The 57,280-nt window shown below is 72.4% G+C and carries 53 protein-coding genes and 2 pseudogenes (1 of these 55 cut by a window edge); 17 read left to right on the plus strand and 38 right to left on the minus strand.

The features are described 5' to 3' along the window. On the plus strand, window positions 1-1,091 hold a 1,091-nt coding region (gene mycP / locus H1A17_RS12580), incomplete at its 5' end, for a type VII secretion-associated serine protease mycosin (RefSeq protein ID WP_194821933.1). A 131-nt stretch (window positions 1,092-1,222) separates the two neighbouring features. Here mycP and H1A17_RS12585 read toward each other — a convergent pair. Next, complete coding sequence (locus tag H1A17_RS12585; protein ID WP_088646135.1) at window positions 1,223-1,516, minus strand: WXG100 family type VII secretion target; 294 nt, start codon at window positions 1,514-1,516, stop codon at window positions 1,223-1,225. A gap of 25 nt (window positions 1,517-1,541) precedes the next feature. Beyond that, on the minus strand, window positions 1,542-1,859 hold the full coding sequence (locus tag H1A17_RS12590) for a WXG100 family type VII secretion target (protein ID WP_145917482.1): 318 nt from the start codon (window positions 1,857-1,859) through the stop codon (window positions 1,542-1,544). 258 nt (window positions 1,860-2,117) lie between these two features. On the opposite strand from H1A17_RS12590, the gene eccE reads away from it, so the two are divergent. From eccE to rarD, 4 genes are all read left to right on the plus strand, one after another. Beyond that, on the plus strand, window positions 2,118-3,950 hold the full coding sequence (eccE, locus tag H1A17_RS12595; RefSeq protein ID WP_194821934.1) for a type VII secretion protein EccE: 1,833 nt from the start codon (window positions 2,118-2,120) through the stop codon (window positions 3,948-3,950). 54 nt (window positions 3,951-4,004) lie between these two features. Continuing rightward, window positions 4,005-4,391 carry a phage holin family protein gene (locus tag H1A17_RS12600; protein WP_145917480.1) on the plus strand — a complete coding sequence of 129 codons (387 nt, stop codon included), beginning with the start codon at window positions 4,005-4,007 and terminating at the stop codon, window positions 4,389-4,391. A 105-nt stretch (window positions 4,392-4,496) separates the two neighbouring features. Further along, window positions 4,497-4,931 (plus strand): GNAT family N-acetyltransferase, encoded by a 435-nt coding sequence (locus H1A17_RS12605; RefSeq protein ID WP_145917479.1) that lies wholly within the window; start codon window positions 4,497-4,499, stop codon window positions 4,929-4,931. 52 nt (window positions 4,932-4,983) lie between these two features. After that, entirely contained in the window at window positions 4,984-5,907 is a 924-nt protein-coding gene (gene rarD, locus H1A17_RS12610) for an EamA family transporter RarD (RefSeq protein WP_145917478.1), read from the plus strand. Between the two features lie 30 nt (window positions 5,908-5,937). On the opposite strand, the gene H1A17_RS12615 is transcribed toward rarD, so the two are convergent. Further along, the gene (locus H1A17_RS12615) at window positions 5,938-6,639 is read right to left on the minus strand and encodes a zf-HC2 domain-containing protein (protein WP_194821935.1); all 702 of its coding nucleotides are present in this window, start codon (window positions 6,637-6,639) and stop codon (window positions 5,938-5,940) included. Next, the gene (locus H1A17_RS12620) at window positions 6,636-7,130 is read right to left on the minus strand and encodes a sigma-70 family RNA polymerase sigma factor (RefSeq protein WP_228543438.1); all 495 of its coding nucleotides are present in this window, start codon (window positions 7,128-7,130) and stop codon (window positions 6,636-6,638) included. The genes H1A17_RS12615 and H1A17_RS12620 overlap by 4 nt, the downstream gene beginning before the upstream one ends. A 237-nt stretch (window positions 7,131-7,367) precedes the next feature. Between H1A17_RS12620 and H1A17_RS12625 the strand changes: the two genes are divergently transcribed. Beyond that, on the plus strand, window positions 7,368-9,494 hold the full coding sequence (locus H1A17_RS12625) for a PhoX family phosphatase (protein ID WP_194821936.1): 2,127 nt from the start codon (window positions 7,368-7,370) through the stop codon (window positions 9,492-9,494). A 95-nt stretch (window positions 9,495-9,589) separates the two neighbouring features. On the opposite strand, the gene H1A17_RS12630 is transcribed toward H1A17_RS12625, so the two are convergent. Continuing rightward, on the minus strand, window positions 9,590-10,372 hold the full coding sequence (locus tag H1A17_RS12630; RefSeq protein WP_088646144.1) for an IclR family transcriptional regulator: 783 nt from the start codon (window positions 10,370-10,372) through the stop codon (window positions 9,590-9,592). A 158-nt stretch (window positions 10,373-10,530) separates the two neighbouring features. Between H1A17_RS12630 and H1A17_RS12635 the strand changes: the two are divergent. After that, a pseudogene (locus H1A17_RS12635) lies at window positions 10,531-11,698 on the plus strand (MFS transporter). A gap of 28 nt (window positions 11,699-11,726) precedes the next feature. Here the strand turns inward: H1A17_RS12635 and H1A17_RS12640 are convergent. The 25 genes from H1A17_RS12640 to paaA all read right to left on the minus strand — a co-directional run bounded on the left by H1A17_RS12640 (window position 11,727) and on the right by paaA (window position 39,165). Further along, a complete protein-coding gene (locus tag H1A17_RS12640; RefSeq protein WP_145917474.1) occupies window positions 11,727-12,809 on the minus strand; it encodes a polyprenyl synthetase family protein in 1,083 nt (360 codons plus the stop codon). A 90-nt stretch (window positions 12,810-12,899) separates the two neighbouring features. Next, complete coding sequence (nuoN, locus tag H1A17_RS12645) at window positions 12,900-14,453, minus strand: NADH-quinone oxidoreductase subunit NuoN (RefSeq protein WP_145917473.1); 1,554 nt, start codon at window positions 14,451-14,453, stop codon at window positions 12,900-12,902. Window positions 14,454-14,517: 64 nt separating this feature from the next. Continuing rightward, window positions 14,518-16,050, minus strand: coding sequence for an NADH-quinone oxidoreductase subunit M (locus H1A17_RS12650; protein ID WP_145917472.1), 1,533 nt, complete (start codon window positions 16,048-16,050; stop codon window positions 14,518-14,520). 64 nt (window positions 16,051-16,114) lie between these two features. Further along, window positions 16,115-18,073 (minus strand): NADH-quinone oxidoreductase subunit L, encoded by a 1,959-nt coding sequence (nuoL, locus tag H1A17_RS12655; protein WP_145917471.1) that lies wholly within the window; start codon window positions 18,071-18,073, stop codon window positions 16,115-16,117. A 12-nt stretch (window positions 18,074-18,085) separates the two neighbouring features. Beyond that, window positions 18,086-18,385, minus strand: coding sequence for an NADH-quinone oxidoreductase subunit NuoK (gene nuoK, locus H1A17_RS12660; protein WP_067300503.1), 300 nt, complete (start codon window positions 18,383-18,385; stop codon window positions 18,086-18,088). Between the two features lie 115 nt (window positions 18,386-18,500). Further along, window positions 18,501-19,271: an NADH-quinone oxidoreductase subunit J gene (locus tag H1A17_RS12665; protein ID WP_145917470.1), complete on the minus strand. Its 771-nt coding sequence runs from the start codon at window positions 19,269-19,271 to the stop codon at window positions 18,501-18,503. Next, on the minus strand, window positions 19,268-19,906 hold the full coding sequence (gene nuoI / locus H1A17_RS12670; protein WP_067300509.1) for an NADH-quinone oxidoreductase subunit NuoI: 639 nt from the start codon (window positions 19,904-19,906) through the stop codon (window positions 19,268-19,270). Before nuoI ends, H1A17_RS12665 begins: the two co-directional genes overlap by 4 nt. A 1-nt stretch (window position 19,907) precedes the next feature. Next, entirely contained in the window at window positions 19,908-21,257 is a 1,350-nt protein-coding gene (gene nuoH / locus H1A17_RS12675; RefSeq protein ID WP_145917469.1) for an NADH-quinone oxidoreductase subunit NuoH, read from the minus strand. Next, window positions 21,254-23,680: an NADH-quinone oxidoreductase subunit G gene (locus H1A17_RS12680; protein WP_145917468.1), complete on the minus strand. Its 2,427-nt coding sequence runs from the start codon at window positions 23,678-23,680 to the stop codon at window positions 21,254-21,256. Before H1A17_RS12680 ends, nuoH begins: the two co-directional genes overlap by 4 nt. Further along, complete coding sequence (gene nuoF, locus H1A17_RS12685) at window positions 23,680-24,996, minus strand: NADH-quinone oxidoreductase subunit NuoF (protein WP_145917467.1); 1,317 nt, start codon at window positions 24,994-24,996, stop codon at window positions 23,680-23,682. Before nuoF ends, H1A17_RS12680 begins: the two co-directional genes overlap by 1 nt. Further along, window positions 24,993-26,087 carry an NADH-quinone oxidoreductase subunit NuoE gene (gene nuoE / locus H1A17_RS12690; RefSeq protein ID WP_194821937.1) on the minus strand — a complete coding sequence of 365 codons (1,095 nt, stop codon included), beginning with the start codon at window positions 26,085-26,087 and terminating at the stop codon, window positions 24,993-24,995. The genes nuoF and nuoE overlap by 4 nt, the downstream gene beginning before the upstream one ends. A gap of 52 nt (window positions 26,088-26,139) precedes the next feature. After that, window positions 26,140-27,465, minus strand: coding sequence for an NADH-quinone oxidoreductase subunit D (locus H1A17_RS12695; protein WP_145917465.1), 1,326 nt, complete (start codon window positions 27,463-27,465; stop codon window positions 26,140-26,142). Window positions 27,466-27,520: 55 nt separating this feature from the next. Further along, on the minus strand, window positions 27,521-28,252 hold the full coding sequence (locus tag H1A17_RS12700; RefSeq protein WP_088646157.1) for an NADH-quinone oxidoreductase subunit C: 732 nt from the start codon (window positions 28,250-28,252) through the stop codon (window positions 27,521-27,523). Continuing rightward, window positions 28,249-28,926 (minus strand): NADH-quinone oxidoreductase subunit B family protein, encoded by a 678-nt coding sequence (locus tag H1A17_RS12705; protein WP_145917464.1) that lies wholly within the window; start codon window positions 28,924-28,926, stop codon window positions 28,249-28,251. Before H1A17_RS12705 ends, H1A17_RS12700 begins: the two co-directional genes overlap by 4 nt. 14 nt (window positions 28,927-28,940) lie before the next feature. Further along, on the minus strand, window positions 28,941-29,306 hold the full coding sequence (locus tag H1A17_RS12710; RefSeq protein ID WP_067300536.1) for an NADH-quinone oxidoreductase subunit A: 366 nt from the start codon (window positions 29,304-29,306) through the stop codon (window positions 28,941-28,943). A gap of 136 nt (window positions 29,307-29,442) precedes the next feature. Further along, window positions 29,443-30,717: a geranylgeranyl reductase family protein gene (locus tag H1A17_RS12715; protein WP_145917463.1), complete on the minus strand. Its 1,275-nt coding sequence runs from the start codon at window positions 30,715-30,717 to the stop codon at window positions 29,443-29,445. Between the two features lie 134 nt (window positions 30,718-30,851). Next, window positions 30,852-31,073, minus strand: coding sequence for a hypothetical protein (locus H1A17_RS12720; protein ID WP_145917462.1), 222 nt, complete (start codon window positions 31,071-31,073; stop codon window positions 30,852-30,854). Window positions 31,074-31,140: 67 nt separating this feature from the next. Beyond that, window positions 31,141-31,851, minus strand: a complete 711-nt coding sequence (locus H1A17_RS12725) for a demethylmenaquinone methyltransferase (RefSeq protein ID WP_145917461.1) — start codon at window positions 31,849-31,851, stop codon at window positions 31,141-31,143. 125 nt (window positions 31,852-31,976) lie between these two features. Beyond that, entirely contained in the window at window positions 31,977-33,242 is a 1,266-nt protein-coding gene (locus H1A17_RS12730) for an LPXTG cell wall anchor domain-containing protein (RefSeq protein ID WP_194821938.1), read from the minus strand. Between the two features lie 490 nt (window positions 33,243-33,732). Continuing rightward, the gene (gene mqnC / locus H1A17_RS12735; RefSeq protein ID WP_194821939.1) at window positions 33,733-34,923 is read right to left on the minus strand and encodes a cyclic dehypoxanthinyl futalosine synthase; all 1,191 of its coding nucleotides are present in this window, start codon (window positions 34,921-34,923) and stop codon (window positions 33,733-33,735) included. A 515-nt stretch (window positions 34,924-35,438) separates the two neighbouring features. Beyond that, the gene (paaE, locus tag H1A17_RS12740) at window positions 35,439-36,551 is read right to left on the minus strand and encodes a 1,2-phenylacetyl-CoA epoxidase subunit PaaE (protein ID WP_145917458.1); all 1,113 of its coding nucleotides are present in this window, start codon (window positions 36,549-36,551) and stop codon (window positions 35,439-35,441) included. Then, on the minus strand, window positions 36,548-37,024 hold the full coding sequence (gene paaD / locus H1A17_RS12745; protein WP_194821940.1) for a 1,2-phenylacetyl-CoA epoxidase subunit PaaD: 477 nt from the start codon (window positions 37,022-37,024) through the stop codon (window positions 36,548-36,550). The genes paaE and paaD overlap by 4 nt, the downstream gene beginning before the upstream one ends. A 25-nt stretch (window positions 37,025-37,049) precedes the next feature. Next, on the minus strand, window positions 37,050-37,775 hold the full coding sequence (paaC, locus tag H1A17_RS12750; RefSeq protein WP_145917456.1) for a 1,2-phenylacetyl-CoA epoxidase subunit PaaC: 726 nt from the start codon (window positions 37,773-37,775) through the stop codon (window positions 37,050-37,052). After that, a complete protein-coding gene (paaB, locus tag H1A17_RS12755) occupies window positions 37,772-38,083 on the minus strand; it encodes a 1,2-phenylacetyl-CoA epoxidase subunit PaaB (RefSeq protein ID WP_145917455.1) in 312 nt (103 codons plus the stop codon). Before paaB ends, paaC begins: the two co-directional genes overlap by 4 nt. After that, entirely contained in the window at window positions 38,080-39,165 is a 1,086-nt protein-coding gene (gene paaA / locus H1A17_RS12760; RefSeq protein WP_194821941.1) for a 1,2-phenylacetyl-CoA epoxidase subunit PaaA, read from the minus strand. The genes paaB and paaA overlap by 4 nt, the downstream gene beginning before the upstream one ends. Before the next feature lie 369 nt (window positions 39,166-39,534). Between paaA and H1A17_RS12765 the strand changes: the two genes are divergently transcribed. Both H1A17_RS12765 and H1A17_RS12770 read left to right on the plus strand, forming a co-directional pair. After that, window positions 39,535-40,518: a hypothetical protein gene (locus tag H1A17_RS12765; protein WP_145917453.1), complete on the plus strand. Its 984-nt coding sequence runs from the start codon at window positions 39,535-39,537 to the stop codon at window positions 40,516-40,518. Continuing rightward, complete coding sequence (locus H1A17_RS12770; protein ID WP_145917452.1) at window positions 40,518-41,468, plus strand: serine hydrolase; 951 nt, start codon at window positions 40,518-40,520, stop codon at window positions 41,466-41,468. Before H1A17_RS12765 ends, H1A17_RS12770 begins: the two co-directional genes overlap by 1 nt. A gap of 34 nt (window positions 41,469-41,502) precedes the next feature. Here the strand turns inward: H1A17_RS12770 and H1A17_RS12775 are convergent, their stop codons facing one another. Further along, window positions 41,503-42,354 (minus strand): menaquinone biosynthetic enzyme MqnA/MqnD family protein, encoded by an 852-nt coding sequence (locus H1A17_RS12775; RefSeq protein ID WP_145917451.1) that lies wholly within the window; start codon window positions 42,352-42,354, stop codon window positions 41,503-41,505. Window positions 42,355-42,625: 271 nt separating this feature from the next. Between H1A17_RS12775 and H1A17_RS12780 the strand changes: the two genes are divergently transcribed. The 6 genes from H1A17_RS12780 (at window position 42,626) to H1A17_RS12805 (ending at window position 48,266) form a co-directional block, all read left to right on the plus strand. Next, a complete protein-coding gene (locus H1A17_RS12780) occupies window positions 42,626-44,758 on the plus strand; it encodes an AAA family ATPase (protein ID WP_145917450.1) in 2,133 nt (710 codons plus the stop codon). A 65-nt stretch (window positions 44,759-44,823) separates the two neighbouring features. Further along, entirely contained in the window at window positions 44,824-45,450 is a 627-nt protein-coding gene (locus H1A17_RS12785; RefSeq protein WP_145917449.1) for a transporter, read from the plus strand. Next, complete coding sequence (locus H1A17_RS12790; protein WP_088646174.1) at window positions 45,447-45,758, plus strand: transcriptional regulator; 312 nt, start codon at window positions 45,447-45,449, stop codon at window positions 45,756-45,758. Before H1A17_RS12785 ends, H1A17_RS12790 begins: the two co-directional genes overlap by 4 nt. Continuing rightward, entirely contained in the window at window positions 45,755-46,663 is a 909-nt protein-coding gene (locus H1A17_RS12795) for an ABC transporter ATP-binding protein (protein ID WP_194821942.1), read from the plus strand. Before H1A17_RS12790 ends, H1A17_RS12795 begins: the two co-directional genes overlap by 4 nt. A gap of 12 nt (window positions 46,664-46,675) precedes the next feature. Next, window positions 46,676-47,413: an ABC transporter permease gene (locus tag H1A17_RS12800; RefSeq protein WP_145917447.1), complete on the plus strand. Its 738-nt coding sequence runs from the start codon at window positions 46,676-46,678 to the stop codon at window positions 47,411-47,413. A 91-nt stretch (window positions 47,414-47,504) separates the two neighbouring features. Next, the gene (locus H1A17_RS12805; protein ID WP_168222605.1) at window positions 47,505-48,266 is read left to right on the plus strand and encodes a VOC family protein; all 762 of its coding nucleotides are present in this window, start codon (window positions 47,505-47,507) and stop codon (window positions 48,264-48,266) included. A gap of 18 nt (window positions 48,267-48,284) precedes the next feature. Here the strand turns inward: H1A17_RS12805 and H1A17_RS12810 are convergent, their stop codons facing one another. The 4 genes and pseudogenes from H1A17_RS12810 to H1A17_RS12825 form a co-directional block, all read right to left on the minus strand. Further along, window positions 48,285-49,076, minus strand: a complete 792-nt coding sequence (locus H1A17_RS12810) for an ABC transporter ATP-binding protein (RefSeq protein ID WP_145917445.1) — start codon at window positions 49,074-49,076, stop codon at window positions 48,285-48,287. Then, a complete protein-coding gene (locus H1A17_RS12815) occupies window positions 49,073-50,107 on the minus strand; it encodes an iron ABC transporter permease (protein ID WP_194821944.1) in 1,035 nt (344 codons plus the stop codon). Before H1A17_RS12815 ends, H1A17_RS12810 begins: the two co-directional genes overlap by 4 nt. Before the next feature lie 97 nt (window positions 50,108-50,204). Beyond that, window positions 50,205-51,143 (minus strand): ABC transporter substrate-binding protein, encoded by a 939-nt coding sequence (locus H1A17_RS12820; RefSeq protein WP_194821943.1) that lies wholly within the window; start codon window positions 51,141-51,143, stop codon window positions 50,205-50,207. A 362-nt stretch (window positions 51,144-51,505) separates the two neighbouring features. Next, window positions 51,506-52,813 (minus strand): annotated as a pseudogene (locus H1A17_RS12825) (M14 family metallopeptidase); the annotation flags it as partial. Between the two features lie 204 nt (window positions 52,814-53,017). Here H1A17_RS12825 and H1A17_RS12830 point away from each other — a divergent pair. Continuing rightward, on the plus strand, window positions 53,018-54,448 hold the full coding sequence (locus H1A17_RS12830) for a C39 family peptidase (RefSeq protein WP_228543433.1): 1,431 nt from the start codon (window positions 53,018-53,020) through the stop codon (window positions 54,446-54,448). A gap of 136 nt (window positions 54,449-54,584) precedes the next feature. Here the strand turns inward: H1A17_RS12830 and H1A17_RS12835 are convergent, their stop codons facing one another. The 3 genes from H1A17_RS12835 to mqnE form a co-directional block, all read right to left on the minus strand. After that, on the minus strand, window positions 54,585-54,857 hold the full coding sequence (locus H1A17_RS12835; RefSeq protein ID WP_145917440.1) for a DUF4229 domain-containing protein: 273 nt from the start codon (window positions 54,855-54,857) through the stop codon (window positions 54,585-54,587). 166 nt (window positions 54,858-55,023) lie between these two features. Then, complete coding sequence (locus H1A17_RS12840) at window positions 55,024-55,464, minus strand: hypothetical protein (protein WP_145917439.1); 441 nt, start codon at window positions 55,462-55,464, stop codon at window positions 55,024-55,026. Window positions 55,465-55,487: 23 nt separating this feature from the next. Continuing rightward, window positions 55,488-56,657 (minus strand): aminofutalosine synthase MqnE, encoded by a 1,170-nt coding sequence (mqnE, locus tag H1A17_RS12845; RefSeq protein ID WP_145917438.1) that lies wholly within the window; start codon window positions 56,655-56,657, stop codon window positions 55,488-55,490. 246 nt (window positions 56,658-56,903) lie between these two features. Here mqnE and H1A17_RS12850 point away from each other — a divergent pair, with 246 nt between their 5' ends. Next, window positions 56,904-57,280, plus strand: partial view of a C40 family peptidase gene (locus H1A17_RS12850; RefSeq protein WP_145917437.1) — the 5' end (the start) only. Its footprint extends 1,201 nt past the window's final position; the window shows 377 of its 1,578 coding nt (coding positions 1-377); it begins with the start codon at window positions 56,904-56,906; its stop codon lies beyond the right edge, outside the window.

Below are 57,280 nucleotides of genomic sequence, written 5' to 3' on the forward strand. Positions count from 1 at the left end.
CGGCCCGCCCGGTCGCCGCCGCCCCGTGGCCCCAGCGACGGTACGCCCCGCAGCGGCTCGCCCCGCTGGCCACCGGTGCCGGCGTCACCGTGGCGGTGGTCGACTCGGGCGTCGACCGGCGGCACCCCCAACTCCGGGGGCGGGTGCTCGACGGCGCGGACTTCCTCGACCCGGGCGGCGACGGCACCCGGGACTGCGCCGGTCACGGCACCGGGGTGGCCAGCATCATCGCCGCCGGGGAGGCCGGCGGGGTGGCCTTCCGGGGGCTCGCACCCGACGCCCGCATCCTGCCGGTACGGGTCAGCGAACAGCAGGTCGTCGAGGGGCGGGAGGCGGGGCGTACGGTCAGCGCCGCCGGTTTCGCCCAGGCCGTCCGGTGGGCGGTGGACCACGACGCCGACGTGCTCAACCTCTCCGTCGTCCTGTACGCCGACGACCCGGCCGTACGCGACGCGATCGACTACGCGCTGCGGCGGGACGTGGTCGTGGTGGCCGCCGCCGGCAACCTGCACGACGGCGGGGACCCGCTGCCCTATCCGGCGGCGTACGACGGGGTGCTCGGCGTCGGCGCGGTCACCCCGACCGGCGTGCGCGCCCCGTTCTCCCAGGTCGGCCCGTACGTCGACCTGGTCGCGCCGGGCGGTGACGTGCTGATGGCCGCGCCGGGGCGGGGTCACCAGCGGGCCGAGGGCACCAGCTACGCCGCCCCGTTCGTGGCGGGCACCGCCGCGCTGCTGCGGCAGTACCGGCCGGAACTCGATGCCGCCGGGGTGGCCCGCCGGATCGTCGGCACCACCGATCCGGCGCCGGGTGGCCGGGAGGGCGGTTACGGTGCCGGCGTGCTCAACCCGTACCGGGCGGTGGTGGAGACCGGTGGTGCCCCCCGGCCGGCCACCCGCCCGACGACGGCCCTGCCGGTGCCGCAGGCCGATCCGGCGCTGCTGGCGCAGGGGCACCGGCGGGCGGCGGCCCGGCAGCGGGCGTTGCTGGTCGCCTCGGCCGTCGGCGGGACGGTGCTGGTGGCGGTGCTGCTGGCCGTGGTGCTCCCCCGGGGCGTCCGCCGCCGCTGGCACCCGGCCGGCCCGGCCTGACGGTGACGCCCGACCGTCGACCGGCCGGACGTCACCGCCGCAGCACCGCCGACCGCGTCACCATCGGGGAGCCACTCGGCGAGCCGGGCGGCACGGCGCGGGCCGCCGGGCCCGCCGGGACGCCGCCCGGCTCACTGGAACAGGCCGGTGTTGCGCTTCTCGGTGTCGAGGTAGTCGGCGGCGGAGTCGTCGACGGCGAGTTTGATGTCCCGCAGCATCGCCTGGAGATCCTGCGATGCGGAGCGCCACCGCGCCTGCCGCTGCTCGTACGCCCGGCGGGCCTCGCCGTCCCAGCCGGCGACCAGTGGGGCGGCGTCCCGTTCCAGCTGGCCGAGCTGCGCGTCGAGGGTGTTCAGTGCCTTCTGGATGTCCGCGCCGGCCTGGTGCAGCGCGGCGAAGTTGACGACCAGCACACCGTGGTCCATCGGATCGCTCCTCCCGGAGATGTGGTTAGAGCGGCAGTTGGATGCCGCGACTGGTGCCGGCGACCCGGCCGGCGGCCTCGGTGTCCGAGGCGTCGTACTGGCGGCCGGCGGTGCGCAGGGCCGCCGCGGTCTCCCGCAGGGCCCGTTGCAGCACGGCCTGGTCCCGCCCCCACTGCTGCTTGACCTGCTCGAAGGAGCGCCCACCGGCGCCCCGCCAGGCCTGCTGCAACACCTCCAGCTCGGCCATCAGGCCGGTCAGCATGGCCTGCAACGACTGGTCCACCTGCTCGAACCTGGTGGCGGTGTGGTGCATCACCGCCGCTTCTGCCTGGGTCTGGGACACCCGGACGTCACCTCGTCTCCCCGGTCGGGGCCGACCGCCGGCCGTCCACTGCGGACGGGGCGTCCGTCGGCATGGGACCGGACGGACCTGGTCGGCGAATCAGTCGCTGACGGTAGTCGCACCGTCGCCGTTGTGCTACCCCGTCCCGCTCCCCTGTGGACAACGCGCCCCGACGTCGGACGGCGGGACCCCACCGGGCCGACCGGGCCACTACGATGGGTCACGCTCCCGTCGCATTCCGGTCCCGGCCGGAGGTTGATGGCGGGGCATCCCGACGACCGACCAGGGCGGGCACACGGAGGAGACGTGGTGACGGCGAGCACGACCGACCGCCCGCTGCGGCGGACCGCCGAGGCCCCACCCCGCCCCCGCACCGGCACTGCCGTACACCCCGGTCAGTTCGTCGCCACGCAGGTCGCACTGGCGCTGCCGGTGGCCGCGTACGGCCGCGGGCCGGTGCCGGCGGTGCTCGCCGCGGTCGGTGCGGTGGTCCTGGCCGGTCTCGGCTGGGGGCGCTGGCGCGGGCGGTGGCTGTTCGACTGGTGGGGCACCGCCGCCGGGTTCCTCACCCGCCGGCACGGCCTGCCCGCCGACACCGCCCCGGAAGCCCTGCTGGACCTGCTGCTTCCCGATGCCGCGCTGGCCGGCGTGGAGTTGGCCGACGGGCCGGCGGCGGTGGTCGACGACGCCACCGGGCTGACCGTCCTGCTCGACCTGGGCGACCCGGGCGACCTGCTCGGCGACCGGTCCCACCCGCTGCCGGCGCCCGGCACGCTGCTGCCGCCGGCCGGGCCGGAGCAACCGCCGGTGCGGGTGCAGGTGCTGCTGCACGCCGTACCGGCCCCGGCGGCGGCCGGTGGCGCGGCCGGCACCTCGTACCGGCAGTTGACCGAGGGGCGGCTGCCGGGTCAGGAACGGGCCCTGCTCGCCGTCCGGGTGGTGCGGGCGCCCGGCTGGTCCGACACGGACCTGCGCCGGGCGCTGGCCGGCACGGTGCGGCGGATCGTCCGCCGGGTGGGGCCGCTGCCGGCCCGCCCGCTGGGCCGGCACGCCGCGCTGCGGGTGCTCGCCGAACTCGCCCACCACGACCCCGGCCGGCCGGTGCGCGAGAGCTGGTCGACGCTGTGCGTCGGCGACCAGCACCAGGCCGCCTTCCGGTTGGTCCACTGGCCGGACGCCCGGGTCGACCCGGGTCGCCGGTTGGTGTCCCGGCTGCTGGCCCTGCCGGCGACCGCCACCACCGTCTCACTCGTGGCCGGCCCGCAGGCCGGCGACACCGCACCACCGACGTGCCTGACGGTACGGCTGGCCGCCGCCACGCCGGTCGCGCTGGAGCACGCCGCCGGGGGGTTGTGCCGGCTCGTCGCCGACGCCGGTGGTGAGCTGCGCCGGCTCGACGGCGCGCAGTTGCCCGGCCTGGCCGCCACGTTGCCGTTGGCGGTGCCCGGGGCGGCCACGCCGGGGGTCGAGCCGCCGGAGCTGACCCTGGGCGGGGCGGGGCTGATGGTGGGGGCCAACCGGCACGGCGGTGCGGTGACCGTCCGGCTGTTCCGTGCCGAGGGCACCCGGCTGGTGCTGGTCGGCGGGCTGGCGGCGGCCCAACTGCTGGTGCTGCGGGCATTGGCGCTGGGGGCCGGGGTGCTGGTGCAGACCGGTCGGCCACGCGCCTGGGAGCCGTTCGTACGCGGGGTCGGCGGGCAGCAGGGCGGGGTGGTGGTGGTCCCCACCGGGCGGGCGGTCGGCGTCACCGGTTCCCCGCTGCGTCCGCTGCTGGTGGTGGCCGACGCGGGTACGGCGGCCGGCGAACCGCCACCCGGGGCGGGATGGGTGTCCACCCTGGTGGTCCGGGACGAGTTGACCCCGGCGGACGTGGACACCCTCGGCCGGGCCGACCTGGCGGTGCTGCAACCCCTCGACCCGCCGGAGGCCGCCCTGGCGGGTACCGCGCTGGGGCTGGGGGGTGCGGCGGAGTGGTTGACCCGCATCCGCGACGACATGGTCGCGGTGGTCAACCGGCGGGCGCTGCGCTGGGCGCTGCTCTCGCCCACCCCGATCGAGTCGCAACTGGTCGGTCGGCCCGGCCGGCGCTGACCGCACGGACCCGGTGGTTTCCCTGGCTGGACCGCACGTGGCACGATCCCGGCCATGGATTTTCTGAAGGGCCTTCTGATCCGGCTGGGTTCCACGGTGGTGGCCTTCTGGCTGGCGACGCTGCTCATCCCCGGCATCTCGCTCGACACCGGTTCGGCCGGCGAGGCGATCGTCACCCTGGTGCTGGTCTCGGTGATCTTCGGCGTGGTCAACGCGGTGCTCCAGCCGGTCATCAAGACGGTCGGCTGCGGCTTCTACCTGCTCACCCTCGGGCTGATCGCCCTGGTCGTCAACGGGCTGCTGTTCCTGCTCACCAGCTGGATCGCCGGGCAGGCGGACCTGCCGTTCCACGTGGACGGGTTCTGGCCCGAGGCGGTGCTGGGCGCGCTCCTGGTCGGCATCGTGACCTGGATCCTCGGGGCCGTCCTCGACCGCGACTGACCCGGTTGCCGGCCGCCGCCCCGACCGGGGTGGTGGCCGGCCGGGGCGGCCACCGGACGGGAATTGGCTGGCGGGACGGCCACCGGGTGGGGCTAGCGTGGCGGGGTGTTCTCGTTGACCCATCCCGACGGCTGGCAGCTCGACACCGACCCGGAGCGCATCGACCGGGACCGGGTGCACCACTGGCTCTCCACCGACGCCTACTGGGCGCTCGGGCGCAGCCGGGAGACGACGGAGCGGGCCTTCGCCGGCTCGATCCCGTACGGCGTCTACCGGCCGGAGGACGGCGGGCAGGTCGCGGTGGCCCGGGTGGTCACCGACCGGGCCACCTTCGGCTGGCTCTGCGACCTCTACGTCGCCCCGCAGGCGCGGGGCCGTGGCCTGGGTACCTGGCTGGCCGGCTCGATCCGCGACCACCTTGCCGGGTACGGCGTACGCCGGATCGCGTTGGCGACCGCCGACGCCCACGGCGTGTACGCGAAGCTGGGCTTCACCCCGGCGCCCCCGGCCCGGTGGATGGAGTGGGTGAACGAGCGGTGACCCCGCTCACCGGAAAGGAGCCTGATCCGGCCTTACCCCTTACGGTGGGATCGTGACTCCGCTGCGGCTCGGCTACCTCTACGGCTTTGGTGCGTACCTGATCTGGGGTTTCATCCCGCTCTACCTGAAGTTGCTCCGCCCGGCCGGGCCGATGGAGATCCTCGCCCACCGGATCATCTGGTCGGTGGTGTTCGTCGCGCTGCTGCTCGCCGCCATGCGCAACGTCGGCTTCCTGCGGTCACTGGCCCGCCGCCCCCGGACGCTGGCCGGGATCGTCGTCGCGGCGGCGCTGATCGCCGTGAACTGGGGCACCTACATCTACGGGGTGAACTCCGCCCGGGTGGTGGAGACCGCCCTCGGCTACTTCATCAACCCGCTGGTGTCGGTGCTGCTCGGGGTGCTGGTGCTGCGGGAGCGGCTGCGCCCGGCCCAGTGGGTGGCGCTCGGGGTGGGAGCGGCGGCGGTCGCGGTGCTCACCGTCGACTACGGCCGGCTGCCCTACCTGGCGTTGATCCTGGCGGCCAGCTTCGCCGGCTACGGGTTGGCCAAGAAGCGGCTCGGGCTGCCGGCGGCGGAGGGGCTGTTCGTCGAGTCGGCGGTGCTGGCGCTGCCCGCCCTGGGCTACCTGGGCTGGTTGGCGAGCCGGGGCGGGTCGACGTTCGGCCAGGTCTCGGCCGGGCACACCGCGCTGCTGGTGGCGGCCGGAGCGGTGACGGCCGTCCCGCTGCTGCTGTTCGCGGGCGCGGCCAACCGGCTGCCGCTGACCGCGCTCGGCATGCTCCAGTACGTGGCCCCGGTCCTCCAGCTCGGCTGCGGCGTGCTGATCTTCCACGAGCCGATGCCGCCGGCCCGGCTGGCCGGATTCACCCTGGTCTGGCTGGCCCTGGTGATCTTCAGCCTGGACGCGCTGCGGCACGGCCGCCGCACCCGGGCCGCCGCCCGCGCCGCCGCGCCGCTGCCCGCCGCCGCCCACTGAGCCACCCGACCGTCGCCCGGCCTCCGGGGCTCAGCGGACGTCGTAGCTGAGCACCAGCGTCCCGTCGGCCCGCAGCAGTTCGAGGCGGACCAGTTCGGCGTCGGTGAACCGGGTCGCCCCGCGCAGGTTCACGTCGTCGCCGGGGGCGGCCAGCCAGGAGGCGATCTGTTCCGTCGCGTCGTCCGGGCCCCGGGCCACCAGCCGGAACGTGTACGCCTTGCCGTAGCCCGCCGTCGCGTCGTACCCGCAGTGCATGGTGACCTCGGTACCCCACTTGGTGCCGCTCAGCCCGATCTCGGCGTGCACCGCCGGGGTCTTGGCCGCCACCGGCGCCATCGACACCATCCGTACCGCCTGGGTGGTCGGCGCGGGCGTCGGGGCCGGGCGCAGGGCGGACGCCCCGGCGACGCCCAGCACCAGGGCGAACCCGGCGGCGACGAGGGCGGTCAGCGCGTACCGTCGGCGGTTGCGGGCCCGTTCCCGGCGGCGGCGGTCCCGGGCGGTGGCGATCAGGTCGGGCACCCGGCTGACCTCGGGCGGCGGCGGGAGGAACTCCTCCAGCGTGGTCGGGTCGAGCCGGCCCAGCAGGCCCGGCAGCACGGCGATCTCGGCCACCGCGTCCCGGCACGCCGCGCACCCGGCGAGGTGCCGCTCGTAGGCGGCCCGGTCGGCGGGGGCGAGCGCACCCAGCACGTACGCGCCGTCGTCGTGTGCGAACTCGCAGCGGGTCATCCGGTCACCCCCATCTCGGCCAGGGCCAACCGTAGTGAACGCAGCGCGTAGTGGGTGCGGGACTTGACCGTCCCCGGCGGCACCCCCAGCCGGGCCGCCGCCTCGGCCACCGAACGGCCCTGGTAGAAGCACTCGACCAGCACCTCCCGGTGGGTGGGGCTGAGCCGGTTGAGCGCCTCGGCGATGGTCCAGGCCTCCACCGCGCGCTCCGCTTCGTCCACCGTCTCGGGTGGTTCGGGCAGGTCGTCGGTGAACACCTCGCCGACCCGGGTCGACCGTCGTCGCCAGGCGTCGATCGCCAGGTTCCGGGCGGTCGTGAAGAGCCACGCGCGGACCGAGCCGCGACGCGGGTCCAGCGACTCGGGGTGACGCCAGGCCCGCAGCAGGGTCTCCTGCACCAGGTCCTCGGCCCGGGTGCGGTCCCCGTTGACCAGCCGCAGCGCGTGCGCGTAGAGCGCCTCGGCGTGCTCGTCGTGCAGGGCGCGCAGCAGTTGGGCGTCGTGGTCGCTGATGGTGATCCCCTCGCTTCCCGCCCGACAGGTCCGGCGAACGTGTCCGCCGGTTATTACGCGCCGTGACCCCGATCGGTTCAGCGGTGACTGCTGTTCACATCCGGTTCACACCGCGTCCGGGGGCCGCTCACCCCGTCCTGGCAGCGTCCGCCCGGTACGCACGTCGCGCAGGTGACAACGGCGTGCCACCGACCTGCTTCCAGGAGGCTCCCTTCCATGAGCGACCGTCCCCGGATGCTCCCGCTGCTCGGCACCACCCGGCACGGTAGCCGCGATGCGATGACCTGCCTGTACCGCTGCGGCAACGCCTGCGACCATCCGGTACCCAACACCTCCGACAACACCTACTTCGGCGACCTGGTCGAGGGTGAGGTGACCCGGCGGGGCGTGGTCCGGGCGGGTGCGGTGGGCGCGCTGGTGCTCGGCTTCGGCGGTGCCGCCGCCGGTGCGCTGGCCGGGGCCGCCCCGGCCGGTGCCGCACCGGCCACCCCGGTGGTGCCGGAGGTGGGCGACCCGACCGCGCCGCAGCGCGGCGTCGGCAACGGCGCGTTGACCTTCAAGCCGATCCCGCCGAACCAGCTCGACACCCTGGTCGTCCCCAACGGGTACGACCACCACGTGGTCATCCGTTGGGGCGACCCGGTGCTGCCCGGTGCACCCCGGTTCGACCTGCACGGGCAGACCGCCGCCGCCCAGGCCAAGCAGTTCGGCTACAACAACGACTTCGTCGGGGTGCTGCCGCTGGACCGGCGGGGCAGGCGGGCGCTGCTCGTGGTCAACCACGAGTACACCAACGAGGACCTGATGTTCCCCGGCTTCACCGGCCTGGACAACCTCACCGTCGAGCAGGTGCGCACCGCGATGGCCGCGCACGGCATGTCGGTGGTGGAGCTGGAGCGGGTGGACGGCACCGGGCAGTGGCGGGCGGTGGGCCAGGGCCGGCGGCCGTACAACCGGCGGGTCACCGCGCTGGCCACGAAGTTCGAGCTGACCGGCCCGGCCGCCGGCTCGGCGTGGCTGCGTACCGCCGCCGACCCGAAGGGCCGCACGGTGGTCGGCACCCTGAACAACTGCGCCGGTGGGGTCACCCCGTGGGGGACGGTGCTCTCCGGCGAGGAGAACTTCAACCAGTACTTCGTCGGCGCCGACGCCGCACCCGCCGAGCTGAAGCCGAAGTTCGACAGGTACGGCATCACCACCACCGCCCGCTACCCCAGCGGCAGCCGTAAGTGGGAGCGGGCCGACGAGCGGTTCGACCTGGCGAAGCACCCCAACGAGGCGCACCGGTTCGGGTGGATCGTGGAGATCGACCCGTTCGACCCGGAGAGCCGCCCGCGTAAGCACACCGCGCTGGGCCGGTTCAAGCACGAGGGCGCCAACGTGATCGTGGCCCGCGACAAGCGGGTGGTCGCGTACATGGGTGACGACGAGCGCTTCGACTACCTCTACAAGTTCGTCTCCGACAAGAAGTTCATGCCGGGCGACTCCTGGGTGGCCCGCAAGAACAACCTGACCCTGCTGGAGTCGGGCACCCTCTACGTGGCGCAGTTCGGCCAGACCAGCGCCGCCGAGATCGACGGTTCGGGCAAGCTGCCCGCCGACGGCGCGTTCAACGGCACCGGCCGCTGGATCAGGCTGGTCAGCGGCAACCGCTCGTACGTCGACGGGATGACCGCCGCCGACGTGCTCACCTTCACCCGGCTCGCCGGGGACAAGGTCGGCGCGACCAAGATGGACCGGCCGGAGGACGTCGAGCCGAGCCTGCTCACCGGCAAGGTGTACGTGGCGCTGACCAACAACACCGACCGGGGCAAGGCCGGCAAGCCGGCGGCCGACGAGATCAACCCGCGCAACCTCAACAAGCACGGGCAGATCCTGGAACTGGTCGAGGACCGGGGCGACAACACGGCGGAGTCCTTCACCTGGTCGCTGCCGATCGTCGCCGGTGACCCGGCCGACCCGTCGACCTACTTCGCCGGGTACGACAAGACGAAGGTCTCGCCGATCTCCTGCCCGGACAACGTCGCCTTCGACGCCACCGGCAACCTCTGGATCTCCACCGACGGCAACGCGTTGGGCAGCAACGACGGCCTGTTCGCCACCGCCGTCGAGGGGCCGGAGCGGGGGCACCTGAAGCAGTTCCTGACCGTGCCGCTGGGTGCGGAGACCTGCGGGCCGTTCATCACCGGCGACAACCGGTCGGTGTTCGTGGCCGTGCAGCACCCCGGTGAGATCACCGGCGCGTCGGTGGAGAAGCCGGCGTCGACCTGGCCGGACGGCGACTACGCCAAGCCGGGCGTGGTGGTCACCTGGCGGCTCGACGGCGGCCCGATCGGCAGCTGACGCCCGTCCCGGGTCGGCCCCGCCGGGCCGGCCGCGAAGGCCCTCTCCCGCTTCGGTCCGGGAGGGGGCCTTCCCCGTGCGCCGGGCGGGGATGCTCAGAGGTCGGCGGCGATGCCGTCGGCGACCGCGCGGGCGGCGGTGAGCAGCTTGGCACGTACCACCCGGGCGGAGGTCATCATCTCGCTGGCCGGCAGGGCGCAGGCCAGCACCACCCGCCGTTCCATGTCCTTGTCCGGGGTGACCAGGACGGCGGCGCACGCCACCCCCTGCCGGAACTGCCCCAGCTCCAGCTGCATACCCCGCCGGTCACCGGCGGCCAGGTCCGCCTCGAACGCCTCGGGGCTGGTCAGGGTGGCGGTGGTGAACGGCCGCATGCCGTAGTCGCGCAGGTAGCGCAGGCGCTGCTCGGTGGTGAGGGTGGCCAGCAGCGCCTTGCCCAGGGCGGTGGCGTGCGCGCCCTCGTCGAAGCCGGGGACCATGTCCTCCAGGTACGGCGAGCGGGCCCCCTCGGCGACGGCGGTGACCGCCACCTGGCCGCCGACGAACCGGCCCAGGTAGTGGCTCCACCCGGTGTCGACGGCGGCCCGCCGCAGCGACTCGCCGACCGCGGCCGGGCCCCGGAACGCGGTGACCAGTTCCCGGTAGCGGTCGGCGATCTCCAGGCCGACGATGTAGGTGCCGTCCTCGCGCCGGATCACGTAGCCCTCGTAGGCCAGGGTGCGGACCAGGTGGTACGTGGTGGCGACGGTCAGCTCGCAGCGCCGGGCGATCTGTTTGACGGTCAGGCCCTTCGGAGCACGGCCGACCGACTCAAGCACGCGTAGCGCGCGGGAGACACTTCGGATCAGATCCGAAGGTTCCGCCAGGGGGTCACGCACAACCACCTCCGCAGCCGGGGACTTACACCATATGAAAAACCCGGCCGGGACGGAACGCCCGTTCGGGTGGAGGATGCCAGATCAGGCGGTATACGGCGGGTTCCCGGGCGACACGCCGAGGGTTGTCAGGAACACGACCCGCGTAGGTTGGGCGCACGATGACCGACACCGCCCTCAGCCGTACGCCGGGCCGGCCGACCGTACGCCCCCTGCGGGCCGGCGGCGGGGCGGTCGCCACCACCATCGCCAGCGTCCTGCCGGTCTTCCTGGTCGGCGGGCTCGCCGTACAGATGGGCGACGACCTGGGCTTCTCCCCCGCCGGGCTGGGCCTGGCCGTGTCGGTCTACTTCGGCGTCAGCGCCCTCGCCTCGATGCCGTCGGGCCGGCTGGTGGAGCGGATCGGCCCGGCCGTGGTGGCCCGCGCCGCCATCGGACTCGCCGCCGGCTGCCTGCTCGCCATCGCCGGACTGGCCCGCTCGTACCCGGTGCTGGTCGGCCTGCTCGCGCTCAGCGCCGCCGCCAACGCGCTCGGCCAACTCGCCAGCAACGCCGCGCTGGCCCGGCACGTGCCGGCCCGGCGACAGGGCCTGTCGTTCGGGGTGAAGCAGGCCGCCATCCCCGCCTCCACCCTGCTGGCCCGGCACCGCCGGCTGGCGCTGGGCGTTCGTGGCCGCCGCCGGGGCCGCGCTGGCCGCGCTGCCGGCCGTACCCCCGCAACCTCCCGGACCGGTACGGGAGCGCGCGGCGCAACGCGGCGGCGGGGCCACCACGGCGCTGGTGGTGGTCGGCGTGGCGGCCACCCTCGCGGCGGGGGCCGCCAACGCGCTGGGCACCTTCGTGGTCGACTCGTCGGTGCACCGGGGCCTCGCCCCCGGCCCCGCCGGACTGGTGCTCACCCTTGGCGGCGCGGTCTGCGTGGCGGCCCGGATCGGCGTCGGCTGGCTGGCCGACCGGCGTGCCACCGGTCACGTCGCGCTGATCGCCGCGATGCTGGTGGTCGGAGCCGTCGGGTTGGGGCTGCTGGCGGTGGCCGGGGCGGTGCCGCTGACCGTCGGGGTGGTGCTCGGCTTCGGGCTGGGCTGGGCGTGGCCCGGCCTGATGAACTTCGCGGTGGTCCGGCTGCATCCGCAGGCCCCGGCCGCCGCCACCTCGATCACCCAGACCGGGGTGTACGCCGGCGGCTGCCTCGGCCCGCTCGGTCTCGGTGCGCTCGCCGGAGCCGGCGGCTACCCGGTGATGTGGCTGACCGCCGGGGTCGCCATGCTCCTCGCCGCCGTCCTCATGCTCACCGGCAGCCGGCTGCTGCGCCGCTCCGCCGCGCCCTGAGCGGGCCGGCCCCGGGACGGTACGGGGTTCAGCTGGTGCGGTCGGCGATGTAGTCGCAGAGCGACTCCAGCGCCTGCCGGGCCGGAATCCGCGGCAGCGGCGTCAACTGGGCGCGGGCATCCTCGGCGTAGCTGCGGACGGTCTCCCGGGCCCGCTTGAGCGCCGGGGACTCCCGGAGCAGGCCGAGCGCCTCGGCGTGCAGCGCGTCGTCGACCAGCGGGCCGGTGGCCAGGATCTCCCGCAGCCGCACCGAGGCCGCGTCGGAGTCGTCGCCGGCCAGCGCGTAGAGCACCGGCAGGGTCGGCACCCCCTCCCGCAGGTCGGTGCCGGGTGTCTTGCCCGACTGCACCGACTCGGACGCGATGTCGAGCAGGTCGTCGGAGAGCTGGAAGGCCACCCCGATGGTCTCGCCGTAGCCGGCGAGGGCCTCGGTGTGCTCCTCTGACGCCCCGCCGAACATGCCGCCGAAGCGGGCCGAGGTGGCGATCAACGAGCCCGTCTTGTCGGCGATCACCCGCAGGTAGTGGTCGACCGGGTCCTCCGTACGGGGGCCGACGGTCTCGGCGATCTGCCCGTGCACGAGCCGGGCGAAGGTACGCGCCTGGAGCCGTACCGCCTCCGGACCGAGGTCGGCGGCGATATCGGCGGCCCGCGCGAAGAGGTAGTCGCCGACCAGGATGGCCACCGAGTTGGTCCAGCGGGAGTTCGCGCTGGGCGCGCCCCGCCGCACGGCGGCCTCGTCCATCACGTCGTCGTGGTAGAGGGTGGCGAGGTGGGTGAGTTCCATCACCACGGCCGCCGGCACGACCTGCGGGCCGGCCGGGTCGCCGAACTGCGCGCCCAACGCCACCAGCAACGGCCGGAACCGCTTGCCGCCCGCCTCGACCAGGTGCCGGGCCGCCTCGGTGACGAGCGGGTCGGCGCTGGACACGCTGGCCCGCAGCTCCACCTCGACGTCGTCCAGCAGGCCCAGCACGGACGCCTCGACCCGTGGATCGGCCAGATGCACGCCGAGCGCGCCGACCTGACCCGTGCCCGCCCGACCCCGACGACCACCGGAGCCGACGGCACCTGAACGCTCCCCCGCCGGAATCACCACACCATCAACCATGCCACACCCGTTCGACCTGCTCCGGACGGGGGATACGGCCGTGGGGCCGGCACGCCTGCGCGCACCGGCCCCACGGTCGTACGGAACGGATCACCTGACGAATGCTGCCGCGTCCGTCGCCAGGTCGAGCAGGGGCGCCGGCAGCACGCCGAGGATCAGGGTGGCGGCCACCCCGATCATCAGCGCGGTGGCGGTCAGCCCACCCGGTACCGCGACGGTCGGGGTGGTCTCGCCCGGCTCGGAGAGCCACATCATCACCACGACCCGCAGGTACGGGAAGGCCAGCACCATGCTGGTCAGCACACCGGCCACCACCAGCCAGGCGTGCCCGCTCTCCAGCGCCGGGCCGAAGACCGCGAACTTGCTCATGAAGCCGCTGGTCAACGGGATACCGGCGAAGGCCAGCAGGATGAAGGTGAAGACCCCGGCGTAGAACGGCGAGCGGCGGCCCAGCCCGGCCCAGCGGGACAGGTGGGTGGCCTCCCCGTCGGCGTCCCGGACCAGGGTCACCACGGCGAACGCGGCGAGCACCGAGAAGCCGTACGCGGCCAGGTAGAACATCGTGCCGGAGACGCCCGCGCCGGTCGGGGCGAGCACCCCGACGAGCAGGTACCCGGCGTTGGCGATCGACGAGTACGCCAGCAGCCGCTTGATGTCGGTCTGGGTGACCGCCAGCACCGCGCCGATCAGCATGGTGAGCACCGCCACCACCCCGAGGACCGGGGTGAAGTCCCAGGCGGCCTGGTCGAACGCCACATGGAAGACCCGCAGCAGGGCGCCGAACGCGGCCACCTTCGTGCAGGCCGCCATGAAGCCGGTGACCGGGGTGGGCGCGCCCTGGTAGACGTCCGGGGTCCAGACGTGGAAGGGGGCGGCGGCGGCCTTGAACAGCAGGCCGATGGCGATCAGCGCCATCCCGGCGAACAGCAGCACCTCGCTGGACGGGGACTCGTTCACCGCGGCGTGCACGGTGGCGAAGTCGACGCCTGCCGAGCGGCCCGGGATGCCGGCGGTGAAGCCGTACACCAGGGCCACGCCGAACAGGAAGAACGCCGAGGCGTACGCGCCGAGCAGGAAGTACTTCATCGCCGCCTCCTGGCTCAGCAGCCGCCGGCGACGGGCCAGCGCGCAGAGCAGGTAGAGCGGCAGGGAGAAGACCTCCAGCGCGATGAACATGGTCAGCAGGTCGTTCGCCGCCACGAAGATCAGCATGCCGCCGATCGCGAAGCTGGTCAGCGGGTAGACCTCGGTCGCCCCGTTACGTCCCTCGGCCTGCTGCCGGTCGTCGGCCGACTCGGCGGTCACCGCCGCCTGGGCGACGAACGCGCCGCCGCGCTCCACCGACCGCTCGCCGATCAGCAGCAGCGCCATCGCGGCGAGCACCAGGATGGTGCCCTGGAGGAAGAGGGTGGGGCCGTCCACCGCCAGCGCCCCGCCCGCCGTGACCAGCCGGGCGTCGGCGCTGAGCACCACCATCACCAGCGCGGCGAGCACCGCCAGCAGGGACAGCGAGAGCTGCACCAGGTGCCGGCGGCGGCGCGGTACGAACGCCTCCACCAGGACGCCGAGCAGGGCGACCCCCAGCATGATCAGGATCGGGGAGATCGCCGCGTAGTCGATCGACGGCAACTTGAGTTCGGTCATCGCAGATGCTGCCTTTCGCCCGCGACTGCGGGGCTCACTCGCTGCGCCCGTTCGCTCCTCGCGCTCACTGTGCAGCCTCCTGGACGCTGCCGACCTCGGGGGCGGGATCGGTCTTGCCGACGTCCTGCATGGTCGCCTGGACGGCGGGGTTGATCACATCGGTGACCGGCTTCGGGTAGAAGCCGAGCAGCACGATCAGGGCGATCAGCGGAGCGACCACGACCTTCTCGCGCAGGGTGAGGTCGCGGTGCATCGCCTTGACCTCGGTCAACTCCGGGTTGAGCGTGCCCTGGGTGGTGCGCTGCACCATCCACAGCACGTACGCGGCGGCCAGGATGATGCCCAGCGTGGCGATCACCGCGACCGGCTTGTTCACCGTGAAGGTGCCGATCAGCACCAGGAACTCGGAGACGAACGGCGCGGTGCCGGGCAGCGCCAGCGAGGCCAGACCGGCGAAGAAGAGCACCCCGGCCAGCAGCGGGACCAGCTTGCCCGCCCCGCCGAAGTCGGAGATCAGCGACGATCCCCGGCGGGCGATGAGCATCCCGACGACCAGGAACAGCAGGCCGGTGGCCAGCCCGTGGTTGAGCATGTAGAGCACCGCGCCGGTGCCCGCCTGGGTGGTGAAGGCGAAGATGCCGACCCCGATGAACCCGAAGTGCGCGATCGAGGTGTACGACACCAGCCGCTTCAGGTCGGACTGGCCGACGGCGAGCAACGCGGCGTACAGGATGCCGATCAGCCCCAGCGCCAGCGCCCACGGGGCGAACCACTTCGACGCCTCCGGGAACAGCGGCAGGCAGTACCGCAGGATGCCGAACGTGCCGACCTTGTCCAGCACGCCGACCAGCAGCGCGGCGGCACCCGCCGGGGCGGCCCGACCGGCGTCCGGCAGCCAGGTGTGGAACGGGAAGAACGGTGCCTTGATCGCGAAGGCGAGGAAGAAGCCGAGGAACAGCCAGCGCTCGGTGCCGGTGGAGATGTCCACCTGGGTCAGCGTCTGCCAGTCGAAGGTCTTGCCGCCGACCACCCACAGGCCGATCACGGCGGCCAGCATGAACAGCCCGCCGACCAGCGAGTAGAGGAAGAACTTCACCGCCGCGTACTGCCGCTGGTGGCCGCCGTAGCTGCCGATCAGGAAGTACATCGGCACCAGCATGACCTCGAAGAACACGTAGAACAGGAAGACGTCGGCGGCGGCGAAGACGCCGATCATCGTGGATTCGAGGACGAGCAGCAGGGCGAAGTAGGCCGGCACCGACCGCTTCGACGCGTCGGCGTCGTGCCAGGACGCCAGGATCACCAGCGGCACCAGCACCGCGATCAGCATCAGCATGACCAGCGCGATGCCGTCGACGGCGAAGGTGAAGTTGACGTCCCAGGTGGGGATCCACGGGTACGACTCGCGGAACTGGAGCCGGTCACCGTCGGCCTGGAAGGAAACCCACATCACCACCGACAGCGCCAGCACCAGCAGCGACCAACCGAACGCCACCTGCTTGGCCAGGTCGGGCCGGCGACGCGGCAGGAAGGCCACGACCAGGGCGCCGACCAGCGGTGCCACGGTCAGCACCGAGAGGAACGGGAAGTTGGACATTATGCGGCCTTACCTCCGTCGTGGATGCGGGGCCCGCCGGCGGGGGCGGTCGCATTGAGGTCGATCACGCCAGCCACCCCGCCTGCACCGCCAGGAACGCCGCCACCACGAGCAGCGCGCCGGTCAGGATCGAGGTGGCATACGACCGGACGAAGCCGGTCTGCCACCGCCGGAGCCGACCCGAACCGCCCCCGACCCCGGCGGCCAGGCCGTTGACCAGCCCGTCGACGCCCCGGTTGTCGAGGAAGACCAGCGCCCGGGTGAGGAAGATGCCCGGCTTCTCGAAGACCACCTCGTTGAAGGCGTCCGTGTAGAGGTTGCGCCGGGCGGCGGTGACCAGCACCCCGGCGGGCTGCGGCGCGGTGGCCGTGCCGTTGCGGAACAGCGCCCAGGCCAGCCCGGCGCCGAGCACCGTCACCACCAGCGACAGCGCGGTCAGCAGCCAGTGCGGCAGCACCGCCGCGTGCTCGGCGTGCTCGCCGCCCAGCCCGGCGGTGGCGGTCAGCCAGTCCGGCACGGAGGTGGCGAGCAGGAAACCGGCGCCGACCGAGCCGATCGCCAGCAGGATCAGCGGGATGGTCATCAGCTTCGGCGACTCGTGCGGGTGCTCGATGTCCTCGGTCCACCGCTTCGGGCCGTGGAAGGTCAGCACGAACAACCGGGTCATGTAGAACGCGGTGAGCCCCGCGCCGAGCAGCGCCGCCCCGCCGAACAGCCAGGCCGTCCAGCCCTCCCGCTCGAACGCGGCCACGATGATCGGCTCCTTGGAGAAGAAGCCGGAGAAGGGGAACATGCCGATGATGGCGAGCCAGCCCATCATGAAGGTGATCCAGGTGATCTTCATGTACTTCGACAGCCCGCCGAAGCGGCGGATGTCCACCTGGTCGTTCATGCCGTGCATGACCGAGCCGGCACCGAGGAACATGTTGGCCTTGAAGAAGCCGTGCGCCAGGAGGTGCACGATGGCCAGCGCGTACGCCGCACCGCCGAGGCCGACACCGAGGAACATGTAGCCGATCTGGCTGACCGTCGACCAGGCCAGCACCCGCTTGATGTCGTCCTTGGCCGCGCCGATGACGCAGCCCATCAGCAGGGTCAGCGCGCCGACGCTGACCACCACGAGCTGGAGGGTCTCGTTGGCCGAGAAGATCGGGTTGGACCGGGCGATCAGGTAGACGCCCGCGGTGACCATGGTGGCGGCGTGGATGAGCGCCGACACCGGGGTCGGGCCCTCCATCGCGTCCGGCAGCCACGCCTGGAGCGGGAACTGACCGGACTTGCCGGCCGCGCCGAGCAGCAGCAGCAGGCCCAGCACCAGCACCGTGCCGCTGGCCAACCCGCCGACGGATGAGAAGACCTCGTCGTACTGGGTGGTGCCGAGGGTGGCGAACAGGATGAAGATGCCGATCGCCAGGCCGGCGTCGCCGACCCGGTTCATCAGGAACGCCTTCTTGCCGGCGGTGGCCGCGCTCGGCCGGCCGTACCAGAAGGAGATCAGCAGGTACGACGCCAGACCGACGCCCTCCCAGCCGAAGTAGAGCATCACGTAGTTGTTGCCGAGCACCAGCAGCAGCATCGCGGCGACGAAGAGGTTGAAGTACGCGAAGAACCGTCGCCGGCCCTCGTCGTGCGCCATGTACTCGACCGCGTACAGGTGGATCAGGAAACCCACCCCGGTGATCAGCAGGACGAAGACCGCGGCCAGCGGATCGAAGAGCAGACCGAAGTCCACCCGCAGGTCGCCGACCGTGATGAAGTCCCAGAGGCTCAGCTCGACGGACTTGTTCTCCAGCCCGCGCAGCTGGAAGAACGAGGTGAGCCCCAGCACGAACGCGGCACCGATCGCGGCCACGCCCAGCCAGTGCCCCCAGCGGTCGGCCCGCCGGCCGAGCAGCAGCAGGATCGCCGCGCTGGCCAACGGGATCGCCACCAGCAGCCAGACGCTGCTCAGCAGGCCGTCCGCCGCCGCGTAGGTGACGGCGCCGGCCGGCTCTGCCTGGGCGTACGTCAGAATCTCATCCACCGCAGGGCCCCTTTAGTACTTCAGCAGGTTGGCGTCGTCGACGCTCGCGGAGCGCCGGGTCCGGAAGATCGACATGATGATCGCGAGCCCGACCACGACCTCGGCCGCCGCCACCACCATCACGAAGAACGCCATGATCTGTCCGTTGAGGTCACCGTTGATCCGGCTGAAGGTGACCAGCGTCAGGTTGGCCGCGTTGAGCATCAGCTCGACGCACATGAACAGCACGATCGCGTTACGCCGCACCAGCACGCCGACCGCGCCGACGGTGAACAGCACCGCGGCCAGGATCAGGTAGTAGTCGGGGGTCACCGGACCGACCTTTCGTTCGCGACTGCGGGGCTCCGCTTCGCTGCACTCCTCGCGCTCACCGAGGCCACGCCGCCGTTCGCGACTGCGGGGCTCCGCTTCGCTGCACTCCTCGCGCTCACCGTTCCGTCCCCTTCAGGGTGGTTTCCTCGGCGGTCAGCTCCCGCTGCGGCAGGATCGCCGGGGTGCTGCGGTCGGTCAGCCGGCCGTCGGGCAGCCGGGCCGGGGTGGCCACCGAGGAGGAGGTGGCGAAGACGCCCGGACCGGGCTTCGGGCCCGGGTAGTTGCCGGGGCGGAACCGGGCCTTCATCGTGGCGACCTGGTCCATCTTGTCTTCCTTGCGCCGCTCGATGTGCGCCAGCACCATCGCCCCGATCGCCGCCGTGATCAGCAGCGCGGAGGTCAACTCGAAGGCGAGGACGTACTTGGTGAACAGCAGCCGGGCGATGCCCTGCACGTTGCCCTCCGCGTTGGCCTGGTCCAGGCCGACGGCGGTGACCCCGTTCAGCGCCCGGTACAGGCCGGTGCCGACCAGCCCGGCGAAGCCGAGGCCGAGCACCACCGCGGCGATCCGCTGGCCGCGCAGCGTCTCGATCAGCGAGTCGGAGGCGTCCCGGCCGACCAGCATCAGCACGAACAGGAACAGCATCATGATCGCGCCGGTGTAGACGATGATCTGCACCATGCCGATGAACGGCCCGGCCTGGAGCACGTAGAACACGCCCAGGCAGAGCATGGTGAGCACCAGGAACAGCGCCGAGTGCACGGCGTTGCGCGCCCAGACCATGCCGATCGCGCCGATCAGCGCCAACGGGGCGAGGATCCAGAAGGTGACCTCCTCACCCCCGGACACCTGGCCCGCCGCGGCGAGCACCGTGGACGTGTTCATGCTCCGGCTCCCTTGCCCGCCGCCCGCTGGGCCGCCTGCTCGGCACCCGGGAACGTCACCCCGGGGTGCTCCTCGACCCGGTAGCGGCCGGGCCCCATCGGCGACTGCTCGGCACCGGCCGAGGTGCCCGGGTTGGTCAGCGCGCCGACGTAGTAGTCCTTCTCGCTGTCACCGAGCCGCATCGGGTGCGGCGGCTGCTCCATGCCTTCGAGCAGCGGAGCGAGCAACTGCTCCTTGGTGAAGATCAGGTCCTGCCGGTTGTCCCGGGCCAGCTCGTACTCGTTGCTCATGGTCAGCGAACGGGTCGGGCAGGCCTCGATGCAGAGCCCGCAGAAGATGCACCGGGCGTAGTTGATCTGGTAGACGCTGGCGTACCGCTCACCCGGCGAGAAGCGCTGCTCGTCGGTGTTGTCGCCACCCTCGACGTAGATCGCGTCCGCCGGGCAGGCCCAGGCGCACAGCTCGCAGCCGATGCACTTCTCCAGGCCGTCCGGGTGCCGGTTGAGGATGTGCCGCCCGTGGTAGCGCGGCGCCGAAACCGGCGGCTTGAACGGGTAGTCGGTGGTGACGACCTTCCTGAACATGTGCGAGAAGGTGACCCCGAAGCCCTTGAACGTTCCGGTGATCGCGCCCACGTCACACCTCCCTGGAGTCGGAGCCGGTGGCGATGTTGGCCGGCTCCCGCTCGGCGACCACGCGCTTGGTGCGCGGGCTCGGTGGTACCTGTAGATCCAGCGGGGGCAGCGGGAAGCTGCCGTACGGCCGGTTGTCGGCCTGTTCCTGCGGGGTCGGCTTCGGGGCCGGCTTGCGGCTCGGCCACAGCAGCGTCGCCAGCAGCAGCACGCCCGCGCCGATGGCGGTGGCGAGCAGCCGGTCCCGCGACTGCCAGTCCTCGATGGAGCGCAGCCCGGCCAGGACCAGGATCCAGACCAGGTTGATCGGCAGCAGCACCTTCCAGCCGAAGCGCATGAACTGGTCGTAGCGCAGCCGGGGCAGGGTGCCCCGGAGCCAGACGAAGACGAAGACCAGCATCAGCACCTTGCCGAAGAACCAGAGCATCGGCCACCAGCCGGTGTTGGCGTCGCCCCACAGGGTGATCGGCCAGGGGGCCCGCCAGCCGCCGAGGAACAGCGTCGTGGTCACCGCGGACATGGTCACCATGGCCACGTACTCGGAGAGCATGAACAGCGCGAACTTCAGCGAGCTGTACTCGGTCATGAAGCCGGCGACCAGCTCCGACTCCGCCTCGGGCAGGTCGAACGGCGCCCGGTTGGTCTCACCGACCGTGGCGATGAAGAAGATGATGAAGCTGGGCAGCAGCAGGATCGCGTACCAGCCCGGCGCGGGGATCTCGACGCCGCCGATGGTGAGCCGGGTGGCGTCCCCCTGGGCGGCGACGATCCCGCTGGTGGACATGGTGCCGGCGGTCATGAACACCGCGACGATGCTCAGCCCCATCGCGACCTCGTACGAGATCATCTGGGCGCTGGAGCGCAGGCCGCCGAGCAGCGGGTACGTCGAGCCGGAGGCCCAACCGCCGAGCACGATGCCGTAGACGGCCAGCGACGAGCAGGCCAGCAGCACCAGCACCGCCACCGGCACGTCGGTGACCTGCAACGGCGTCCGGTGGCCGAAGATGCTCACCATCGGGCCGAACGGGATCACCGACAGCGCGGTGACCGCGCAGACCACCGAGATGACCGGCGCGAAGAAGTAGACGACCTTGTCGGCGGCCTTCGGGAGGATGTCCTCCTTGAAGGCCATCTTGAGGCCGTCGGCGAGGGTCTGCAGCAGGCCGAACGGGCCGACCTGGTTGGGGCCGGGCCGGACCTGCATGTAGCCGACGACCCGCCGCTCGAACCAGACGCCGAGCAGGGTGGCGAGCAGACCGAAGACGAAGGCGAAGACGATCTTGATAAGGACCAACCACCACGGGTCCCTGCCGAAGTCCGCCAGTGTCGGGTCCTGCGCCAGGAGGGTGTTCACTGTGCACCTCCGGAGATCCGTACCACCGTGCCGGACGCGACGCCGAGGCTGCGCCGTACGGTCGAACCGGGCGAGTTGGTCGGCAGCCAGACGACGCCGTCGGGCATCTCGGTGATGGCCGCCGGCAGGGTGACCGCACCCCGGTCGGTGCCCACCGTGACCGGGTCACCGTCGGCGACGCCGAGCGTCTCGGCGGTGCCCTTGCCCAGCCGGACCACCGGCGGGCGGGCGGTGCCGGCGAGGTGCTCGTCGCCGTCGGTGAGGCTGCCCAGGTCGATCAGCTGGTGCCAGGTGGCCAGCACCGCCTCGCCCGCACCCGGCTGGGGCACGGTCGCCGGGGCGACCGACGGGCTGACCGGCCGGTCCGCCCGGGTCGGCGGCAGCGCGCCCAACTCCCGGCGGATGCTCGACACGTCAGCGGTGCCGAGCCGGACGTCGAGCTGCGCGGCGATCGCGTCCAGCACCCGGGCGTCGGTCATCGCCGCCGTGTGCAGCACCGCCTCGAAGGTGCGCAGCCGACCCTCCCAGTCCAGGAAGCTGCCGGCCTTCTCGACCACCGGGGCGACCGGCAGCACCACGTCGGCCCGGCGGGCCACCGCCGAGTTGCGCAGCTCCAGGCTGACCAGGAAGGGCACCGCGTCGAGCGCCTGCTCGGCCAGCCTCGGGTCGGCCAGGTCGGCCGGGTCCACGCCGGCCACCACCAGGGCGCCGAGCTGACCGTTCGCGGCGGCGGCCAGGATCTGGTCGGTGTCCCGACCGGCCTGGCTGGGGATCACCCCGGCCGGGATGTCCCACGCCTCGCCCAGTTCGGCGCGGGCCGACGGCTCGGTCACCGGACGCCCACCGGGCAGCAGGTTGGGCAGGCAGCCCGCGTCGACCGCACCCCGGTCACCCGCGCGCCGCGGCACCCAGGCCAGCTTCGCGCCGGTACGCCGGGCGACGTCCGCGGCGGCGGAGAGGCCACCGGGCACACCGGCCAGCCGCTCGCCGACGAACAGGATCGCGCCCTCGGCGCTCAGCGCCTCGGCCACCGTGTCGTGGTCGGCGAGCACGCTCGCCTCCTCGCCCGGCACCACCCGGGCCAGCTTGGCCCCGAGCTTCTCCAGGCCCCGGGTGGCGAACGGGGCGATCGCGTAGACCGTCAGCTTCTTCTTCAGGTACGCCTTGCGCAGCCGCAGGAAGAGGATCGGGCACTCCTCCTCCGGCTCCAGCCCGACCAGCACCACCGTGGACGCCTTCTCCACGTCGGCGTAGGTCACGTCGGTGACCCCGGCGACGGTGCTGGCCAGGAAGTCGGACTCCTCGCGGGAGACCGGCCGGGCCCGGAAGTCGATGTCGTTGGTGTTCAGGGCGACCCGGGCGAACTTCGCGTACGCGTAGGCGTCCTCGACGGTCAGCCGGCCACCGGTCAGCACCGCCGTGCCGCGACCCTCGTCGCGGGCGGCGCGCAGCCCGTCGGCGGCCCGGGTCAGCGCCTCGCTCCAGGACGCCTCCCGCAGCTCGCCGGACTTCTCGTCGCGGACCAGCGGGGTGGTGAGCCGGTCGAAGGCGCGGGTGTACTGGAAGCCCCACCGCCCCTTGTCGCAGTTCCACTCCTCGTTGACCTGCGGGTCGTCCCCGGCGAGGCGGCGCAGCACCTTGCCCCGCCGCCAGTCGGTGCGCTGCGCGCAGCCGGCCGAGCAGTGCTCGCAGACGCTCGGGCTGGACACCAGGTCGAACGGGCGGGCCCGGAACCGGTACTGCGCCCCGGTGAGCGCGCCGACCGGGCAGATCTGGACGGTGTTGCCGGAGAAGTACGAGTTGAACGGGACGTCGCCCTCGTCGCCCTCCGCGCCGTACGCGTCGTCCCGGTAGATGTTGATCTCCTCGGCGGACGACCGGCCCATCAGGTCGATGAACTTGTCGCCGGCGATCTCCTCGGAGAACCGGGTGCAGCGCTGGCAGAGCACGCAGCGCTCCCGGTCGAGCAGCACCTGGGTGCTGATCTCCATCGGCTTCTCGTACTCCCGCTTGTGCTCGTGGAAGCGGGAGTCGGTACGGCCGGTGGACATCGCCTGGTTCTGCAGCGGGCACTCGCCGCCCTTGTCACACATCGGGCAGTCCAGCGGGTGGTTGACCAGCAGCAGCTCCATCACCCCCTCCTGCGCCTTCTTGGCGACCGGGGAGGTGAGCTGGGTGCGGACCACCATGCCCTCGGCGACGGTCTGGGTGCAGGAGGCGACCGGCTTGCGCTGCCCCTCCACCTCGACCAGGCACTGCCGGCAGGCGCCGGCCGGGGCCAGCAGCGGGTGGTCGCAGAACCGGGGGATCTCGGTGCCCAGCTGCTCGGCGACCCGGATCAGCAGCGCCCCCTTGGGGGCGGTGACCTCGACGCCGTCGATGGTGAGCGTTACGGTCTCGGCGGCCTTCGCCACGTCAGTCATCAGTGGGCTCCAACCAGCTGCTTGTCGGAGAGCTTCGGCGCGGTACGCCCCTCGATGTAGTCGAGGTAGTCCTGCTTGAAGTACTGCAACGACGAGGTCACCGAGCTGGTCGCGCCGTCACCCAGACCGCAGAACGAGCGGCCGAGGATGTTGTCGCAGGTGTCGAGCAGGGTGTCCAGGTCCTCGTGGGTGCCCTGGCCGGCGAGGATGCGCCGGTAGACCCGGACCATCCAGTAGTTGCCCTCCCGGCACGGCGTGCACTTGCCGCACGACTCGTGGTGGTAGAACTCCAGCCACCGGTACGTCGCGTAGACCGGGCAGTCCTGGTCGGAGAAGATCTGGGTGGCCGTGGTGCCCAGGATCGAGCCGGCCGCCGCCACCCCCTCGAAGTCCAGCGGCACGTCCAGGTGCTCGGCGGTGAGCAGCGGGGTCGACGACCCACCCGGCGTCCAGAACCGGAGCTGGTGACCGGGCTGCATCCCGCCGGCCAGCTCGATCAGCTCCCGCAGGGTGACGCCCAGGCCGCACTCGAACTGACCCGGGTTGGCGATCCGCCCGGACAGCGAGTAGATCATCGGCCCGGACGACTTCTCGGTGCCCATGGACTTCCACCAGTCCGCACCGCCCAGCACGATGTAGGGCACGCTGGCGATGGTGCCGACGTTGTTGACCACCGTCGGGCTGGCGTACAGGCCGTGGGTGGCCGGGAACGGCGGGCGGAGCCGGGGCTGACCCCGGAACCCCTCCAGCGAGTCCAGCAGCGCCGTCTCCTCGCCGCAGATGTACGCCCCGGCGCCGGAGTGCACCACCAGTTCCAGGTCGAACCCGGTGCCCAGGATGTTGCGTCCGAGGTAGCCCTTGGCCTGCGCCTCGGCCACCGCGTTGCGCAGCCGACGGGCGGCGTGCACCGCCTCGCCCCGGATGTAGATGTAGGCCCGGTTGGCCCGGATCGCGTACGAGGCGATGATGACCCCCTCGACCAGCGAGTGCGGGTCGTGGGTCATCAGCGGCAGGTCCTTGCAGGTGCCCGGCTCGCCCTCGTCGGCGTTGACCACCAGGTAGTGCGGCTTGCCGTCGCCCTGCGGGATGAAGCCCCACTTCAGGCCGGTGGGGAAGCCCGCGCCACCCCGCCCGCGCAGCCCGGAGTCCTTGATCAGCTGGATCAGGTCGTCCGGGTGGGCCTTGAGGGCCTTGCGCAGCGCGGCGTAGCCGTCGAGCTTCTCGTAGGCGCCGATCCGCCAGGCGTCCGGGGAGAGCCAGCGGCGGGTCAGCACCGGGGTCAGCTTGGCCAGGGTCTCCGGCCGGGGAGTGGTCACTTCTTGGCCCCCGTCTCGCTCGCGACGGCGGAGCCCGCGCCGGCAGCGCCCGTTCCCGCCTCGGCTTCCTTGAGGTTGCGCTGCTGCGCGCCGGCATCGTCGCCGGCGGGCTTGCCGTCACCGGCGGGAGCGTTCGCGGCCACCCCGGCCGCCTGCGCCGCCCGGGCGTCGGGGGAGGCCGGCGGCGGACCGTCGGTCGGGACCTTCGTGCCGGGCGCGTCCGGCACGGCGGTCGCCGCGTCGGGCTGCCGGGTCTCGGCGGTACGCACCTGCGGCGACTTGTCGTCCGGTGCCTTGACGTCCGGCGCGGTGCTGCCGGTGACCTGCTCCGGCTTCGCCGCCGGGGCGGCCGGCGCGGCGGCCTTGGTGGCCTCGGCCTTCGCCTCGGCGGCGGCCTTGTCGGCCTCGGCCTTGCTGCGGATCGGGGTCTTCGGGTCGTAACCCGGTGCCGTGATGCCGTGCTGCTCGGCCAGGCGCAGGCCGCGCAGGGTGGCCTCACCCGGCCCGCCGTCGGCGACCGCGCCCTCGCGCTCGTCGGCGAACCCGGCGAGCTGGACGGCCATCTCCTTGAGGGTGCAGAGCCGGGCACCCCGGGTCGGCATCGGCCGGCCCCCGGCGCGCAGCTCGTCCACCACACCGACCGCGCCCTGCGGGTCGACGCCGTCGAAGAAGTCGTAGTTGACGGTCATCACCGGGCCGTAGTCGCACGCCGCGAGGCACTCGGCGTGCTCCAGGGTGATCTTCCCGTCGGCGGTGGTCTCGTCGTGCCCGACGCCCAGGTGCTCGACGAGTGTGTCGTAGACCTCCTGCCCGCCGAGCACGTTGCACATCGTGTTGGTGCAGACGCTGACCAGGTAGTCACCGGTGGGTCGGCGCTTGTACATGGTGTAGAAGGTGGCCACCGCGCCGACCTGGGCCTTGTTCAGCCCCAGCACCTCGGCGCAGAACGCCACCCCGGCCGGGGAGACGTAGCCCTCCTCGGCCTGCACCAGGTGCAGCAGCGGCAGCAGCGCCGAGCGGGACCGGTCGGCCGGGTACCGGGCGATGATCTCCCGTGCCCGGACCCGGGTTTCCTCAGTGAAGACACTCATCGGCGTCGCCTTCCGTTCGCGACTGCGGGGCTCGCAAGCTCACTCCTCGCGCTCACCTGTCACAACCACCCATCACGGGGTCCAGCGAGGCGCCGCCGGCGATCACGTCGGCGATCAGGCCGCCCTCGGCCATCGCCGGAAGGGCCTGGAGGTTGACGAAGCTCGGCTCCCGGTAGTGCACCCGGTACGGCCGGGTGCCACCGTCGGAGACCGCGTGCACGCCCAGCTCGCCCCGGGGCGACTCGATGCCGACGTACACCTGGCCCGGCGGGACCCGGAAGCCCTCGGTGACCAGCTTGAAGTGGTGGATCAGCGACTCCATCGACTGACCCATGATCTTGGCGACGTGCTCCAGCGAGTTGCCCATGCCGTCCACGCCGATGGCGAGCTGCGCCGGCCAGGCGATCTTGCGGTCGGCGACCATCACCGGGCCCGGCTTCAACCGGTCCAACGCCTGCTCGACCAGCTTGAGCGACTCGCGGATCTCGGCGAGCCGGACCAGGTAGCGGCCCCAGACGTCGCCGTCCGGGTGGGTCGGCACGTCGAACTCGTACGTCTCGTAGCCGCAGTACGGCATGGTCTTGCGCAGGTCCCAGGCGAGGCCGGCGGAGCGCAGCACCGGGCCGGTGACGCCGAGCGCGACACAGGCGGTCACGTCGAGCACCGCGACACCCTGGGTGCGCTCGGTCCAGATCGGCTGGCCGGAGAGGAGGTCCTCGTACTCCTTGAGCTTCTTCGGCATCATCTTGAGGAACTCGCGGATCTTGCGGATCGCGTCGTCCGGGACGTCCTGCGCCACCCCGCCCGGTCGGACGTACGCGTGGTTCATCCGCAGGCCGGTGATGGTCTCGAAGATGTCGAGGATGTACTCCCGCTCGCGGAAGCCGTACAGCATGATCGAGATCGCGCCCAGCTCCATGCCGGTGGTGGCCAGCCAGACCAGGTGCGACGAGATCCGGTTCAGCTCCATCATCAGCACGCGGATCGTGTTGGCCCGCTCGGTGATGTCGTCGGTGATGCCGAGCAGCTTCTCCACCGCGAGGCTGTACGCCGTCTCGTTGAAGATCGGGGCGAGGTAGTCCATCCGGGTCACGAAGGTCGAACCCTGCACCCAGTTGCGGTATTCGAGGTTCTTCTCGATGCCGGTGTGCAGGTAGCCGACGACCGAGCGGGCCTCGCGGACCGTCTCGCCCTCCAGCTCCAGGATCAGCCGGAGCACGCCGTGCGTCGACGGGTGCTGCGGACCCATGTTCACGACGATCCGCTCGTCGTTGATCGGGTCGGTGCCGGAGACGACCTGGTCCCAGTCCCCACCGGTGACGGTGAAGACCCGCCCCTCGGTGGTCTCCCGCTCGGTCGCGTAGTTGGACGTGGTCACAGCTCCGGCCCTCCGTTCGCGACTGCGGGGCTCCGCTCCGCTGCACTCCTCGCGCTCACTGGTACGACCTCCGGCGGTCCGGCGGCGGGATCTCCGCGCCCTTGTACTCGACGGGGACGCCGCCGAGCGGGTAGTCCTTGCGCTGCGGGTGGCCCTCCCAGTCGTCCGGCATCAGCACCCGGGTCAGGTTGGGGTGGCCGTCGAAGATGACCCCGAACATGTCGTACGCTTCGCGCTCCTGCCAGTCGGCCGTCGGGTAGACGGCGGTGACGCTGGGCAGGTGCGGGTGCTCGGCGGAGACGGCCGCCTCCAGCCGGACCCGACGCCGGTAGGTCATCGAGGTGAGCTGGTAGACCACGTGCAGCCGGCGCTCGTCGGCACCGAGGTAGTCCACCCCGGACACCGAGGAGCACAGTTCGAAGCGCAGCGCGAGGTCGTCCCGCATCACCTGGCACACCTCGGCGATCCGCTCCGGGCGGACGTGCAGGGTCAGCTCGCCCCGGTCCACGACGACCTTCTCGATCGCGTCGCCGAACTGCGGGTACGCCTCCTCCAGCGCGTCGCGTACCTCGTCGAAGTAGCCCCCGTACGGCCGGGGGGCCTCCTCGATCGGGGTGCGCTGGCGGACCAGGCCGCCGTAGCCGGACACGTCGCCGGTGCCCTGCATGCCGAACATGCCGCGCCCGGCGGGGCTGGACGGCGGCAGCTCGGCGGGGGCGCCGCTCGTCGCACCGGCCGGGGTGACCGGTACCGGCACCCCGCCGTCGTTGGTGCGGTCGTCGGTCACTTGGGGCCCCCCTGCGGCTGGAGGTGGTTCTGGGCGTTCATCCAGTTCTCGATCCGCAACTGCTCCTCGCGCCCCTCGCGGACCGCCTTCGTCCACTCGGCACGGCGGGCCTTGTCGTTGCGGTACGACGACGGCATCGAGCCGTACGGCACCACGGGCACGTCGCCGCGCTCCAGGCGGGCCGCCTGCATCTTGCGGCCGTTCGGGCCCAGCGGCTCGTACATGATCTTCTCGCGGAGCTTGAGGATCGCGTCGATGAGCATCTCGGGGCGGGGCGGGCAGCCCGGCAGGTACATGTCGACCGGGACGACGTGGTCGACGCCCTGGACGATCGCGTAGTTGTTGAACATGCCGCCGCTGCTGGCGCAGACGCCCATGGAGAGCACCCAGCGGGGCTCGGCCATCTGGTCGTAGATCTGGCGCAGGACCGGGGCCATCTTCTGGCTCACCCGGCCGGCCACGATCATCAGGTCGGCCTGGCGCGGCGAGGCCCGGAAGACCTCCATGCCCCAGCGGCCCATGTCGTAGTGCGGGCCACCGGCCGCCATCATCTCGATGGCGCAGCAGGCCAGGCCGAAGGTGGCGCCCCAGACGGACGACTTCCGCGACCAGTTGACCAGCTTCTCCACGGAGGTGAGCAGGACGCCGGCGGGGAGTTTCTCCTCGATGCCCATCTGACGTTCCTCCCTCAGTCCCAGTCCAGCCCGCCGCGCCGCCACACGTAGGCGTACGCGACGAAGACCGCGACGATGAACAGGACCATCTCCACGAAGCCGAAGATCGGCAGGGCGTCGAAGGAGACCGCCCAGGGGTAGAGGAAGATGATCTCGATGTCGAAGACGATGAAGAGCATCGCCGTCAGGTAGAACTTGATCGGGAACCGTCCGCCGCCCACGGGCTGCGGGCTGGGCTCGATCCCACACTCGTACGCCTCGAGCTTGGCCTTGTTGTAGCGCCGGGGACCGGCGAAGCGGGCGGCGGCCACGGAGAACAGCGAGAACGCCGCGGCGAGGGCGAACAGCCCGATGATCGGTGCGTAAGGCGAGAGCGACATCTTTTCTCCTGCTCGTCCTTCCCCTGCCCCAGGTGCTTGACAAAATTCACACTATTCACGTCCCTCGTGACTGCCGTCAGCGGGGGTCGATCCCTGTCCGTGCCGGTGCCGCCGTTGGCCCTGGCCCGGTCACGCCTCACACGGCCGGGGCCGCCTTCGTCATCGCGTTGATGACCCGGTCCATCGCGTCCCCGCCGCGCGGGTCGGTCAGGTTGGCCAGCAGCTTGAGCACGAAGCGCATCAGCATCGGGTGCGGCATGCCGTGCTTGGTCGCCATCCGCATCACCTCGGGCCGGCCGATCAGCTTGACGAAGATCCCGCCGAGCCGGTAGTAGCCGCCGAACCGGGCCTTCAGCTCCTGCGGGTACGCGGTAAGCGCCCGCTCCCGCTCCGGGCCGGCCGGCCGGGCCAGCGCCTGCACGATGACCTCGGCGGCCAGTTCGCCGGACTCCATCGCGTACGCGATGCCCTCGCCGTTGAACGGGTTGACCATGCCGCCGGAGTCGCCGACCAGCAGGACCCCCCGGGTGTAGTGCGGCACCCGGTTGAAGCCCATCGGCAGCGCCGCGCCGAGGATCGGGCCGTCGGCGTTCGTCTCGTCGGTCATCCCCCAGTCCGCCGGGGTGTTGGCCAGCCAGTCGGTGAGCAGCCGCCGGTAGTTCGTCTTGCCGAACGCGGAGGAGGAGTTGAGCACGCCGAGGCCGACGTTGACCCGGCCGTCGCCGAGGCCGAAGATCCAGCCGTAGCCGGGCAGCAGCGCGTCGCTGCCCTTGCTGCGCAGCTCCAGCCAGGACTCCAGGTAGTCGTCGTCGTGCCGGGCCGGCGAACGGTAGTAGCGGCGGACGGCCACGCCGATCGGCCGGTCCTCCCGCTTGGCCAGGCCCAGGGCGAGCGGGAACCGGCCGGAGACGCCGTCCGCGGCGACCACCAGCGGGGCGTGGAAGGTGGCCGGTTCCCGGTCCGGGCCGACCTCGGCGGTCACCCCGATCACCCGGTCGGCCGCGTCGAGCACCGGGCCGATGACGTTGACGTTGGTCCGCAGCTCGGCACCGGCGGAGACCGCCCGCTGGGCGAGCAGGTCGTCGAAGTCCAGCCGGGTCCGGACCAGGCCGTAGTTGGGGAAGCTGGCCAGGTCGGGCCAGTCCAGTTCGAGGCGTACCCCGCCGCCGATCACCCGCAGGCCCTTGTTGTGCAGCCAGCCGGCCTCGGGCGAGGTGTCCACGCCCATCCGGATGAGCTGCCGGGTCGCCCGGGGGGTGAGCCCGTCCCCGCACACCTTCTCGCGGGGGAACTCGGTCTTCTCCAGCAGCAGCACGCGTACGCCGTGCCGCGCCAGGTGGTACGCCGTCGCCGATCCACCGGGACCGGCGCCCACCACGATCACGTCGGCGTCGTTCTCCACCGATGTCATCTGCGCCTCCTCCCGCACGCTCGTGAAATGCTTCACAAGCCGATCGGGTTGGAGTCTATGACCGTGGTTACACAGCTGCCGGGTGAGGGGTACCTAACTTCCTGGAAACATGCCGGTCGGGGTGGGTTCGTCCCTCAGTTCCGGGCGATGTCGAGCCCGTCGTAGGCCCGGACCGCCGCCGGCAGGTGGTCACGCAGCGCTCCGCCGGCCGCCCGGTCGAGGGCACCCAGCACCTCGGCGACCACCTGGCGGACCTCGGCCGGGTCCGCGCCGGCCAGCTCCCTGAGCTGGGCCACCAGCTCGGCGGCATCGTCGTCGGTGGGGGTCGTGGGGTCGCTGGGCACTACTCCGGTCATGCCCGGGAGCTTACGCCCCAAAATAGACGAAAGCCGGACATCAGCGAAAGAGGGCGTTCACCCTCGGTCACACCCGGACGGCCCGGTGCAGGGCCACCACCCCGCCGGTCAGGTTGCGCCACGCCACCCGGCCCCAGCCGGCCGCGCCGACCCGCGCCGCCAGGGCCGCCTGGTCCGGCCAGGCCCGGATCGACTCGGCCAGGTAGACGTACGCGTCGGGGTTGCTGGACACCGTCCGGGCCACCGTCGGCAACGACCGCATCAGGTACGACAGGTAGACGGTGCGGAAGGCCGGGTGCACCGGCGTGCTGAACTCGCAGACCACCAGCCGGCCGCCCGGCCGGGTCACCCGGGCCAGCTCCCGCAGCGCCGCGTCGGGGTCGTTGACGTTGCGCAGGGCGAAGGAGATCGTCACCGCGTCGAAGGAGGCGTCGGCGAAGGGCAGCCGCAGCGCGTCCCCGGCCAGCAGCGGCACCTCCGGCCGGACCCGCCGGCCGGCGTGCAGCATGCCCTGCGACAGGTCCGCGCCCACCGCGTACGCCCCGGAGCGGGCCAGTTCCTGCGTCGACACCCCGGTGCCGGCGCCCACGTCCAGCACCCGCTCGCCGGGGAGCAGCCCGAGCGCCGCCCGGGTGGCCCGTCGCCACGACCGGTCCTGCCCGAAGGACAGCACCGTGTTGGTCAGGTCGTAACGGGCGGCCACGCCGTCGAACATCGCGGCGACCTCGGGTGGCGACTTGTCCAGGCCGGCGCGCTGGCCCTGCGGGGTACGACTCACCCCTCCACTCTGCCAGCCTGATCCCACCCGCCCGGCGTGGGGTGGCTCTTCCCACGGACACGCGGCGGGCGGGATGGTCGTCCACCCCGCCCGCCGGTTGCCCTACGCGAAAGACCTGCCTGCGGTCAGCTCTGCGGCTTCTCGTCGCCCGGGGTCACCAGCACCAGCCGACGCCGACGGGCGAGCATCAGCAGCGCGCCGCCCGCGAGCAGCACGACGGCACCGATGCCACCGATCAGGGTGGCCTGCGCGCCGGTCACCGGCAGACCGCCGTCGCCGCCACCCGTGCCACCACCGGTCGTCGGGCTGACGCTGGTGCTCGGGCTCGGCTGACCGCTGGTGCTCGGGCTCGGGCTCGGGCTCGGCTCCCCGGTCGGGCTCGGGCTGGGGCTCGGGCCGGTGCTCAGGTCGACGAACACGTCGAACAGCGACGTGTTGTCGCCGTCGTCGGTCTCGGTGAAGACCTTGCGCTGCGCCTTGCTGGCGACCTGCGGCTCCTCCTCCGGCGTGCCCTCGGCCTCGGTCAGCCCGGCGGCGAACAGGACGCCCGGGGTGAGCACCTTCTCGGTGACGCCCGCGCCGACCTTGACCCGTACGTCGGCGGTGTAGAACTCGCCCGGCCGCAGCACCGCGCCGGTGTCCTCGCAGTACGCCACCACGCCGCCCAGGTCCTGCGTGACGCAGCTCTCCGGCAGGTCGACGAAGCTGGCGCCGTCCGGCAGGGCGATCCCGTAGAAGACGCCGGTCGCGCGGCGGCTGCCGCCGTTGTAGACCGCCCAGTCCAGCGGGGCGGTCCCGCCGGGCTTGACGCCGGTCAGTCCGCTCTCGCCGGCCTCGTCGCCGTCGACCACCACGTCGGCGTAGACGTCCTGCACCCAGGTGGTCAGGTCGTAGCCGGGCTTGACGACCATGATCTCGTGGTCGACCGAGTCCGAGGTGGTGTTGGATCCGCTCACGGTCACCTTCAGCACGCCACCCTTGCCGCGCGTGTCGGTGCCGAACAGCGGGATGCCGAACTCCTCGGTGGTGCCGGCGGCGATGCCGTCGGTGGTGCCGCCCAGGTCGGACAGGGAGCAGGTGAAGGCGGTGCCGCTGACGGCGCAGCCGTCCGGCACGAGCACCCCGACCTTGTTGGGCCTCAGGCCCGCGGTCTCGACGGTGACCTTCACGTCCTTGGCGTCGACCGTGCCGCGGACGTTCTGCACGGAGAACTTGAACGGCTTGGCCTTGGCCTCCTTGACGCCCAGGGCCAGCTGGGAGCTGAGCGGAACGAGGTCGAGCTGCGCCTGGTCGGCGGCGCTGGCCGGGGCGGCGACGGTGGCCAGGCCACCGACGGCGAGCAGGGCCACGGCGCCGACGCGGGCCAGGGCCGAGCGGTGGAACAGAGTCATCGATCCCCCGGGGGGCTAGGGACTGCTGGGAAAGGTGGGGCTGATGTGGCGAACCGAGCGGACGTTATCCGAGATCGACGCCGGTGCGCCAGCCGTGACGTGCGATTTTGTCCCAGACGGGGCCGAACGGACGAGGAGCGGGGGCGGGACGGTCACCCGTCCCGCCCCCGTTTTATATGAACGGCCCTCCCGGGCCGATGGAGGACGTACGACACTCGTCATCCGCTTACCGCAGGCGGTGGGCGGAGGTACGTCGGGCGCACGTTAGCGGGCACCGACGCGCCGCGCCAACCCCCGCGCCGCAGCACCGGGAGCGGGATATCCGCCCAGCGTGCCGCACGCCGCCCCAATTGCCGCGTCTTGTGGGGGCTGATCCCGCGCCGTCTCGGCCGAACGGCGACCACGAATATCCCCGGGGCCGACACCCGGACCCGTTCAGCCAGTCACCACACCGGCCCGTCCAGTCACTCCCCGTGACGGCCGGGGTGGCTCAGCGGGCCTCGACGAGCGGCAGCGTACGGCCGGCGCCACCGCCGGGCATGGCGATCGAGGAGAAGTGCGACACCACCCGGTCGTCGGTCGGGTCGTCGGCGGGGGTGTGGTGCACCGCCAGCCGACGGTAGAGGGTGTCCCGCTGGGCGGGAATCCGGTCGGCAGAGCGGATCATGCCGATCAGCTCGTGCAGGTTGGACCGGTGCCGCGCGCCGGCCGAGGAGATGACGTTCTCCTCCAGCATGATCGAGCCGAGGTCGTCGACGCCCATGTGCAGGGCGAGCTGACCGACGTCCTTGCCGGTGGTCAGCCAGGACGCCTGCAGGTGCGGCACGGTCTCGAAGAACAGCCGGGCCACCGCCACCAGGCGCAGGTACTCCAGCGTGGTGGCCTGGGTGCGGCCCTTGAGGTGGTTGTTCTCCGGCTGGTACGTCCACGGGATGAACGCCCGGAACCCCCGGGTGCGGTCCTGCACGTCGCGGATCATCCGCAGGTGCTCGATCCGCTCGGCGTTGGTCTCGCCGGTGCCCATCATCATCGTGGCGGTGGACTCCAGGCCCTGCCGGTGGGCCAGTTCCATGACCTCCAGCCAGCGCGCGCCGGACTCCTTGAGCGGGGCGATCGCCTTGCGTGGCCGGTCCGGCAGCATCTCGGCCCCGGCGCCGGCGATCGAGTCCAGCCCGGCGGCCTTGATCCGGGCGATGGCCTCGTCCAGGCTCACCTGGGAGACCTTCGCCATGTGCAGGATCTCGCTCGGCCCGATGGAGTGGATGACGAGCTGCGGGTACGCCTTCTTGACCGAGGAGAACAGCTCCTCGTAGTACTCCACGCCGTAGTCCGGGTGGTGGCCGCCCTGGAGCATGACCTGGGTGGCGCCCAGCTCGACCGCCTCGCCGCAGCGGCGCAGGATCTCCTCGGTCGGGTGGGTCCAGCCCTCGGCGTGCTTGGGCGCGCGGTAGAAGGCGCAGAACTTGCACGCCGTCACGCAGACGTTGGTGTAGTTGATGTTGCGGTCGATCAGGTAGGTGACGATGTTGTCCGGGTAGCGCCGCCGGCGTACCGCGTCCGCCGCCTCGCCCAACGCGTGGAAGGGCGCCTCGGTGTAGAGCAGCAGCGCCTCCTCGGGCGTGATCCGCCCACCGTCCGCGCCGCGTTGCAGGATGTCGTCGATCTCCCGGTTCGCCGTCACATCCCGAGCGTACGCCGACCTCCCGGCCCGGCCCCGAGTGGTACGTCGACCCGTGACGCGTCCCGCACCGCGAGCGTTCGTGTGCCCACCGAAGCCCGATCGGCTCACCGAGGCGGGGATTCTCGTCCGCTCCAACCGACCGGCTCCGTCCCGGTCGGCGTCGGCCAGCGGCTGGTAGCTCCGGACCGGGACCGTAGGTGACCGAGGTGCCCGGCGTGACCCGGAGACGCGGACCAGCAGCCCTCGGTCGACCAGGTCACTGAGCAACCGTGACGTCGCCCGGGCATCGAGGTCGAGAGCGATCCGCACCATCCGGATCCACGCCGACACCCGCCTCCTCGGCGAGCCCCAGGGTTCGGACCGCCCTGGCCAGCGGCGGAGACCGATCGGTTTCGGGTGAGCCGCCAACGTCATCAGCTCGACAGGGCCCGCAACAGACTTAGGACTACCGTTCGTAGCGGGAGGACCGGGGCAGGGCGGGCAGGATCCCGGGAGGCATGAAAAAGCAGTCCCGGCTATCCGTCGTAGTCGACCGTCAGCTCGTCGGTCACCGGGCTGGCCTGGCAGGTCAGCACGTATCCGGCGGCCACCTCGTCCGGCTCCAGCGCGTAGTTGCGGGCCATCGCGACCTCACCCGAGGTCACCTTCGCCCGGCAGGTCGAGCACACCCCGCCCTTGCAGGCGTACGGCAGCTCGCCGCGCACCCGCAGGGCCGCGTCCAGCACCCGCTCGTGCCGGCCCATCGTGAACCGGGACGACCGCCCGTCCAGCACGATCGTCACCTCGGTGCCGGCCCCGGGCCGGTCGGCGTCGCGGCGCACCGGCTCGGGTGGGGCGTCGACGTGGAACAGTTCGGTGTGCACCGCCGTGTCCGGCACCCCGCGACCCGCCAGCACCGCCCTGGCGTCCACCACCATCCCGTACGGGCCGCAGAGGAACCACTCGGAGATCGCATCGCCCGGCACGACGGTGTCGAGCAGCCGGGTCAGCCGGTCGGCGTCGATCCGCCCGGACAGCAGCGCCGACTCACCCATCTCCCGGGACAGCACGTGCACCAGGTGCAGCCGGGTCGGATAGCGGTCCTTCAGGTCGGCCAGTTCCTCGGCGAACATCACCGAGTTGGCCGTGCGGTTGCCGTACACCAGGGTGAACGTGCTGTGCCGCTCGGTCGCCAGCGCGGTCGCGACCAGCCCGAGCACGGGGGTGATGCCGGAGCCGGCGACCACCGCGCCGTAGCGGCGGACCCGGTCCGGGGCGAACGCGGAGGTGAAGTGCCCCAGCGGCGGCAGCACCTCGACGGTGTCGCCGCGGCGCAGCGCCCCGCAGGCGTACGCGGAGAACGCCCCGCCCGGCACCTCGCGCACCCCGATCCGCAACCGGCCGTGCCGGGCCAGCTCGTCGGGGGTGGAGCAGATCGAGTACGACCGGCGCACCTCCGTGCCGTCGGTGTCGGCAGGACGGCGGACCGTGAGGTGCTGCCCGGCCGAGAACGCGAACGTCCCGCGCAGGTCCTCCGGTACGGCGAACGTGATCGACACCGAGTCGTCGGTGAGCCGGTCCACGGCGGCCACGGGCAGCGGGTGGAAGACCGGCCTGCGGCGCACCGGCCGGGTGATCGTGACAGTCACAGCGCCTTCAGGTGGTCGAAGGGTTCGGAACAGGACCGGCAGCGCCACAGCGCCTTGCACGCGGTGGAGCCGAAGCGGCTGAGCTGGCTGGTCTCCGGCGACCCGCAGCGTGGGCAGCGGACGGCCAGGGTCACCGGCACCGCCGTGCCGTCGCCGCGCGGGGCGGGCGGGGCGATGCCGGCGGCGGCGAGCTTGGCCCGCCCGGCGGCGGAGATCCAGTCGGTGCTCCAGGCCGGGGTGTAGACCGTGCGGACCTCGACGTCGGGGTGCCCGGCGGCGGTCAGCGCCCGCCGGATGTCGGCCCGGATCACGTCCATCGCCGGGCAGCCGGTGTAGGTGGGGGTGATCGTGACGACCACCCGGCCGGTGCCCGGTTCCTCGTCGACCGCCCGCAGGATGCCCAGCTCGTCGATGGTGATCACCCGGATCTCCGGGTCCACCACCGCCGCGACGGCCGTCCTGGGGTCGGTCACCGCTGCCGTCCCCGGCCCGACCCGCTCACCACCGGGCCCCGGGGTGGGCGCGGTGCAGCACCTGCATCTCGGCCAGCAGGAAGGACAGGTGCTCGGTGTGCACGCCGTCACGGCCGCCGCCCGGCGTCCAGCCGGTCTCCGGCCGGGTCAGGGTGGCCTCGGCCAGCACCGGGTGCACCACGGCGTCGAAGTCGGCCCGCAGGGTGGCCGGGTCGACCGGTGCCGCCGGGTCCGTCGTGAACAGCTCGTGGTGGTACGGCCAGAGCTGGTCCAGCGCGGCCTGGGCGCGGCGGTGCGACTCGTCGGTGCCGTCGCCGAGCCGCTTCACCCACAGCGCGGAGTGGTCCAGGTGGTAGGCGGACTCCTTGCGTGCCTTCGCGCCGATCGCGGCGAGCCGCTCGTCGGGGCAGCCGGCCAACGCGGTGTAGAGCGGCACCTGGTACGCCGCGAGCAGCAGCAGCTTCACCATGGTCACCGCGAAGTCGCCGTTGGGCAGCTCGACCAGTAGGCAGTTGCGGAACTCCCGGTCGTCGCGCAGGTACGCCAACGCGTCCTCGTCCCGGCCGGCGCCCTCCAGCTCCCCCGCGTACGACAGCAGCAGGCGGGCCGCGCCGAGCTGGTCGAGGGCGATGTTGGCCAGCGCGATGTCCTCTTCCATCTCGGGCGCGCGGGTGGCCCACTCGCCGAGCCGCTGGGCGGCCACCAGCGCGTCGTCGCCGAGGGCGAGGGTGAAGTCGAAGGGGCCGTTCACAGGTGGGCCACCCCGTCCGGCACCTCGTAGAAGGTGGGGTGGCGGTAGACCTTGTCGGCGGCCGGGTCGAAGAAGGCGTCCTTCTCGTCGGGGCTGGACGCGGTGATCGCGCCGGCCGGCACCACCCAGATGGAGACGCCCTCCTGCCGGCGGGTGTAGAGGTCCCGGGCGTTGCGCAGGGCCAGCTCGGCGTCGGGGGCGTGCAGGCTGCCGACGTGGGTGTGGGACAGCCCCCGCCGGGCCCGGACGAAGACCTCCCACAGCGGCGAGGTCGCCGGCACCCGGGGTGGTTCGTTCTGCTCGCTCACGCGGCCACCTTCTCCCGCTGGTCCGTGGCCCGGCTCCGCGCGGCCCGCTTCGCGGCGTACGCCGTGGCGGCCTCGCGGACCCAGGCGCCGTCGGCGTGGGCCCGTCGCCGGTGTTCCATCCGTTGCCGGTTGCAGGGGCCCTCACCGGAGATCACCCGCATCAGCTCGTCGTAGTCGGGCTGGGTGAAGTCGTACGCCTGCCGCTCGTCGTTCCAGCGCAGGTCGGGGTCGGGGATGGTGAGCCCGAGGATCTCCGCCTGCTGCACGCACATGTCGACGAAGCGTTGCCGCAGCTCGTCGTTGGAGAACCGCTTGATCTTCCAGGCCATCGACTGCGCGGAGTGGGTGGAGTCACCGTCGGGTGGGCCGAACATCGCCAGCGACGGGTACCACCAGCGGTCGAGCGCGTCCTGCGCCATCGCCCGCTGGACCGGGGTGCCGTGCGCCAGGGTGTGCAGGATCTCGAAGCCCTGCCGCTGGTGGAACGACTCCTCCTTGCAGACCCGGATCATCGCCCGCGCGTACGGCCCGTAGGAGCAGCGGCACAGCGGGACCTGGTTGACGATCGCCGCGCCGTCCACCAGCCACCCGATCGCGCCCACGTCGGCCCAGGTGAGGGTGGGGTAGTTGAAGATCGAGCTGTACTTCTGCCGACCGTCGAGCAGCAGCTCGACCAGTTCGTCGCGGCTGACGCCCAGGGTTTCGGCGGCGGCGTAGAGGTAGAGGCCGTGGCCGGCCTCGTCCTGCACCTTGGCCAGCAGGATGGCCTTGCGCTTGAGCGAGGGGGCCCGACTGATCCAGTTCCCCTCGGGCTGCATGCCGATGATCTCCGAGTGGGCGTGCTGGGCGATCTGCCGGACCAGCGTCCGACGGTAGGCGTCGGGCATCCAGTCGCGGGGTTCGATCTTCTGATCGGCGTCGATCACGTCGGCGAAGTACGCCGCCGGGTCCGCGCCGGGCATGGGATCGCCCTCCCGGGCGCGGGCCGCCGCCTCGCGCAGCGCCGCCTCGGCGGCCTCGACCTGACCGAGCAGGCCACCGCCGGGCGCGTCCTGCTCCGGGGCGAAGTCGTTGCCATACATTCGTCAAGTGTTACAGCTCGCCTCCAATGACACCAGAGGGTGTAACAGGATTTGAGTAGCGCCTTCCGTTACCAGGCGGATGCGCCCGGTCGACACCAGGACACCTGGTCGGCTATGACTTGGGTCACTGATCAAAGATGAATACCTACAAGGGGCGCAAACCGTGCCTTTATCTCGACTTACCGGCAGTTTGCCGTGCGTCGGATTCTGGCGAGTCGGCTGTCCGGACGTAGACTTCCCCGGTCACCACCGATCGGCTACCGACGATCGCCAGCGAGAAACAGGCCATTCCCCCGGCCTCGGCGGTCGAGCCGATACCCGCGGAAGCAGCCGGTCCCCCCGGCCCTGACATCTGGAGCTCACCCACGCATGCGATCTCGCGTGATCATGGTGTTCGCCGTTCTGGCGGTGCTGCTCGGCACCGGCCTGCTAGTGCCGACCGCCTACGCCAAGCTCGCCGGCGACGACCCGACCGGCGGCAGCGGCGGCGGCGCGGCCGAAAAGGTGCCCGCGCCCACGCCCACCGCGCCCCCGGCGCCCACCCTGGCCGGGACCACGGTCTCGGTGAACTTCAAGGGGGAGTTCTTCGCCTGGGCCCTGCAGGACCGCACGACCGGTCAGCTCTCCGGCTCGAAGAACATGACCTCGACCAGCTCGACCGAGTCGATGCTCAAGGTCTGGATCGTCTCCGACTACCTGCGCGAGCTCGGCGACCGGAAACCGCCGGCACCGATGTTGAAGAACGCGAGCCTGGCCATCCGGGACAGCAACGACGACGCCACCAACCGGATCTACGCGGCGGCCGGCGGCTCCTACCGGGCGCTGGATCGCGGCCAGCCCAGTGTCGTGCTCAAGCGGGCCATCCAGATCTGCGGCCTGACCGACACCAAGCGCGGCAACGTCCCCGGCTACGAGGGCTGGTGGAGCTTCACCCGGATGTCCCCCCGCGACGCCGTCCGGCTCGGTGACTGCATCGCCGACGGCAAGGCCGCCGGCCCCCACTGGACCAAGTGGGTGCTCAACGAGATGGCCCAGGTCCGGGGCAGCGTGAGCAAGCAGCTGGCCCGTGCCGGCGGCGGTCGGTGGGGCATCGTCGACGGTCTGCCCGACGAAATCATCAAGCAGGGCCCGGTCGCGATGAAGAACGGCTGGACCCCCCTCAGCTACGACGGCAACTGGCATGTCAGCTGCCTCGCCGTCACCGACAAGTGGAGCCTCGCCGTGATGATGCGCTACCCGGTCCGCCAGCAGTTGGCGTACGGTGCCAAGGTGTGCGCCAGCGTCGCCACCCAGCTGGTCACCCCGCAGCCCGGCGCCGCGCTCAAGGTGCCGCAGCCGCTCGGGAAGCTCTGATGCCGGGCAGCCGGCGGCCCCGCCGCTCCGCCCGACGGGACCACCAGCCGTTGAAGATCATCGCGGTCGCCGCGGTCCTCACCGGTCTCGTGCTCGTCTCGCTGCGGCTGCTCCCCGGCTCACCGATGGAGTCCACCGCCGCCTCGCGCTGGGGTGACCCGTCCACCGCGTCCCGGTCCACCGGGTCGGCCGTCGACCGCCACAGCCGGCCGAACCCGGCACCGTCGCCGACCCCGTCGCTCACACCGCTGCCCTTCGCGGACCGGGACATCGACCTCGAAATCAAGGGCTGGTACGCCTGGAGCGTGCTGGACCGCCGGACCGGCACGATCATCGGCTCGGACAACATGGCCGAGACCAGCACCACCGCCTCGCTGATCAAGTCGTGGATCGTCGCCGACTACCTGCGGCGGGCGGCCGAGAACGGGCAGACCCCGAGCGACGCCAAGCTCGCCGACGCCACCCGGATCATCCGGGACAGCGACAACACCCGGGCCGAGCAGTTCTACAACGGGGTCGGCCGGTCCGCCTCGATCAAGCGGCTGCTCTCGCTGTGCAAGCTCACCGACAGCAGCGTGGCCGCCGACGGTGGCTGGAGCCGGACCAACCTCTCCCCCCGCGACGCCGCCCGGCTCGGCAACTGCATCGCCGACGGTCGCGCCGCCGGCCCCACGTGGACCAAGTGGCTGCTCAACGAGATGAAGCTGGTCCGGGGCTCGGGTGACTTCGGCATCCGCAAGGCGTTCCCGGCGGCCGAGCAGAAGAAGATCGCCATCAAGAACGGCTGGATCGACCGGACCCGCGAGCAGGAGATGCACATCAACTGCCTGGCCATCGGCGACACCTGGACGATGGGCGTGATGGTCCGCTACCCGATCGACATGGGCTACGAGTACGGCATGAAGAACTGCCAGAAGATCACCGAAGCCCTGATCGGCCCCAGCACCTGACCCAAACCGGCCGGTCCGGAGCCGGGCCGGCAGGTCAGCCGGCGAAGAACTCCGGGCCGCCCTCGGGCAGGGCGGGCGCCTCGCCGGTCGCCGCCGCGCGGCGGGCGAACTCGCGCAGGCCGGCGACCTGCCGCCCACCCAGCGAGAAGTCGAGGGTACGGAAGTACGTGGCCAGGGTCGCCGCGTCGAACGGCTCCCAGCGGGCCGCCGCCTCGGCCACCTGGTCCAGCTCGGCCAGGCACAGGTCACGGGAGCGCAGGAACGCCTCGTGCACCTCCTTGACCAGGCCCGGATGCGCGGCGGCGAAGTCCCGGCGGACCGCCCAGACGGCGAACACCATCGGCAGCCCGGTCCACTCCCGCCACGCCTGACCCAGGTCGGTCACCGCCAGCCCCCGACCCGGCGCCTCGTAGAGGGCGCGCAGCGCCACGTCACCGATCAGCACCCCGGCGTCGGCCTCCAGCAGCATCTGGGTCAGGTCCGGCGGGCAGCGGAAGTACTCCGGGTGGACGCCGTACCGGTCGGCAAGCAGGAGCTGCGCCAGCAGCACCCCGGTCCGCGACGTCGAGCCGAGCGCGACCCGGCGGCCGTCCAGCTCGGCCAGCGGCCTGGTGGAGACCACGTTGACCGAGAGCACCGGCCCGTCGCTGCCCACCGCCAGATCCGGCAGGAGCAGCAGCTCGTCGGCGTGCCGCAGGTACTCCACCTGGGAGATCGGGCCGATGTCCAGGTCACCGGCGACCAACGCCGCGCTGAGCCGGTCCGGCGAGTCCTTGTGCAGGTCGACGTCGAGCAGCGCGCCGGAACGCATCAGCCCCCAGTAGATCGGCAGGCAGTTCAGGAACTGGATGTGCCCGACCCGGGGACGTGCCACGCGCTCAACCATGCCCCGACCGTATCCCCGCCGGCCCGTACCGGCTCACCGGGAGGCCCGGACAGTGGCCAAGCCCGCACCGCCTCCCACCGGACCGACCTGGTCCGATCACGGGCGGCCCCGCTGCTGCGGCCGTAATTCGGTTGCCGGGCCGGTCGGCGGTAGTAGGCTACTTTGTCCCGCCCGACGGCCGAGGTGTGTAGCACCGCAGCGGACGTCCCCGCGCCGACCACGGGTCGGAAACGCGAGCGGCAGCGTTCTTCCCGTGTCGAGGAGTACGAGGATGACCCTGCACGCCCCCGAACAGTCCCTGGACGACGAGCTCGCCGCCGAGCGGGCCCACCTGGCAACCTCCCGGCAGGCCCTGCGCCGGATGCGCGACCGCGCCGAGTCGCTCTTCGCCACCGGCGACAAGGTCGCCGGGGACGCGTACACCGCCGAGCAGCTCGGCCGGCACCTGGCCCGGCGGGTCGCCGAGCTGGCCGATGACCCGACCACCGCGCTCTTCTTCGGCCGCCTGGATTTCGGCCCCGCCGACCGGGAGCACGCCGGGCGGGGCTACCACGTCGGCCGGCGGCACGTCACCGACGACCGGGGCGAACCGCTGGTGCTGGACTGGCGGGCCCCGGTGTCCCGCTCGTTCTACCGGGCCAGCGCCCGGGACCCGCAGGGCGTCGCGGTACGACGACGGTTCGGGTTCAGCGCCGGGGCGCTGACCAGCTTCGAGGACGAGCACCTGGACCGGGGCGAGGAACTGGGCACGGCCAGCCGCATCCTCACCGCCGAGATCGAACGCCCCCGGGTCGGGCCGATGCGCGACATCGTCGCCACCATCCAGCCCGAGCAGGACGAACTGGTCCGGGCCGACCTGGCCGACTCGATCTGCGTCCAGGGCGCGCCGGGCACCGGCAAGACGGCGGTCGGGCTGCACCGCGCCGCGTACCTGCTTTATCTGCACCGGGAACGGCTGCGCCGGGCCGGGGTGCTGATCGTCGGCCCGAACCGGGCGTTCCTGTCGTACATCGCGGCGGTGCTGCCCGCCCTCGGCGAGGTCGAGGTGGCCCAGGCCACCGTGGAGGACCTGGTCGCCCGGGTGCCCGTCCGCGCGGTCGACGATCCGGCGGTCGCCGCGCTCAAGCACGACCCACGGATGGCCGGGGTGCTGCGTCGGGCGGCGGACCAGCGGATCACCGCCCCGACCGAGCCGATCATGGTGTCGGACGGGTCGTTCCGCTGGCGGATCGGCCTGGACCCGCTGCACCGGGTGGTCGAGGAGACCCGTCGGGAGGGCCTGCCGTACGACACCGGGCGGGAGCGGGTGCGGGCCCGGGTGGTCGGGTTGCTGCAACGGCAGGCCGAGGCCCGCCGGGCCGAGTCGCCGGGCGACGCCTGGCTGCGCCGGATGGGGAAGGCCCGCCCGGTCACCGCTTTCCTCGACGCGGCCTGGCCGGCGCTCACCCCGGAGGGGCTGGTGCACGCGGTGCTCGGTGACCCGGCCGTGCTCGCCGCCGCCGCCGATGGCCTGCTCACCCCCGACGAGCAGGCCCTGCTGCGCGGCGGGGCGACCCCCACCGACCCGACCGGCACCGGGTCGGTCAGGAGCCGGTCGGGTGCCGTCACGGTCGGCACGAGGCTCGGCCGCACGCCGAAGGCGACCCGGTGGACCGCCGCCGACACGGTGCTGATCGACGAGGCGGCCGGGCTGATCGAACGGCCCACCGGCTTCGGGCACGTCGTCGTCGACGAGGCGCAGGATCTCTCGCCGATGCAGTGCCGGGCCATCGCCCGGCGCAGCGAGCACGGTTCGATCACCCTGCTCGGCGACCTGGCCCAGGGCACCGCGCCGTGGGCGGCGACCGACTGGCGGGAGTCCCTGGCCCACCTGGGCAAGCCGGACGCGGTGGTGGTGCCGCTGAGCGTCGGGTTCCGGGTGCCGGCCGTGGTGGTCGCGTTCGCCAACCGGCTGCTGCCGGCGCTGGCGGTCGACGTACCGCCGGCGGTGTCGCTGCGCCGCGACGGCGCGCTCGACGTGCGTACCGTGACCGACCTGGCGGCGGCGACGGTGGCCGAGGTGCGCGCGGCGCTCGGGCACGACGGTTCGGTCGGGGTGATCGCCGCCGACGACGCGGTGGACGGGCTGCGGGCGGCGCTGGCGGACGCCGGGGTGCCGACCGCGACCGCCGACGACCCGACCGCCTCGGTGCGGGTCACCGTGGTCCCCGCGACCCTGGTCAAGGGCCTGGAGTACGACCAGGTGGTGGTGGTCGAGCCGGCGGCGATCGTGGCCGCCGAGCCACGGGGCCTGCACCGCCTCTATGTGGCGTTGACCCGTGCGGTGTCCCGGTTGTCGGTGCTGCACACCGCCCCGCTGCCCGACCCGCTGGCCGACCCGTCGGGTGATCCGACGCCGGCCTGAGCCCCGCTGTCCGGTGGCCGACCCGGACGGCCGCGCACTCGACTTTGTGTTTTAAAGTAGTTTGCATGACCCCCGAAGACGACGCCCCGATCGACGCCGCCGCGGCGATGCGGCTGATCCGCGAGCAACAGGCCAGCACCGTCCGCGGGCTGGAACCCGACCCCCGGGTGCACTACTGGCCGTGGGGGTTCGCCTGGCTGATCGGCTTCGGGGTCTACTTCCTGCGCTTCTCCCCCGACGGCCGCACCCTCGTACCGATGCCCGCCTGGCTACCGCTGACCCTGCTCTTCGTGCTGCTCGCCGCCGCCGCCGTGGTCTTCGGGGTGGGCAGCGCCCGCGCCTACCGGCACGTCGCCGGCGAGTCGGCCCGGCGCGGCAGGTGGTACGGCACCGCCTGGGGCCTCGGGTTCTTCGGCCTGTCCGTGGTGATCGGCCGGGTCACCGACAGCCTGCCGCCCGACCTCGCCGGGCTGCTCTGGTCGGCGCTGTCGGTCGGGCTCACCGGCGCCCTGCACATGGCCGGCGGCGCGATCTGGCTCGACCGCACCCTGTTCCGCCTCGGCGTCTGGCTCACCGCAGTCAACATCGTCGGCGTCATCGCCGGCCCCGGCTGGCACGCCCTGGTGGTGTCGGTGGCCGGCGGCGGCGGACTGCTGGTGGCCGGCGCGCTCGCCCGGCGGCGGCACGGATGAGCGAACTCGACCCGGTCATCCACGCCCAGGCCCGGCTGCGGGTGGTGGTCACCCTGGCCACCCTCGCCGACGGCGACCGGATCACCTTCCCCCGCCTCCAGGAACTGCTCGCGATGACCGCCGGCAACCTCTCCGTCCACCTGCGCAAGCTGGAGGACGCCGGCTACGTCGAGATCGACAAGACCCACCGCGGACGCACCCCGACCACCCTGGTCCGGCTCAGCCGGCGCGGACGGCGGGCGTTCGAGGAATACACCGAGAACATCCGCGCCCTGCTCGACCCCGCCGACCCCCGGGAGCCCCGATGATCCTCGCCCGAGCCGACCAGGCCACCCGCCGGTACGGCGACGTCCTCGCCCTCGACCGGGCCGACCTCACCGTCTCCGCCGGCGAACTCGTCGGCCTCCTCGGCCCGAACGGGGCCGGCAAGAGCACCCTGATCAACCTGCTGGTCGGGCTGCGCCGGCCCACCGCCGGCCGGGTCGAACTCTTCGGCGGCGACCCCCGCCAGCCGGCGTCGAGGCGGCAACTCGGGGTCACCCCGCAGGAAACCGGTCTGCCCGGCACCCTCCGCGTCGGCGAGGTGGTCGACTTCGTCTCCGCGCACTTCCCCGACCCGGTGCCCCGGGGCGAGTTGCTCGACCGGTTCGGCCTCACCGACCAGGTACGACGGCAGACCGGCGGGCTCTCCGGCGGCCAGCGGCGTCGGCTCGCCGTCGCGCTGGCGTTCGTCGGCCGGCCCCGGCTGGTCGTCCTCGACGAGCCGACCACCGGGCTGGACGTCGAGGCCCGGCACACCCTGTGGGAGGCCATCCGGTCGTTCCACGCCGACGGCGGGACGGTGCTGCTGAGCAGCCACTACCTCGAAGAGGTCGAGGCGTTGGCGCAGCGGGTCGTGGTGCTCGGGCAGGGCCGGGTGCTCGCCGACGACACCACCGCCGCGATCAGGGGCATCGTCGGCGTCCGCCGGGTCAGCCTCGTCGCCGACGACCTGCCGGCGCTGCCCGGCGTGGTCGCCACCGAACACACCGAGGGACGTACCCACCTGCTCACCACCGACGCCGACCAACTGGTCCGCGACCTCGTCACCGCCGGGGTGACGTTCCGCGAGCTGGAGGTCCGCCCCACCTCGCTGGAGGAGGCGTTCCTCGCCATCACCGCCGACCCGGCCACCGCCACCGGCACCGCCGTCGGTGCCCGACCCACCGCCTGAGGAGTCGACGCCGTGCCGCTCACCCTGGTCCACGCCCGCTACCAGCTCCTGGAAACCATCCGCATCCCCGTCGCCGTGGTCGGCAGCGCGTTCTTCCCCGCCGCCGCGATGCTCTTCTTCGTCGTCCCGTTCGCCGGGGACGACCCGACCGGTGCCACCTACGCCACCGCCGCGATGGTCACCTTCGCGGTGATGAGCGCCAACATCTTCCAGTACGGCGTCGGCGTCGCCGAGGACCGCGACCAGCCGTGGAACCCGTACACCCGGACCCTGCCGGCCGGGCCGGGACCCCGACTGGCCGGGCGGATCCTGGCCGGGCTGGTGCTGACGTACCTGTCGATGCTGCCCGTCGTGGTCATCGCGGCGGTCGCCACGGCCGCCCGGATCACCCCGGTCGGGCTGCTGCTCGGCGCGGCCACCGTGGCCGTGGTCTCGGTGCCGTTCACCCTGCTCGGGCTCGCCATCGGCTACTCGCTGCCGAGCAAGGCCGCGATCGTCGTCGCGCAGGTCATCTTCTTCCCGTTGGCCTTCGGCGGCGGCCTGCTCTCCGCGCCGGGCGACGCGCCCGGCTTCATCCAGGTGGTCGCCCCGTTCCTGCCCACCCGGGGCGCGGTCGAGCTGATGTGGGCGGCGGTCGGCGACTGGCAGCCGGACCCGCTCGCCCTGGCCATGCTCGGGGTCTGGATCGTGCTGCTCGCCACGGTCTCCGGCTGGGCATACCGGCGGGACGAGGGTCGCCGGTTCAGTTGACCTGTACGCCGGTTCGGCCCGGTGGCCGCCGCCCGGTGCCACGATGCCGGCAGGGCGTCCACCCGTACGCCCCGAGCCGAGAGGGGTCGACGTGCGCACCGTCGCCGCAGGCACGCCCTGCTGGACCGACCTGGCGACCCCCGACCTGGACGCCGCCCGGCGGTTCTACCCCGAGCTGTTCGGCTGGACCGGCCGGATCGCGCCGGAACCCCGGATGGCCGGGTACACCACCTTCCACAGGGACGGCCGGGCGGTGGCGGGCGCCGGCCCGCCGGCCGACCCGGGCCGGGAGCCGGTCTGGTCGACGTACGTGGCGACCGACGACGCCGACCTGGTCACCACCCGGGTCGGGGCAGCCGGCGGTCAGGTGCTGGTCGCCCCGTTCGACGTCCTCGACGCCGGCCGGATGGCGGTCTTCGCCGACCCGGCCGGCGCGGTGTTCAGCGTCTGGCAGCCGATGCGGACGCCCGGGGCGGAACTGCTCGACGCCCCCGGCGCGATGTGCTGGAACGAGCTGGTCAGCCCCGACCCGGAGGGCGCGAAGGTCTTCTACGAGCTGGTCTTCGGCTGGCACCCGGAGGAGCAGCCCGCCGGCGGGCCCGGCTACACCGGCTGGCGGTGCGGGGCACGGATCGTGGCCGGGATGCTACCCACCCCCGACCCGGCGCGGCCGGCGTACTGGTCGGTGTTCTTCGCGGTGGCCGACGTCGACGCGGCCGCCGCCCGCGCCACCACCCTCGGCGGCACCATCCTCACCCCGCCCCGGGACACCCTGCTGGGCCGCCGGAGCACCCTGCGCGACCCCGGAGGCGCCCGGTTCTCCCTGCTCCACCCCGCCACCGATCCCGCCTGACGACGGTGACGCCGCAGGTCAGTGCCGCGGCGGGCCGGGACGGCTGGGCACCACCAGCGGACCGTGGTCGCCGGGAACGACCCGGACCCGGGCCCGGTAGTGGCGGGACAGCAACTCCTCGGTGAGCACCTGGTCGGGCGGGCCCGCCGCGACGACCCGGCCGTCGGCGAGCAGCACCATCCGGTCGGCGTACTCGCCGGCGACGGAGAGGTCGTGCATGGTGGCGAGCACGGTGAGGCCGTGCGTGCGGCGGAGCTGGTCGACCAGCTCCAGCACCTCCTGCTGGTGGCCGATGTCCAGCGCGCTGGTCGGCTCGTCCAGCAGCAGCAGGGTGGCGCCCTGGGCGAGGGCACGGGCCAGGAACACCCGCTGCCGCTCCCCGCCGGAGAGGGTGGCCAGCTCCCGCCCGTGGAACCCGGTCAGGTCCAGCCGGTCGAGGACGTCGTGCACGGCGGCCAGGTCGGCCGCCGACTCCCGGCCCAGCGGCGCGATGTACGGGGTCCGCCCCAGCAGGACGTAGTCGAACACCGACATGCCCGCCGGCACCACCGGGGACTGCGCCACCGTCGCCACCACCCGGGCCCGCTCCCGGCGACGCAGCGCGCCGGACGGCGTACCGAAGAGGGAGACCGCGCCCGGGGCGGGCAGCAGGCCGCCGACGGCGCGCAGCAGGGTCGACTTGCCGGCGCCGTTCGGCCCGATCACGGTGACCCATTCGCCGCTGGCGACCGTCAGGTCGACGCCGGCCAGGATCACCGCCCCACCGAGCCGCACGTGCAGCCCCCGCACCTGCACCGCCGGCACGTTCATGGAAAAACCCGGCGGGCGGTGCGCAGGACCAGGACGAAGAACGGGCCGCCGAGCAGGGCGGTGACCACGCCGATCGGGATCTCGGCGGGAGCGGCGGCGGTCCGGGCGACCACGTCGGTCAGCGCCAGGAACGCCGCGCCGAAGAGCAGCGACAGCGGCAGGATGACCCGGTGGCTCGACCCGGCCAGCAGCCGCACGGTGTGCGGCACGATGATCCCGACGAAGCCGATCAGCCCCGAGGCGGAGACCGCGGCGGCGGTGCCCAGCGAGGCGGCGGCGATCAGCAGGTAGCGGGAACGTTGCGGGTGCAGGCCGAGGCTGCCCGCCTCGTCGTCGCCGACGGAGAGCACGTCGAGTTCCCGCCGGTGCAGCAGGACCACCACGGTGGTCAGCACGAAGTACGGCAGGATCAGCCGCACGTCACCCCAGCCGGCGGTGCCCAACCGGCCGAGCAGCCAGGAGTAGACCTGCTGGATGCTGTCGGAGTGCCGTTGCAGCAGGTACGTCTGCCCGGCGGCGAGGAACGCGGACACCGCGACCCCGGCCAGGATCAGGGTGGCCGGGGAGCGGTCCCGCCCGCCGGCCGCCCCGAGCAGGTACGTCAGGGCGACCGCACCGAGCGAGCCGACGAACGCGGCGAGCGGGATGGTGACCGGCATCCCGGTCAGCGCACCGCCCGCCCCGACGCCGCCCAGCGTGATCACCGCGGTCACCGCGAACCCCGCGCCGGCCGCCACCCCCAGCAGGTACGGGTCGGCCAGCGGGTTGCGGAACACGCCCTGGTAGCAGCCGCCGGCCAGGGCGAGCAGGCCGCCGACGAGCAGGCCGAGCACCACCCGGGGCAGCCGCAGCTCCGTGACGATGGCGATCTCGCGTTCGGTGAGCCCGCTGTCGAGGCGTACCCCCGGCAGCAGGTTGAGCAGTTCGGCGGCGACGCTGCCGGGCGGCAGGCTGACCGGGCCGAGGGACACCCCGGCGACCAGGGCCACCAGCACGGCGAGCACCCCGGCGGCGAGCCAGCGCTTGCGCAGGCCGGCCGGCCGGGGCGTACCGGTGACGCGGGCCGGCCGGGACGCGTCGCGCGTCCCGGCCGGTGCGGGTGTGGTGGACCGCACGGTCAGCGGACCGTCACGCGGGCACCTTGGCGGTGGCGTCGACGATCGACCGGAGCAGGTCGACCACGCGCGGCCCCCAGCGCGAGGCGATGTCGTCGTCGAGCGCGACGATCTGGTTGTTCTTGACGGCGGTGACGCCGGCCCAGCCGCTGCGGGCCTTGACCGTGTCGGCGCTCTGCTGGCAGCACTTGACGTCGGCCAGGAAGACGAAGTCGGGGTTCGCCTTGACGATGACCTCCTGGGAGAGCTGCGGGTATCCGCCGTTCTTGCCGTCGGCGTCGGAGGCGTCGGCGATGTTCTCCAGGCCGGCCAGCGCGTAGATCGAGCCGATGAAGGTCTTGCTGGTCGCGCTGTACAGCTCCGGCCCCAGCTCGTGGTAGTAGGTCAGCTTCGTCGACCGCTGCGGCAGGTCCTTGGTGAGCTTGCCGATCTCGTCCTTCATCCGGGCGGTGACGTCGGCCGCCTCCGTCGGGTGCCCGGTGAGCGTGCCCAGGTCGGTGAGCTGCCGGTAGGTGTCGTCGAGGGTGGTCGCCGCCGGAGTGAGCAGCACCGGGACCTTCAGCGCGGTGAGCTGGGCGATGATCTTGTTGGTGTCGTTGGCGAGGACCACCAGGTCGGGGTTCTTGCCGGCGATCGCCTCGGCGTTGGGCTGGAAGCCGGACAGCTCGCTCTTGGGCGCGTCGGCCGGGAAGTTCGACTGGTCGTCGACGGCCGTGACCTGCGGGCCTGCGCCGATGGCGAAGAGCATCTCGGTCGCGGTGGGCGACAACGAGACGATCTTCTCGGGCCGCTTTTCCAGGGTGAGGTTGCCCACCGTGGCCGGGAAGGCCGCCGCACCGGAGCTGCCGCCGGCGGCGGGGGTGTCGGAGGAGGTCTTCTCGGCGCACGCGCCGAGGGCGAGGGCGGCCACCGCGAGGGTGACGGCGAACAACCGGGGGGTACGTCGGGACATCTGGCCTCCTGTCGGTCGAGGAGCGTGGTGCTTCGCCGACAGGGCGCGCGGTGCGTGCCCGTCCGCGAGGCGCCCTTCCTCGAGAGCGCGTGTCGCGACCGACCGCAGGCGACCTGGCTCGTCCCCACACACGGCGACGCCGGCCACGTCGGGCCGGGCGTCGCGGCGGCTCCGGCGCAGGGCGGGGAGCCTCGGTGGGTCATCACAGTTGCGGGACAGCGCCGGTTTCGCACCGGCTTCGCTGCGGTCGATCGGGTGCCACGGTAGCGCACGACCAGCGAAGATCGTCCGGACGGGAGGGGTGGGTGGGGCCCCGTCGGGGGCTTACGGGACCCCACCCGGGAATCACGTCCGGTAACTCAGCAGTACGTGCTCTGCTTGTTGATCACCCGGTAGGGGCAGTCGGCGTACTCGGACAGGAGCAGCACCGCCTCCTTGTTGCGGGAGGTCTGGGCGGGGATCACCTCGTCGGGCGGGTAGAAGCCGCCGCCGGCCCCGGACGACCCGGGGTACATCTCGAAGGTGTACGCCCAGATCTTGTGGGTCGCCCACATCCAGTCGAGGCTGTCGCCGTCGGTGATGTAGAGGTCGCTGGACTGCTCGGGGGTGTAGCCGTTGGTGGCCGCCATCCGCTGCCCGAGGGTGGCGAAGGTGTTGTACTGGTCGGCGGTCATCCCGCTGGGGGTGTTCGCCGTGGTGTAGCCGAACGGCCAGAGCACCAGCTGCGAGTAGGTGTGCCAGTCGATGTTGGCCTTGATCTGCTGCACCCCGCCGACGACCCGGCTGTTGACGAAGTCCCGCAGCGCCTTGGTCTCCGGCGCGGAGAAGGCGGACGGCCCCCGGTAGGTGCTCGACGACGGCGTGCCGGACGAGCCGCCGCAGCAGCCCCAGTTGTAGCCCCAGTTGCGGTTCAGGTCGGTGCCGACCGCCGCCGCGCCGCTGTTGGGCTGCCGGTTCTTGCGCCAGGACCGGTAGGAGCCGGTGGCGATGTCGTACTCGCTGCCGTCCGGGTTGACCGTGGGGACGATCCAGATCTCCCGGGAGTTGACGATGTTGGTGATCCGCGAGTCGCTGCCGTAGCTGTCGGTGAACAGGTTGAGCAGGTAGATCGCCATCTCGACGGTCAGGTGCTCGCGGGCGTGCTGCTGGGCGTTGAACAGGATCTCCGGTTCGGCCTCGTCGGTGCCGACGTTGTCCGAGATCTTCACCGCCATCAGGTCGCGGCCCTCGTACGACTTGCCGATGCTGATCTTGCGGGCGATCGCCGGGTGGTCGGCGACCACCTGGTTGACCACTGTGGTCAGCTCGGCGTAGTCGTGGTAGTTCGAGTCGGCCGGCGGGAAGGCGTTGGCGCGGGCACCCTCGGCGGGGGCCGGTTCGACCTCCCGTTCCAGCCGGAAGCCGAGCCGGGTGATAGCGGCGGCCTCGGACCGGTTGGCCGAGACGTACAGCACGCCGTGCTCGGCGGAGTCGATGGCCGCGCCGGTGCGGGCGACCGCGTTGCGGTCGGCGAGGGTACGCGGACCGAGCACGCGGTAGCTGACGGCGGCGGGCTCGGGCTCCGGGGCCGGGCGGGCGGAGACCGGCCCAGTGGCGACGGCGGTGAGACCGAGGCCGGCGACGACGGCGAGCGCCAGGCGACGACGGAAGGGGGAGGTGCGGAAGGCCATGGACATCCTCCTCGGGGTACGGGGTATCCCGTTGTGCGCCCACTTCACCAGCAGTCACATGGTCATATCAATATCCGTGACTATCTCCCACCATCCCGACCGGATCGTCATACCGGCAATGGTTTTCTTGATGACACCATCTGGCGAAACTTCCTGCCAGGCGGGACAGTGAACGGCAACGATTCCCCACCCCGCGGAGTTGCCATGTCCAGCAGAGCCCTGCGCACGGTCGCCCTGGTCGGCATCGCCACCCTCACCCTGCTCGCCAGCACCGCACCCGTCCGGGCCGGCGGCCCGTCATCCACCGGGGCGCACCCGCCCGCCGGGGACCGTCCTCCCGCCGGGGACCGTCCTCCCGCCGGGGACCGTCCTCCCGCCGGGGACCGTCCTCCCGCCGGGGGGCACGACGAGCAGATCACCTTCCAGGAGTGGTCCCGGTACCCCGACTGGCGGGCCGGCACCCACCGGGGCACCCACGCCGCACCCGGCCACCGCGCCGGCCTCACCATGGGCCGACCCGCCGGCACCACCGAGTTCACCGACGAACACACCGGCACCACCCGCACCTGGGAATACTCCACCTGGACCTCACCGCCCACCCCGATCGGCTTCGACGCCACCGAACTCGTCGCCTCCTGGAACGCCGACACCCCCGCCGGCACCTGGCTCCAGGTCGAACTCCAGGGCACCTACTCCACCGGCGGCCACACCCCGTGGTACGTCATGGCCCGCTGGGCCTCCGGCGACCAGGACATCGCCCGGGCCACCCTGGACGGTCAGGGTGACCCCTGGTCCAGCGTGTGGACCGACACGTTCGCCATCGACGACGCCGACGCCGGAGTGCTGCTGCGGTCGTACCAGCTCCGGTTGACCCTCTACCGCGTGCCCGGCCAGGCCGCCGCACCCCGGGTCCGGATGCTCGGCGCGATGAGTTCACACGTGCCGGACCGGTTCACCGTCCCGCCCAGCCGGGGCCGCATCGCCTGGGGCATCGAACTGCCGGTGCCCGCCCGATCCCAGATGATCCACCGGGGCAGCTACCCCGAGTGGGGCGGCGGCGGCCAGGTCTGGTGCAGCCCGACGTCCACCACGATGGTGCTGGAGTACTACCGCAGGCTCCCGTCGGCGGCCGACCTGTCCTGGATCGAGCCCGGCCACCCCGACCCGCAGGTCGTCCACGCCGCCCGGATGACCTGGGACAACGAGTACGAGGGCGCGGGCAACTGGCCGTTCAACACCGCGTACGCGGCTAGTTTCCCCGGCATCGAGGCCCGGGTGACCCGGCTGCACTCCCTCGACGAGGCGGAACGCTTCATCCGCGCCGGCATCCCCGTGGTCACCTCGCAGTCCTTCCTCGACACCGAACTGGACGGGTCGAACTACGGCACCTCCGGGCACCTGTTCGTGATCGTCGGCTTCACCGCCGACGGTGACGTGATCGTCAACGACCCGGCGTCGGCGTCCAACGCCGAGGTACGCAACGTCTACCGACGCGACCAGTTCGAGCAGATCTGGCTACGGACCAAGCGGCACCGGGCCAACGGCACCGTGGCCGGCGGCTCGGGCGGCATCGCCTACCTGATCAAGCCGACCGACCGCCCCTGGCCGGTAGTCCCCGGCTCCACCAACTGGTGACCCCACCCAGCCCCACCCGCCCCGCCCAAGATCCACTCTCGGGAGTCGAAATAGCGGTATGACTCCGGCGGCGATACCGCCATTGGGCCGATCTGGAGTGGATCTTGGGCGGGCTGAGGCACCACCCGGTGGGGCGTCAGGTGCGCGGGTCGCCCTCGGCGGGGTGGTCGTCGCCGGCCAGGGCGGAGCGCAGCCGCTCCTTCTCCGCCCGGCGTCGCTCGGCGGCGGCGGCCACCTCCTCGGCCATCTGGTCCCGCCAGCCCCGGAGCAGGAAGAACGACGCAGCGGCCGAGAAGATCAACGCCACCATCAGCTTGAGGAACAGGTTCATCCCGACCGGCCACAGTGCCACCACGACCAGCAGGAACAGCCCGATCCGGGCCAACGTGTACTTGACCGCCGCGCTCACCAGACCGCCTCGACCCGTGCCTGCGGGGCTCGCACAACCCGCTCACTCCTCGCGCTCACCAGACCACCCCAGCTCGCGACTGCGGGGCTCGCACAACCCGCTCACTCCTCGCGCTCACGTCTTTCCCCACTCCCTGCTTCTGCGTCGGGGCTCCGACGCCGGTGGCTCAACCCGTGCGGCGGGCCAGCCAGTGCACGCCCTGGAACCAGAGCACCGCGTACCCGATAGTGAACGCGAGCGCGGCCAACCCGCCGGTGAACAGCGGCGCGAGCCCGGACGCCAGGCCCGCCACCAGCAGCCCGGCGAGCACCGCGACCACTGCGGCGGACAACGCCGCGACCACCCGGGCCGCGCCGAAGTCCCAGGCCCGGAAGTCGTCCCAGAACAGCCAGGCCGGCAGGATCACCGCGAGCCAGCCGCTGGTACGGCCGAAGTCACCCGCGCCGGCCACGGCGAACGCCCAGTCGAAGAGCACCAGCGCCAGCACGCCGATCACCCAGCCGGCGAGGCTCACCCCGAGCAGGTCGCCCAGGGTCAGGATGCGTCCCTCGGCGTCCCGGCGGGGAAACCCGCTGCGCTGCTGCGCGGTCGGCTGCTGTCCGGTCATGGTGTGACGAGCATACGGCCGGGTCAGGCCCAGACCTGCTGCGGCTCGGCACGCCGAGACGCCAGCGACGGCGCCCGGTCGTACTCGCGGACGACGTTGTAGCGGGTGTCCCGCTCCACCGGCTGGAAACCGGCGTCCCAGATCAGGTGCAGCAGGTCGTCGCGGTGCATGGTGTTCGGGGTGCCGTACGAGTCGGCGTCGTGAGTGATCTTGTATTCGACGACCGAGCCGTCCAGGTCGTCCACGCCGAAGTTGAGCGAGAGCTGGGCCACCGACAGGCCGTGCATCACCCAGAAGTTCTTCAGGTGCGGGACGTTGTCGAACAGCAGCCGGGAGACCGCGAACGTCTTGAGCGACTCGGCCGGCGACGCCATCGTGGTCCGCGCCTGGATCCGGTTACGGATCTTGCCGTCCGCCGAGTCGACGAAGTCGTGCTGGTAGCGCAGCGGGATGAAGACCGCGAACCCGCCGGTCTGGTCCTGCAACTCGCGCAGCCGCAGCACGTGGTCGACCCGGTGCCGGGGCTCCTCGATGTGGCCGTAGAGCATCGTCGCCGGGGTCTTCATGCCCTTGGCGTGGGCCAACGCGTGGATCCGCGACCAGTCCTCCCAGTGGCAGTTGTGGTCGACGATGTGCTGGCGGACCTCCCAGTCGAAGATCTCCGCGCCGCCGCCGGTCAACGACTCCAGGCCGGCGTCCATCAGCTCGTCGAGGATCTCGTCGGCGGACAGGCCGCTGATCTTCTCGAACCACTGCACCTCGGTCGCGGTGAAGCACTTGAGCTTGACGTTGGGCAGCGCCGCCTTCAGCTCGCGCAGCACCTTGGGGTAGTAGCGCCAGGGCAGGGTGGGGTGCAGGCCGTTGACGATGTGCAACTCGGTGAGCTGCTCGTCCTCCATCTCCTTGGCCTTGCGGACCGCCTCCTCGATACGCATCGTGTACGCGTCCTTCTCGCCCGGCTTGCGCTGGAAGGAGCAGTACGCACACGAGGCGGAACAGACGTTCGTCAGGTTGAGGTGCCGGTTGACGTTGAACATCACCCGTTCGCCGTTCAACTCCGTACGCCGGTGGTGGGCCAGCCGGCCCAGCCAGGTCAGGTCGTCGCTCTCGTAGAGGGCGATCCCGTCCGAGCGGGTCAGTCGCTCCCCCGCGTACACCTTCTCTTCGAGCTCACGCTTGAGTCCGGCGTCCATCGAAAAGCCACGTCCCTTCCACCTGCGGTCCGATCGAGCCTACGTCGGACGACCGACAGGTCGGCAGGACGGGCACCGCCAGCGACCTACCTCACCCGCACTCCCAGGGTTCTCCAAGCTGCCACCGCATCGACATCGTTGTCCCGGTGCGGTAAGACAGGATGGGACGCGGCGCACAGCGGCGGCGTTCCGGGTCGCCGCGCCCCACCTCACGCGGTGACACCATCACGCGGCACAGGGAGCGGAATGGTCGACAGCGGGCACAGGCGACGGCAGCGACGACGCGTTCCGGTGATCTCCCCGGTGCTGCGTCCGGCGCTCTGGTCGGCCCTGCTCGGCGCGGTCGCCGCGATGGCCCTGGCCACCCCGGTCTACGCCGACCCGGCACTACCCAACACCGTCCCGGACACCGGTTCCCGGCCGGTGGCGACCGGCGCGCTGCGACTGCCCGGCGCGGCGGCTCCCGGCTATCCGACCGCCGGCCAGCCCGGCAGCCCGACCGCGCTGCCGGTCGGCGGGCTCCCGACCAGCCCGCTGCTGTCCCAGATCGACACCCTGACCGCGCAGAACGGTCAGCTCGCCGACCAGCTCCTCCAGCTCGAAAAGCAGCGCGACGACGCCCG

The organism is Micromonospora sp. S-DT3-3-22 (assembly GCF_015354745.1).
GTDB classification, from domain to species: Bacteria; Actinomycetota; Actinomycetes; order Mycobacteriales; family Micromonosporaceae; genus Micromonospora; species Micromonospora wenchangensis.

Excerpts from the sequence above, each read along its gene's own strand:
- H1A17_RS12625 (WP_194821936.1), top strand. The coding sequence starts at position 7,368 with ATGAGCGACCGTCCCCGGATGCTCCCGCTGCTCGGCACCACCCGGCAC.
- H1A17_RS12730 (WP_194821938.1), bottom strand. The coding sequence starts at position 33,242 with ATGACTCTGTTCCACCGCTCGGCCCTGGCCCGCGTCGGCGCCGTGGCC.
- H1A17_RS12830 (WP_228543433.1), top strand. The coding sequence starts at position 53,018 with ATGTCCAGCAGAGCCCTGCGCACGGTCGCCCTGGTCGGCATCGCCACC.
- H1A17_RS12715 (WP_145917463.1), bottom strand. The coding sequence starts at position 30,717 with ATGACATCGGTGGAGAACGACGCCGACGTGATCGTGGTGGGCGCCGGT.
- nuoN (WP_145917473.1), bottom strand. The coding sequence starts at position 14,453 with ATGACCGAACTCAAGTTGCCGTCGATCGACTACGCGGCGATCTCCCCG.
- eccE (WP_194821934.1), top strand. The coding sequence starts at position 2,118 with ATGGCGGGGCATCCCGACGACCGACCAGGGCGGGCACACGGAGGAGAC.
- paaA (WP_194821941.1), bottom strand. The coding sequence starts at position 39,165 with ATGTATGGCAACGACTTCGCCCCGGAGCAGGACGCGCCCGGCGGTGGC.
- H1A17_RS12790 (WP_088646174.1), top strand. The coding sequence starts at position 45,447 with ATGAGCGAACTCGACCCGGTCATCCACGCCCAGGCCCGGCTGCGGGTG.
- H1A17_RS12810 (WP_145917445.1), bottom strand. The coding sequence starts at position 49,076 with ATGAACGTGCCGGCGGTGCAGGTGCGGGGGCTGCACGTGCGGCTCGGT.
- H1A17_RS12785 (WP_145917449.1), top strand. The coding sequence starts at position 44,824 with ATGACCCCCGAAGACGACGCCCCGATCGACGCCGCCGCGGCGATGCGG.
- H1A17_RS12650 (WP_145917472.1), bottom strand. The coding sequence starts at position 16,050 with ATGTCCAACTTCCCGTTCCTCTCGGTGCTGACCGTGGCACCGCTGGTC.
- H1A17_RS12775 (WP_145917451.1), bottom strand. The coding sequence starts at position 42,354 with ATGGTTGAGCGCGTGGCACGTCCCCGGGTCGGGCACATCCAGTTCCTG.
- H1A17_RS12585 (WP_088646135.1), bottom strand. The coding sequence starts at position 1,516 with ATGGACCACGGTGTGCTGGTCGTCAACTTCGCCGCGCTGCACCAGGCC.
- H1A17_RS12820 (WP_194821943.1), bottom strand. The coding sequence starts at position 51,143 with ATGTCCCGACGTACCCCCCGGTTGTTCGCCGTCACCCTCGCGGTGGCC.
- H1A17_RS12600 (WP_145917480.1), top strand. The coding sequence starts at position 4,005 with ATGGATTTTCTGAAGGGCCTTCTGATCCGGCTGGGTTCCACGGTGGTG.
- H1A17_RS12710 (WP_067300536.1), bottom strand. The coding sequence starts at position 29,306 with ATGTCGCTCTCGCCTTACGCACCGATCATCGGGCTGTTCGCCCTCGCC.
- H1A17_RS12840 (WP_145917439.1), bottom strand. The coding sequence starts at position 55,464 with ATGACCGGACAGCAGCCGACCGCGCAGCAGCGCAGCGGGTTTCCCCGC.
- H1A17_RS12780 (WP_145917450.1), top strand. The coding sequence starts at position 42,626 with ATGACCCTGCACGCCCCCGAACAGTCCCTGGACGACGAGCTCGCCGCC.
- mqnE (WP_145917438.1), bottom strand. The coding sequence starts at position 56,657 with ATGGACGCCGGACTCAAGCGTGAGCTCGAAGAGAAGGTGTACGCGGGG.
- H1A17_RS12640 (WP_145917474.1), bottom strand. The coding sequence starts at position 12,809 with ATGGTTGATGGTGTGGTGATTCCGGCGGGGGAGCGTTCAGGTGCCGTC.
- H1A17_RS12770 (WP_145917452.1), top strand. The coding sequence starts at position 40,518 with ATGCCGGGCAGCCGGCGGCCCCGCCGCTCCGCCCGACGGGACCACCAG.
- H1A17_RS12795 (WP_194821942.1), top strand. The coding sequence starts at position 45,755 with ATGATCCTCGCCCGAGCCGACCAGGCCACCCGCCGGTACGGCGACGTC.
- H1A17_RS12720 (WP_145917462.1), bottom strand. The coding sequence starts at position 31,073 with ATGACCGGAGTAGTGCCCAGCGACCCCACGACCCCCACCGACGACGAT.
- H1A17_RS12615 (WP_194821935.1), bottom strand. The coding sequence starts at position 6,639 with ATGACCCGCTGCGAGTTCGCACACGACGACGGCGCGTACGTGCTGGGT.
- H1A17_RS12705 (WP_145917464.1), bottom strand. The coding sequence starts at position 28,926 with ATGGGCATCGAGGAGAAACTCCCCGCCGGCGTCCTGCTCACCTCCGTG.
- H1A17_RS12680 (WP_145917468.1), bottom strand. The coding sequence starts at position 23,680 with ATGACTGACGTGGCGAAGGCCGCCGAGACCGTAACGCTCACCATCGAC.
- H1A17_RS12665 (WP_145917470.1), bottom strand. The coding sequence starts at position 19,271 with ATGAACACGTCCACGGTGCTCGCCGCGGCGGGCCAGGTGTCCGGGGGT.
- H1A17_RS12765 (WP_145917453.1), top strand. The coding sequence starts at position 39,535 with ATGCGATCTCGCGTGATCATGGTGTTCGCCGTTCTGGCGGTGCTGCTC.
- nuoE (WP_194821937.1), bottom strand. The coding sequence starts at position 26,087 with ATGAGTGTCTTCACTGAGGAAACCCGGGTCCGGGCACGGGAGATCATC.